Source organism: Pseudomonas libanensis (assembly GCF_001439685.1).
GTDB lineage: Bacteria > Pseudomonadota > Gammaproteobacteria > Pseudomonadales > Pseudomonadaceae > Aquipseudomonas > Aquipseudomonas libanensis.
On sequence record NZ_JYLH01000016.1, the window covers coordinates 1 to 55,770 of the forward strand.

55 protein-coding genes, 4 tRNA genes and 1 pseudogene are annotated in these 55,770 nt (G+C 60.3%); 34 read left to right on the forward strand and 26 right to left on the reverse strand.

What is annotated here, in order from left to right; all coding sequences use genetic code 11:
* The first annotated feature begins 452 nt into the window (after positions 1-452).
* From rhtA to TU73_RS22240, 4 genes are all read left to right on the forward strand, one after another.
* Entirely contained in the window at positions 453-1,340 is an 888-nt protein-coding gene (rhtA, locus tag TU73_RS22225; protein WP_057014020.1) for a threonine/homoserine exporter RhtA, read from the forward strand.
* Between the two features lie 161 nt (positions 1,341-1,501).
* The gene (locus TU73_RS22230; RefSeq protein ID WP_057014021.1) at positions 1,502-1,783 is read left to right on the forward strand and encodes a hypothetical protein; all 282 of its coding nucleotides are present in this window, start codon (positions 1,502-1,504) and stop codon (positions 1,781-1,783) included.
* Between the two features lie 111 nt (positions 1,784-1,894).
* Positions 1,895-2,626, forward strand: a complete 732-nt coding sequence (locus TU73_RS22235) for an SDR family oxidoreductase (RefSeq protein WP_057014022.1) — start codon at positions 1,895-1,897, stop codon at positions 2,624-2,626.
* 35 nt (positions 2,627-2,661) lie between these two features.
* A complete protein-coding gene (locus TU73_RS22240) occupies positions 2,662-3,252 on the forward strand; it encodes a 2-hydroxychromene-2-carboxylate isomerase (protein WP_057014023.1) in 591 nt (196 codons plus the stop codon).
* Positions 3,253-3,289: 37 nt separating this feature from the next.
* Here TU73_RS22240 and TU73_RS22245 read toward each other — a convergent pair whose 3' ends face one another.
* The 3 genes from TU73_RS22245 to TU73_RS29400 all read right to left on the reverse strand — a co-directional run bounded on the left by TU73_RS22245 (position 3,290) and on the right by TU73_RS29400 (position 6,812).
* Entirely contained in the window at positions 3,290-5,098 is a 1,809-nt protein-coding gene (locus TU73_RS22245) for an aminopeptidase P family protein (RefSeq protein ID WP_057014024.1), read from the reverse strand.
* Between the two features lie 49 nt (positions 5,099-5,147).
* Positions 5,148-6,308, reverse strand: coding sequence for a cysteine desulfurase family protein (locus TU73_RS22250; RefSeq protein WP_057014025.1), 1,161 nt, complete (start codon positions 6,306-6,308; stop codon positions 5,148-5,150).
* A gap of 234 nt (positions 6,309-6,542) precedes the next feature.
* Positions 6,543-6,812 (reverse strand): hypothetical protein, encoded by a 270-nt coding sequence (locus tag TU73_RS29400; protein WP_082642653.1) that lies wholly within the window; start codon positions 6,810-6,812, stop codon positions 6,543-6,545.
* Positions 6,813-6,947: 135 nt separating this feature from the next.
* On the opposite strand from TU73_RS29400, the pseudogene TU73_RS29045 reads away from it, so the two are divergent.
* A pseudogene (locus TU73_RS29045) lies at positions 6,948-7,073 on the forward strand (sigma-54-dependent Fis family transcriptional regulator); the annotation flags it as partial.
* On the opposite strand, the gene TU73_RS22260 reads toward TU73_RS29045, so the two are convergent.
* The gene (locus TU73_RS22260) at positions 7,062-7,427 is read right to left on the reverse strand and encodes an antibiotic biosynthesis monooxygenase (protein WP_057014121.1); all 366 of its coding nucleotides are present in this window, start codon (positions 7,425-7,427) and stop codon (positions 7,062-7,064) included. The pseudogene TU73_RS29045 and the gene TU73_RS22260 overlap by 12 nt on opposite strands.
* 100 nt (positions 7,428-7,527) lie before the next feature.
* On the opposite strand from TU73_RS22260, the gene soxR reads away from it, so the two are divergent.
* The 4 genes from soxR to TU73_RS22280 all read left to right on the forward strand — a co-directional run bounded on the left by soxR (position 7,528) and on the right by TU73_RS22280 (position 10,583).
* The gene (gene soxR / locus TU73_RS22265) at positions 7,528-7,983 is read left to right on the forward strand and encodes a redox-sensitive transcriptional activator SoxR (protein WP_057014027.1); all 456 of its coding nucleotides are present in this window, start codon (positions 7,528-7,530) and stop codon (positions 7,981-7,983) included.
* 80 nt (positions 7,984-8,063) lie between these two features.
* A complete protein-coding gene (locus TU73_RS22270; RefSeq protein ID WP_057014028.1) occupies positions 8,064-8,519 on the forward strand; it encodes a VOC family protein in 456 nt (151 codons plus the stop codon).
* A 206-nt stretch (positions 8,520-8,725) separates the two neighbouring features.
* Positions 8,726-9,610 (forward strand): alpha/beta fold hydrolase, encoded by an 885-nt coding sequence (locus TU73_RS22275; RefSeq protein WP_057014029.1) that lies wholly within the window; start codon positions 8,726-8,728, stop codon positions 9,608-9,610.
* 58 nt (positions 9,611-9,668) lie between these two features.
* Positions 9,669-10,583 (forward strand): LysR substrate-binding domain-containing protein, encoded by a 915-nt coding sequence (locus TU73_RS22280; RefSeq protein WP_057014030.1) that lies wholly within the window; start codon positions 9,669-9,671, stop codon positions 10,581-10,583.
* On the opposite strand, the gene TU73_RS22285 is transcribed toward TU73_RS22280, so the two are convergent.
* From TU73_RS22285 to leuC, 3 genes are all read right to left on the reverse strand, one after another.
* Complete coding sequence (locus tag TU73_RS22285; RefSeq protein ID WP_057014031.1) at positions 10,564-11,805, reverse strand: MFS transporter; 1,242 nt, start codon at positions 11,803-11,805, stop codon at positions 10,564-10,566. The two genes, TU73_RS22280 and TU73_RS22285, sit on opposite strands and share 20 nt — an antisense overlap.
* Positions 11,806-11,873: 68 nt before the next feature.
* Complete coding sequence (leuD, locus tag TU73_RS22290) at positions 11,874-12,488, reverse strand: 3-isopropylmalate dehydratase small subunit (protein ID WP_057014032.1); 615 nt, start codon at positions 12,486-12,488, stop codon at positions 11,874-11,876.
* Positions 12,485-13,903 (reverse strand): 3-isopropylmalate dehydratase large subunit, encoded by a 1,419-nt coding sequence (gene leuC / locus TU73_RS22295; protein WP_057014122.1) that lies wholly within the window; start codon positions 13,901-13,903, stop codon positions 12,485-12,487. The genes leuD and leuC overlap by 4 nt, the downstream gene beginning before the upstream one ends.
* Positions 13,904-14,177: 274 nt before the next feature.
* On the opposite strand from leuC, the gene TU73_RS22300 reads away from it, so the two are divergent.
* Genes TU73_RS22300 through TU73_RS22335 form a run of 8 tightly spaced genes read left to right on the forward strand, consistent with a single transcriptional unit; the run spans position 14,178 to position 20,331 of the window.
* Positions 14,178-15,380 (forward strand): PepSY-associated TM helix domain-containing protein, encoded by a 1,203-nt coding sequence (locus tag TU73_RS22300; protein WP_057014033.1) that lies wholly within the window; start codon positions 14,178-14,180, stop codon positions 15,378-15,380.
* A complete protein-coding gene (locus tag TU73_RS22305; RefSeq protein WP_043050327.1) occupies positions 15,377-15,913 on the forward strand; it encodes a hypothetical protein in 537 nt (178 codons plus the stop codon). Before TU73_RS22300 ends, TU73_RS22305 begins: the two co-directional genes overlap by 4 nt.
* The gene (locus tag TU73_RS22310) at positions 15,910-16,233 is read left to right on the forward strand and encodes a hypothetical protein (RefSeq protein ID WP_043050326.1); all 324 of its coding nucleotides are present in this window, start codon (positions 15,910-15,912) and stop codon (positions 16,231-16,233) included. The genes TU73_RS22305 and TU73_RS22310 overlap by 4 nt, the downstream gene beginning before the upstream one ends.
* Positions 16,230-16,790 carry a DUF6162 family protein gene (locus TU73_RS22315; RefSeq protein WP_057014034.1) on the forward strand — a complete coding sequence of 187 codons (561 nt, stop codon included), beginning with the start codon at positions 16,230-16,232 and terminating at the stop codon, positions 16,788-16,790. Before TU73_RS22310 ends, TU73_RS22315 begins: the two co-directional genes overlap by 4 nt.
* A 19-nt stretch (positions 16,791-16,809) precedes the next feature.
* Positions 16,810-17,730 carry a metal ABC transporter substrate-binding protein gene (locus tag TU73_RS22320; protein WP_057014035.1) on the forward strand — a complete coding sequence of 307 codons (921 nt, stop codon included), beginning with the start codon at positions 16,810-16,812 and terminating at the stop codon, positions 17,728-17,730.
* Positions 17,727-18,473 (forward strand): metal ABC transporter ATP-binding protein, encoded by a 747-nt coding sequence (locus TU73_RS22325; protein WP_057014036.1) that lies wholly within the window; start codon positions 17,727-17,729, stop codon positions 18,471-18,473. The genes TU73_RS22320 and TU73_RS22325 overlap by 4 nt, the downstream gene beginning before the upstream one ends.
* Positions 18,470-19,369, forward strand: coding sequence for a metal ABC transporter permease (locus TU73_RS22330; protein ID WP_056846313.1), 900 nt, complete (start codon positions 18,470-18,472; stop codon positions 19,367-19,369). Before TU73_RS22325 ends, TU73_RS22330 begins: the two co-directional genes overlap by 4 nt.
* Entirely contained in the window at positions 19,369-20,331 is a 963-nt protein-coding gene (locus tag TU73_RS22335) for a metal ABC transporter solute-binding protein, Zn/Mn family (RefSeq protein ID WP_057014037.1), read from the forward strand. The genes TU73_RS22330 and TU73_RS22335 overlap by 1 nt, the downstream gene beginning before the upstream one ends.
* Here TU73_RS22335 and TU73_RS22340 read toward each other — a convergent pair.
* A complete protein-coding gene (locus TU73_RS22340; protein WP_043050321.1) occupies positions 20,312-21,037 on the reverse strand; it encodes a UTRA domain-containing protein in 726 nt (241 codons plus the stop codon). The two genes, TU73_RS22335 and TU73_RS22340, sit on opposite strands and share 20 nt — an antisense overlap.
* 341 nt (positions 21,038-21,378) lie before the next feature.
* On the opposite strand from TU73_RS22340, the gene TU73_RS22345 reads away from it, so the two are divergent.
* The 8 genes from TU73_RS22345 (at position 21,379) to TU73_RS22380 (ending at position 31,073) form a co-directional block, all read left to right on the forward strand.
* Positions 21,379-22,455: an ABC transporter substrate-binding protein gene (locus tag TU73_RS22345; RefSeq protein WP_057014038.1), complete on the forward strand. Its 1,077-nt coding sequence runs from the start codon at positions 21,379-21,381 to the stop codon at positions 22,453-22,455.
* Positions 22,456-22,631: 176 nt separating this feature from the next.
* The gene (locus tag TU73_RS22350; protein WP_057014039.1) at positions 22,632-23,438 is read left to right on the forward strand and encodes an alkaline phosphatase family protein; all 807 of its coding nucleotides are present in this window, start codon (positions 22,632-22,634) and stop codon (positions 23,436-23,438) included.
* A gap of 5 nt (positions 23,439-23,443) precedes the next feature.
* Entirely contained in the window at positions 23,444-24,280 is an 837-nt protein-coding gene (locus tag TU73_RS22355; RefSeq protein WP_162276336.1) for an ABC transporter permease, read from the forward strand.
* Positions 24,267-25,067, forward strand: a complete 801-nt coding sequence (locus tag TU73_RS22360; RefSeq protein ID WP_057014041.1) for an ABC transporter permease — start codon at positions 24,267-24,269, stop codon at positions 25,065-25,067. The genes TU73_RS22355 and TU73_RS22360 overlap by 14 nt, the downstream gene beginning before the upstream one ends.
* Positions 25,064-26,053 carry an ABC transporter ATP-binding protein gene (locus TU73_RS22365; protein ID WP_057014042.1) on the forward strand — a complete coding sequence of 330 codons (990 nt, stop codon included), beginning with the start codon at positions 25,064-25,066 and terminating at the stop codon, positions 26,051-26,053. Before TU73_RS22360 ends, TU73_RS22365 begins: the two co-directional genes overlap by 4 nt.
* 33 nt (positions 26,054-26,086) lie before the next feature.
* Complete coding sequence (locus TU73_RS22370) at positions 26,087-26,740, forward strand: HAD family hydrolase (protein ID WP_057014043.1); 654 nt, start codon at positions 26,087-26,089, stop codon at positions 26,738-26,740.
* 361 nt (positions 26,741-27,101) lie between these two features.
* Positions 27,102-29,183 (forward strand): carboxy terminal-processing peptidase, encoded by a 2,082-nt coding sequence (locus TU73_RS22375; RefSeq protein WP_231984812.1) that lies wholly within the window; start codon positions 27,102-27,104, stop codon positions 29,181-29,183.
* Between the two features lie 120 nt (positions 29,184-29,303).
* The gene (locus TU73_RS22380) at positions 29,304-31,073 is read left to right on the forward strand and encodes a bifunctional diguanylate cyclase/phosphodiesterase (RefSeq protein WP_057014045.1); all 1,770 of its coding nucleotides are present in this window, start codon (positions 29,304-29,306) and stop codon (positions 31,071-31,073) included.
* Here TU73_RS22380 and TU73_RS22385 read toward each other — a convergent pair.
* From TU73_RS22385 to bamJ, 4 genes are all read right to left on the reverse strand, one after another.
* Positions 31,070-31,441, reverse strand: coding sequence for a hypothetical protein (locus TU73_RS22385; RefSeq protein WP_005786715.1), 372 nt, complete (start codon positions 31,439-31,441; stop codon positions 31,070-31,072). The two genes, TU73_RS22380 and TU73_RS22385, sit on opposite strands and share 4 nt — an antisense overlap.
* The gene (locus TU73_RS22390) at positions 31,438-31,776 is read right to left on the reverse strand and encodes a helix-turn-helix domain-containing protein (RefSeq protein WP_057014046.1); all 339 of its coding nucleotides are present in this window, start codon (positions 31,774-31,776) and stop codon (positions 31,438-31,440) included. The genes TU73_RS22385 and TU73_RS22390 overlap by 4 nt, the downstream gene beginning before the upstream one ends.
* Positions 31,777-31,872: 96 nt before the next feature.
* A complete protein-coding gene (locus tag TU73_RS22395; RefSeq protein WP_057014047.1) occupies positions 31,873-32,328 on the reverse strand; it encodes a YkvA family protein in 456 nt (151 codons plus the stop codon).
* A 345-nt stretch (positions 32,329-32,673) separates the two neighbouring features.
* Positions 32,674-33,414, reverse strand: coding sequence for a BamJ family beta-barrel-assembly machinery protein (bamJ, locus tag TU73_RS22400; RefSeq protein ID WP_043050311.1), 741 nt, complete (start codon positions 33,412-33,414; stop codon positions 32,674-32,676).
* 247 nt (positions 33,415-33,661) lie between these two features.
* On the opposite strand from bamJ, the gene TU73_RS22405 reads away from it, so the two are divergent.
* Both TU73_RS22405 and TU73_RS22410 read left to right on the forward strand, forming a co-directional pair.
* Positions 33,662-35,470 (forward strand): c-type cytochrome, encoded by a 1,809-nt coding sequence (locus TU73_RS22405; protein ID WP_057014048.1) that lies wholly within the window; start codon positions 33,662-33,664, stop codon positions 35,468-35,470.
* 29 nt (positions 35,471-35,499) lie between these two features.
* A complete protein-coding gene (locus tag TU73_RS22410; protein WP_414860415.1) occupies positions 35,500-36,633 on the forward strand; it encodes a catalase family protein in 1,134 nt (377 codons plus the stop codon).
* 311 nt (positions 36,634-36,944) lie between these two features.
* On the opposite strand, the gene TU73_RS22415 is transcribed toward TU73_RS22410, so the two are convergent.
* From TU73_RS22415 to TU73_RS22430, 4 genes are all read right to left on the reverse strand, one after another.
* Positions 36,945-37,021, reverse strand: a tRNA-Asp gene (locus TU73_RS22415).
* A gap of 19 nt (positions 37,022-37,040) precedes the next feature.
* A tRNA-Val gene (locus TU73_RS22420) sits at positions 37,041-37,116 on the reverse strand.
* 175 nt (positions 37,117-37,291) lie between these two features.
* Positions 37,292-37,368 (reverse strand) — tRNA-Asp (locus TU73_RS22425).
* A 19-nt stretch (positions 37,369-37,387) separates the two neighbouring features.
* A tRNA-Val gene (locus tag TU73_RS22430) sits at positions 37,388-37,463 on the reverse strand.
* Positions 37,464-37,622: 159 nt separating this feature from the next.
* Here TU73_RS22430 and rdgC point away from each other — a divergent pair.
* The 3 genes from rdgC (at position 37,623) to sugE (ending at position 40,095) form a co-directional block, all read left to right on the forward strand.
* Positions 37,623-38,543 (forward strand): recombination-associated protein RdgC, encoded by a 921-nt coding sequence (rdgC, locus tag TU73_RS22435; protein WP_003172886.1) that lies wholly within the window; start codon positions 37,623-37,625, stop codon positions 38,541-38,543.
* 166 nt (positions 38,544-38,709) lie between these two features.
* Positions 38,710-39,669, forward strand: coding sequence for a bile acid:sodium symporter family protein (locus TU73_RS22440; RefSeq protein WP_057014050.1), 960 nt, complete (start codon positions 38,710-38,712; stop codon positions 39,667-39,669).
* A gap of 111 nt (positions 39,670-39,780) precedes the next feature.
* On the forward strand, positions 39,781-40,095 hold the full coding sequence (sugE, locus tag TU73_RS22445; RefSeq protein ID WP_010211634.1) for a quaternary ammonium compound efflux SMR transporter SugE: 315 nt from the start codon (positions 39,781-39,783) through the stop codon (positions 40,093-40,095).
* A 108-nt stretch (positions 40,096-40,203) separates the two neighbouring features.
* Here the strand turns inward: sugE and TU73_RS22450 are convergent, their stop codons facing one another.
* The 3 genes from TU73_RS22450 to TU73_RS22460 all read right to left on the reverse strand — a co-directional run bounded on the left by TU73_RS22450 (position 40,204) and on the right by TU73_RS22460 (position 44,580).
* Positions 40,204-42,078, reverse strand: coding sequence for an MFS transporter (locus tag TU73_RS22450; RefSeq protein WP_057014051.1), 1,875 nt, complete (start codon positions 42,076-42,078; stop codon positions 40,204-40,206).
* A 57-nt stretch (positions 42,079-42,135) separates the two neighbouring features.
* On the reverse strand, positions 42,136-43,284 hold the full coding sequence (locus tag TU73_RS22455; protein ID WP_057014052.1) for a TDT family transporter: 1,149 nt from the start codon (positions 43,282-43,284) through the stop codon (positions 42,136-42,138).
* A gap of 108 nt (positions 43,285-43,392) precedes the next feature.
* On the reverse strand, positions 43,393-44,580 hold the full coding sequence (locus tag TU73_RS22460; RefSeq protein ID WP_057014053.1) for an MFS transporter: 1,188 nt from the start codon (positions 44,578-44,580) through the stop codon (positions 43,393-43,395).
* Positions 44,581-44,671: 91 nt separating this feature from the next.
* Between TU73_RS22460 and TU73_RS22465 the strand changes: the two genes are divergently transcribed.
* On the forward strand, positions 44,672-45,211 hold the full coding sequence (locus tag TU73_RS22465; protein ID WP_057014054.1) for a TetR/AcrR family transcriptional regulator: 540 nt from the start codon (positions 44,672-44,674) through the stop codon (positions 45,209-45,211).
* 174 nt (positions 45,212-45,385) lie between these two features.
* On the opposite strand, the gene TU73_RS22470 is transcribed toward TU73_RS22465, so the two are convergent.
* The 4 genes from TU73_RS22470 to TU73_RS22485 all read right to left on the reverse strand — a co-directional run bounded on the left by TU73_RS22470 (position 45,386) and on the right by TU73_RS22485 (position 48,563).
* Entirely contained in the window at positions 45,386-46,165 is a 780-nt protein-coding gene (locus TU73_RS22470; protein ID WP_003190115.1) for an ABC transporter permease, read from the reverse strand.
* Positions 46,162-47,094 (reverse strand): ABC transporter ATP-binding protein, encoded by a 933-nt coding sequence (locus tag TU73_RS22475; protein WP_057014055.1) that lies wholly within the window; start codon positions 47,092-47,094, stop codon positions 46,162-46,164. The genes TU73_RS22470 and TU73_RS22475 overlap by 4 nt, the downstream gene beginning before the upstream one ends.
* Before the next feature lie 135 nt (positions 47,095-47,229).
* The gene (locus tag TU73_RS22480) at positions 47,230-47,847 is read right to left on the reverse strand and encodes a glutathione S-transferase family protein (RefSeq protein ID WP_057014056.1); all 618 of its coding nucleotides are present in this window, start codon (positions 47,845-47,847) and stop codon (positions 47,230-47,232) included.
* A 56-nt stretch (positions 47,848-47,903) separates the two neighbouring features.
* Positions 47,904-48,563, reverse strand: a complete 660-nt coding sequence (locus TU73_RS22485; RefSeq protein WP_057014057.1) for a transglutaminase-like domain-containing protein — start codon at positions 48,561-48,563, stop codon at positions 47,904-47,906.
* Between the two features lie 191 nt (positions 48,564-48,754).
* On the opposite strand from TU73_RS22485, the gene TU73_RS22490 reads away from it, so the two are divergent.
* Both TU73_RS22490 and TU73_RS22495 read left to right on the forward strand, forming a co-directional pair.
* Positions 48,755-51,202: an acyl-CoA dehydrogenase gene (locus TU73_RS22490; protein ID WP_057014058.1), complete on the forward strand. Its 2,448-nt coding sequence runs from the start codon at positions 48,755-48,757 to the stop codon at positions 51,200-51,202.
* 75 nt (positions 51,203-51,277) lie between these two features.
* Positions 51,278-51,685: a PA2817 family protein gene (locus tag TU73_RS22495; protein ID WP_003190109.1), complete on the forward strand. Its 408-nt coding sequence runs from the start codon at positions 51,278-51,280 to the stop codon at positions 51,683-51,685.
* A gap of 60 nt (positions 51,686-51,745) precedes the next feature.
* On the opposite strand, the gene TU73_RS22500 is transcribed toward TU73_RS22495, so the two are convergent.
* Positions 51,746-52,720, reverse strand: coding sequence for a LysR family transcriptional regulator (locus TU73_RS22500; RefSeq protein WP_057014059.1), 975 nt, complete (start codon positions 52,718-52,720; stop codon positions 51,746-51,748).
* 89 nt (positions 52,721-52,809) lie between these two features.
* Between TU73_RS22500 and TU73_RS22505 the strand changes: the two genes are divergently transcribed.
* Positions 52,810-53,448 carry an alanyl-tRNA editing protein gene (locus TU73_RS22505; RefSeq protein WP_057014123.1) on the forward strand — a complete coding sequence of 213 codons (639 nt, stop codon included), beginning with the start codon at positions 52,810-52,812 and terminating at the stop codon, positions 53,446-53,448.
* 19 nt (positions 53,449-53,467) lie between these two features.
* Here TU73_RS22505 and TU73_RS22510 read toward each other — a convergent pair whose 3' ends face one another.
* Positions 53,468-55,042 (reverse strand): alkaline phosphatase D family protein, encoded by a 1,575-nt coding sequence (locus TU73_RS22510; protein WP_057014060.1) that lies wholly within the window; start codon positions 55,040-55,042, stop codon positions 53,468-53,470.
* Positions 55,039-55,593, reverse strand: coding sequence for a GNAT family N-acetyltransferase (locus TU73_RS22515; protein ID WP_057014061.1), 555 nt, complete (start codon positions 55,591-55,593; stop codon positions 55,039-55,041). The genes TU73_RS22510 and TU73_RS22515 overlap by 4 nt, the downstream gene beginning before the upstream one ends.
* Between the last annotated feature and the right edge of the window lie 177 nt (positions 55,594-55,770).

A 55,770-nucleotide genomic window follows, 5' to 3' on the forward strand; every position in this document is an offset into this window, starting at 1 on the left:
AGGCGCGCATTCTACAGCAGCCTCATTTGCTGTCAAGTGATTATTTTCAGAAGCTTTCGAAGATTTCTTCAACAACTTCAACCACTTGCGCTTCTGATCTCTCATCAGCGGGAGGCGAATTCTACAGCGTTATACACTGCTGTCAACACCTCTTTTTCAACTTCTTTTTGGCTTCGATGAACTGAAGCAACTTGCTGCCGAAAACTTCATAACTCGTTGTTTACCAAGGAGTTTTCCGTTTCGACTGCGCCGGAAGTGGGGCGAATTATAGGCTTCCAGAATCTGCCGTCAACACTTAATTCTGCTTTTCTATCAATACAGCGGCAAACCCCATATTCTCTCTATATAGAAAGACTTAAACGGTAAGTTGAGCAATATATTGCTCATCGCTGAACAGTTAAGCATCATAGTGACTACTGCTCATCGACTAAGACTTCGGAAGAACACCTCCAATGACCACCCCTCCCCGCGGCCTGGCCTGCGCACTGTTTCCCGTCGGCCTGCTGTTGATCGCCATGGCCTCCATCCAATCCGGTGCCTCACTGGCCAAGAGCATGTTCCCTATTGTCGGCGCGCAAGGCACTACTACCCTGCGCTTGATCTTCGCCAGTGTAATCATGCTGCTTCTATTACGCCCATGGCGCGCCAAGCTGACGGCAAAGTCCCTGCGCACAGTGGTCATCTACGGAATGGCGCTGGGTGGCATGAACTTCCTCTTCTATATGTCCCTGCGCACCGTGCCCTTGGGAATTGCCGTAGCACTGGAATTTACAGGCCCGCTCGCCGTCGCGATCTACGCGTCGCGACGAGCAGTCGACTTTCTCTGGATTGCCCTCGCGGTCATCGGCCTGCTCCTGCTGATCCCAATGAGCGAGGCCAGCAGCGGTATCGACTGGGTTGGGGCCGCTTACGCGCTGGGCGCAGGCGTATGCTGGGCGCTCTATATCCTGTTTGGCCAAAAGGCGGGGAATGACAACGGTGTCCAGACCGCCGCCCTCGGCGTAATGATTGCAGCCCTGTTCGTTGCGCCGATCGGCATCGTGCATGCCGGTGCCGCTCTGCTGACGCCCGCCCTGATCCCTATCGCCATTGGCGTTGCGATTCTGTCGACGGCCCTGCCCTACACGTTGGAGATGGTCGCACTGACTCGCCTCCCCGCACGCACGTTCGGTACGCTGATGAGTATCGAACCGGCGTTCGGCGCCCTCTCCGGCCTGTTCTTCCTGCATGAGCATCTATCCCTCGCCCAGTGGCTGGCGATTACCTGCATTATCCTGGCTTCGGTGGGTGCCACTTTGACGATGCGCAACGAATTAAAACCGCTGGTGCCCGCCGACTGACCTCTTTAACACCAGCTCTGGTATTTGCCGCTCATTTAGGCCATGTTTAAGCCGTAACCGAATGTCATTCATGGAGAATTTCGACACGGACAGCATGAACGCTACGATCGAGAGCGAGTAAGCGGCTCTGTTCTTCTGCAGGGCGGCTATTAAGGATGGGAATGAAACGAATTTTGATACTGTTGCTGGTTGTGGGCATCGCTGGCTGTGCTGCAACCACGAAAACAGAAGTGAAACGGGGCAAAAAAGGGCTGCACATCAACTGTTCTGGCCTGTCCTCCTCCTGGGACCAGTGCTACACCAGTGCTGCCAACTCATGCGGCTCCAAGGGTTATCGGGTGATTGCCAAGTCCGGCGATAACTCCGAGGAGCCTGGGGACTATCCCTTCGGCCTCAATCCTGCCGGCTATACCAGCCGCAGTATGATCGTTCTCTGTAAATAGCTGCCGAGCAGCCTCTCTTGGCTGCTCGTCTTAAATTTCCACCACATTCCAAATACCATTTGCGACACGGCGGCTAAACTCCTGCTCGATCATCGAGCCAATGGAGTTCCCATGACGCACAACAAGAAAATCGTATTGGTAGTCGGTGCAGGTGACGCAACCGGTGGCGCCATCGCCAAGCGCTTTGCCCGCGAAGGCTACATTGCCTGCGTTACCCGGCGCAGCGCCGACAAACTGCAGCCTCTGGTGGACAGCATCCAATCGGCAGGCGGTGAAGCCCACGGCTTTGCCTGTGACGCACGTAAAGAAGAAGACGTTATCGCACTGGTCGAGCAAATCGAGACCGAACTGGGGCCTATTGAAGCGTTTGTCTTCAACATCGGCGCCAACGTGCCTTGCAGCATTCTGGAAGAAACCGCACGCAAATATTTCAAAATCTGGGAAATGGCGTGTTTTTCCGGTTTCTTGAACGCACGTGAAGTTGCCAAGCGCATGGTCACCCGTAACCGCGGCACTCTCCTGTTCACCGGCGCGACTGCTGGCTTGCGCGGAGCCGCAGGGTTCGCCGCGTTCGCCGGCGCAAAGCACGGTATCCGCGCCCTCGCCCAAAGCATGGCGCGGGAATTAGGCCCGATGGGCATCCACGTCGCCCATGTGGTGGTCGACGGAGCCATCGATACCGACTTCATTCGCGAGAACTTCCCGCAAAAATATGCCCTCAAGGACCAGGACGGCATCCTCAACCCAGACCACATTGCCGACAACTACTGGTACCTGCATAGCCAGCCACGGGACGCGTGGACGTTCGAACTGGATCTGCGCCCCTGGAACGAACCCTGGTAACACGCCCCTATAACAATAAGCAGCGAGTATCGACCATGAGTAAAACCCTGGAGTTTTTCTTCGATCTGGGCAGCCCTGCGACTTATCTGGCCTACACCCAGCTACCGACTCTCTGCGCCGAAACCGGCGCACAGCTGGTGTATCAGCCGATGCTATTGGGCGGCGTATTCAAGGCCACTGGCAATGCCTCACCGATCATGGTGCCGGCCAAGGGTCGCTATATGCTGGATGACCTGACGCGGTACGCCAAACGCTACAACGTGACACTTAGGTTCAACCCGCACTTCCCCATCAATACCCTGGTACTGATGCGCGCAATCACCGGCATGCAAATCCACCAGCCTGAGCGCTTCCTCGACTTTATCGACTGCCTGTTCCGTGCGCTCTGGGTAGAAGGACGTCACCTGGGCGATCCCGAGGTCGTGGCCAGCGTACTCAGCGAACATGGGTTCGATCCAGGGCAAGTACTGGCCCTGTCCAATGACGAAGCTGTCAAGAACGCCCTCAAGGACAACACCGAACAAGCCATTAAACGCGGCGTGTTCGGTGCCCCCAGCTTTTTTGTCGGCAGCCAGCTGTTCTTTGGCCAGGACCGCCTGGACTTTGTGCGCGAAGCCCTCAGCTAGATTTCGCTTGCAGCCGGCGTGGGCCGGCTGCAATAAATCAAATGGCTGCGGTGCGCACCTGCAGCCACTCGAGCGCCGCACCACTGAGCAACGGGCTCAAGCGCTCACGCACTTCGGCGTGGTACGCGTTGAACCACTCGCGCTCATCCGCCGTCAGCAACGACGGCTCCAGGCAACGGGAATCAATCGGGCACAAGGTCAGGGTTTCGAACTTGAGGAATTCGCCAAACTCGGTCTTGCCCGCCTCACGGTTCAGTACCAGGTTTTCAATACGCACGCCCCAACGGCCGGGACGATAAGTACCTGGTTCAATCGAAGTGATCATCCCCGGCTGCATCGCCGTTTGTGGCGCAGCAACGGCCTGGTAGGCAATGACCTGCGGGCCCTCATGCACATTGAGAAAATAACCTACGCCATGGCCTGTGCCGTGGCCGTAGTCCACCCCTTCGGCCCAGATCGGTGCACGAGCAATGGCGTCCAGCAACGGTGACAGGATGCCTTTGGGGAAGTGCGCACGGGACAGGGCAATCACTCCCTTGAGCACCCTTGTGCAGTCGCGTTTCTGCTCTTCACTCGGCGTACCGATGGGCACCATCCGCGTGATGTCGGTGGTCCCGCCCAGGTATTGGCCACCCGAGTCGATCAACAGCAAGCCATCCCCTTCGATCAGCGCGTGCTCTTCTTCGGTGGCGTGGTAGTGCGGCATCGCGCCATTGGCGTTGAATGCCGCAATGGTGTTGAAGCTCAGCGACACATAACCAGGGCGACGGGTACGCGCAGCGGTCAGGTGTTCGTCGATAGTCAGTTCGGTAATGCGCTCGCGGCCCAGGGCGCTATCGAGCCAGGCGAAAAATTCGCACAATGCCGCGCCATCCTGCTCCATCGCCTGGCGGATATGTTCCGCGTCCGCCAGGCTCTTGCGGGATTTGGCAAGGGTGGTCGGGTTCAGACCTTCCACCAGCTTGACGCCAGCGTCGAGGTTTTCCAGCAAGCCTGCCGTCACGCGTGCGGGGTCCACCTGCAAGCTCGCATCCGACGGTACGGCACGCAGCGCATCGGCCACTTCGCTGTAGTCGCGCAAAGTCACGCCATCCTGCTCAAGCACGGTCCTCAGTTCGGCATCGACCTTGCCCAGCGCCACAAACAAGGTGGCCTGCTGTTGATTGATCAACGCAAAGGACACAAACACCGGATTGAACGACACATCACCGCCGCGCAGGTTGAATAACCAGGCGATGTCATCCAGCGTCGCGATGAAATGCCAATCCGCGCCCTTGTCTTTCAAGCTGGCGCGCAATGCGGCCAGTTTCTCGCCACGGCTGACGGTGGCTTGAGGCGGCAGATGCTGGTAGATCGGCTGGTTCGGCAGCGCCGGGCGGTCTTGCCAGACCTCGTTGAGCAGGTCGATATCGGTACGCAAACGGGCACCGCGCTCGGCCAGCTTGCTACCAAGCGTACGCGCCGAGGCCACGGCCATGACCGCGCCATCCACGGCCACCACGGCGCCTTCGGGGGTTTGCTCGGCCAGCCACTCCAGCGGCCCAGGTTGGCCCGGTTGCAGTTTGACCAACTCAATACCGCTGCCCTTGAGTTCCTTGGTCGCCTGTTCCCAGTAGCGGCTGTCAGCCCAGACCCCGGCGAAATCCGCCGTGACGATCAGTGTCCCTACCGAACCGTGGAACCCCGACAACCATTGGCGCCCTTGCCAATAACCCGGCAAGTACTCGGACAAGTGCGGGTCGGCCGATGGCACCAGCAGGGCATGGATGCCCTCGCGGCGCATCAGTTCACGGGTATGCGCCAGGCGCTGGGGAACCGTTCCATGGGTCAAAGGCTGCGTACTCATTGTGTCTCCTGCTAACCACTAATAATTGTTATGTACTGCAAATGATAAATCAGACCGCCCAAAACGCCGGCGCGCTGGCCAGTGCGGCCTTGATCAGCCGGGCCGCTTCGTCGATATCCTGTTCGGTGGTAAACCGGCCCAGGCTCAAGCGGATAGTGCGTCCGGCGCTGCGAGCATCATGCCCCAAGGCCAGCAGCACATGGGACGGCGCATTGCTTGCCGAATTGCACGCGGAAGTCGCGGAAAAGGCAATGCCCGCGCTCAGTGCGGCGGAATTGAATTCGCCTTCGCTGAACGTCAGGCTGAGGGTATGTGGAATACGCTGGGTGGGGCTGCCATTGAGACGCAGGCCGGCGACTGACGCCAGTTGGTCCAGCAGGCGCTGGCGCAGCGCAACAATCTTGGCCTTCTCATCGGCGAAAGACGCCGCCGCCAAGGCAAATGCTGTGCCCATGCCCGCAATCTGGTGAGTCGCCAGGGTGCCGGAACGCATGCCCCCTTCGTGACCACCACCATGAATCTGCGCCAATACCCTCTGTTGTGCCCGAGGCCCGACATACAACGCACCTATACCCTTGGGCCCGTACAGTTTGTGCGCAGAGAACGACATCAAGTCCACCGGCCACTGGGCCAGGTCAATAGCCACCTTGCCCGCCCCCTGTGCCGCATCCACATGGAACAACGCGCCATGCTCACGCACACGGGCGCCGATGGCCGGGATGTCGTTCAGGGTGCCCAGCTCGTTATTGACCAGCATCAGCGAGACCAGGAAGGTGTCCTCGCGCAGGGCTTCGCTGACGGCATCGACGCTGATCAAGCCGTGCGCATCCGGCACCAGGTAAGTCACTGCCACACCGGCGTCCTGCAATTGCCGCGCGGTATCCAGTGTGGCCTTGTGCTCAATCTGGCTGGTGATGATATGCCCGCCCGCCACACCACGGGCCTGGGCCACGCCCTTGAGCGCCAGGTTGTTGGACTCCGTAGCACCGGAGGTCCAGACGATCTGCTCAGGCTGGGCGCCGACCAACTCGGCGACCTGGCGACGCGCCTGTTCAACCGTATGCCGAGCCGCCTGGCCGAACGCATGGGAACTGGACGCAGGGTTACCGAAGTTGGCATTGAAGCCCAGACACTCGACCATCACCTGGATAACCCGCTCATCCACCGGCGTGGTGGCGGCGTAGTCGAAATACAACGGACGTTTATTCATGACGTTAAAAACTCGCAGAGCGTATTCCCGAGAGCTGCGTCTCGGGAGGCATCGACCAGAACAGAGGTCGTCAGGTTTAACCGATCGAGTGCCGTTAAAGAAGGACCACTTTATTTAAATGTGCGTAGGAACGCTCCTGGAATTCAGCTTAACAGGCTGAAGTAGCCCCATGGCAAACAAAAAGCCCGAGGTTCCTTATGGGAAGCCTCGGGCTTTTTGCCGCAGGAAGCGGGCTCAACTGGGACGACCATGCAGGACGACGCTGCGCTCGGCGTTCATTTCACCCTGGTGATCAAAGCCGAAGGGTTGCTGTGGCTGGCCAAGCAACGCGGCGCGCTGGCGTTGATAGTCGTCAAACGACAAACCACGGCGACCCAGGGCTTCCAGAGCCAATTGCCGGGTTTCTTGCGCAGTGTAAGGCCGCAGTTCCGGCGATGGCTGAGTCGCACACCCGGCAAGGACAGAGGTAACGAATAAAAAGGAAACAGCGAGCAAACGGTTCATGGTGGAGGCCCTGCGAAGGTGGTTTCAAGTCAATGAACACAGGCTACTCCCGCCCCTTCGCGGTGAAAAATCACCGTCCGTGATAGTCGCTATCAACCGTTACGGCATACCAGATAGCCTATTCTTCTTATTCCCAACCTGCTGGGCTTGAGCCGCAATGTGACACGCACGCGCCTGATCAAGATCGGCGAGTTGGCGGTGAACAAGCGTCGGCCAGGGGAAAACCTGCAAGACGAGCGAATGCTGCATCTATCCATTTAGCCTGCAGTGCAACGCGTCATCCTGGCTGCGCTCAAAACTGCGCAGCACCTGGAACGAACCGAAGGTCACGGCCGTGGCCTGGTGAGCGCGGATCAGCGTCCAGAAATCCGCATCGCCCTGCTCAAAGCACTTGAAGGCCGCCTCACCGGCCTCGCGGGATTGCCATTGCAGGTAATTGAGCACCCGCCGACCATCATCGCTGACTTGTACGCTGGCACTCAGAAAGCCGGCATGGCTTTCGGCCAGGCGCTCGCTCTGGGTGGTCAAGGCTGCCACCAGGGCGGATTGCTGACGGGGCTCGATATGAAACTCGATCAATTGAGCGAAGCTGCGATTTTTCTCTGATACCTGCATGAACACGCCCCTTTCTCCGTAGGCAGAATCTTGCGATTCGATGCCATGCAGGGTAAAACCTCTAGTTAAGTCGAGGTCAAGCACTGCCTGGGAGTTTTTCATGCTCAACAAGGAACTCAGCGTCGGTCAACTGGCAGCCCGCAGCGGCGTGGCGATCACTGCCCTGCATTTCTACGAAGCCAAGGGGCTGATCAAGAGCAATCGCAATGCCGGCAACCAACGGCGTTATCCACGGGACGTACTACGGCGGGTCGTGGTGATCAAGATCGCCCAGCGCTTGGGCATTCCACTGGCGACCATTGGCGAAGCATTGCAGACGCTGCCCGATGGGCGCACACCGAACGCTCGCGACTGGGAGCGAATGTCGGCGTTGTGGCGTGAAGACCTGGACGAGCGCATCAACAAGCTGATGCTGCTGCGGGACAAGCTCAATGGCTGCATCGGTTGTGGATGCCTGTCGATGGAGGCATGCCCGCTGCGCAACCAGAATGATCAGCTGGGTGAGCGCGGCCCCGGTGCCCAGCTGTTGGAGCCCACACTTGATTCCGACCTGTAGGCCCAATCAATGGTGGGGTGGTGCGGCGTGATCTATAGTGAAAAGGCTGTCACTCCATAACCACAATAAAGGAGAACGTTATGAGCGTTAAACCTATTCCCGACGGTTATCACGGCATTACCCCCTATCTGGGGATCAACGAGGCCGCAAAGGCGATCGAGTTCTACCAGAAGGCTTTTGGCGCCACCGTGTCCATGCGCCTGGATATGCCCGACGGCAGGGTCGGCCACGCCGAGCTGCGTATTGGCGAAGCGGTGATCATGCTGGGCACGCCGTGCGATGAAACGGCCCTGCGCAACCCGGATACACACCCCAGTGTCGGCTTGCACCTGTATGTCAACGATGTGGATGCACAGTTCAAACAAGCCATTGAGGCCGGCGCCATCGAAGTGTCTGCGCCACAGGACCAGTTCTATGGCGACCGCTCCGCGAGTATAAAAGATCCGTTCGGGCATCTGTGGTTCCTGGCTACACATAAGGAAGACCTGACCGAGGAGCAAATCCGTCAGCGTGCCATGGAGATGTTCAAACCGTAGTGCACATTCGAGTTGGAAGGAGCTTGCCCCCGATGGCGGTGTGCCAGCCAGCACATGTTCAACTGGCAGACCGCTATACATTGGATCTCCTTTGTTTGAAGGGCCGGGCTTCTACACACTTCATGAACATCCCCCCCACACTTTTCCCCTTGCCCCAACCGCCGTGTGATTCCAGGATGCAGGTCATCATCACAAGGAGTCACTCCATGTTCGCCGGCTTCGAGAAAGACCAGTGCCACGTCAATGGCGTAGACATCAGCTACCGCAAAGGCGGTACAGGCCCCGGCCTGCTTCTGCTCCACGGGCACCCGCAAACCCATGTCATCTGGCACAAAGTCGCCGAGCAATTGGCTGAACACTTCAGCGTGGTGGCTGCCGACCTGCGCGGTTATGGCGACAGCAGCAAGCCACCGGCCGACGAACACCACACCCATTATTCGAAACGGCAAATGGCCAGGGACGGTGTCGAACTGATGCAGGCCCTGGGCTTCGACACGTTCTCGGTGCTGGCCCACGACCGTGGCGGCCGCGTCGCCCATCGCCTGGCCCTGGATCACCCCAAGGCCGTAAAGCGCATGGTGCTGCTGGATATCGCGCCAACCCTGGCGATGTACGCCCAGACCGATGAAGCCTTCGCCCGCGCCTACTGGCACTGGTTCTTCCTGATCCGCCCGGCGCCGTTGCCGGAAGCCCTGATCGAAGCCAACCCCGAGCTGTACCTGCGCAGCGTCATGGGCAGCCGCAGCGCCGGGCTCAAGCCGTTCACCGACGAAGCCTTCGCCGAGTACCTGCGCTGCCTGACATTGCCCGGCACCGCCACCGGTATCTGCGAGGACTACCGCGCCGCCGCGAGCGTCGACCTGGAACATGATCAGGCTGACATCGACGCCGGCCATCATCTGAATCTGCCTCTATTAGTGATATGGGGTGCCGACGGCACCGTCGGCCGCTGTTTCGCCCCTCTGGAAGAGTGGCAGAAAGTCGCCACCGACGTACGTGGCAAGGCGGTGCCGGCCGGGCACTACATAGCAGAAGAGGCGCCGGAATTATTACTGGGTGAAGCCTTGCCCTTCCTTCGCGCAGCCAAATGAGCTGTGGCCTCCCCAACCGATGCTATCCTGGCGACTCACCCTCCCACACCCGCCTGCGATGACGAACAAAAAAGCCACCGTGCCCCTGCCCGAAGACCTGCGAGTATTCCTCACCGTCATCCGCAAGGCGGGCTTCGCCGCAGCCGCCGACGAACTGGGCCTGTCCCCGGCCTATGTCAGCAAGCGTATCCAGATCCTCGAAACCACCCTGGCCACGCGCCTGCTGCACCGCACCAGCCGACGCATCGCCCTGACCGAAGACGGCGAACGGGTACAGCGTTGGGCCGTGCGCATCCTCGAAGACTTCCAGCAACTCTCGGATGAACTGTCCGACGCCCATGACAGCCCCCGTGGGCACCTGCACTTGTGCAGCAGCTTCGGCTTCGGCCGCAACCATGTGGTCCCGGCCCTGTCATTGCTGGCGGAAAAATACCCGGGATTGGACATCCGCCTGGACCTGTTCGACCGCGTGGTGGATATCGTCAGCGAAGGCTTCGACCTGGAGATTCGGCTGGGCGATGACATCCCCGGCCAGCACATCGGCCGACGCCTGGTGAGCAATCGTCGAGTGCTGTGTGCCGCACCGTCCTACTTGCAACACCGGGGCACGCCCCGGCAATTGAGCGACCTGGAGCATCATGACTGCCTGGTGATCAAGGAGCGCGATAACGCCTTCGGCATCTGGAACCTGGAGCGCGACGGTACAGCGCACAGCGTGCGCGTTCGCGGGCCGCTGTCCTCCAACAACGGCGAGATCGTGTTGCAGTGGGCACTGGACGGGCGAGGCCTGTTGCTGCGCTCGATGTGGGATGTGAGGCCGCTGCTGGAGCAAGGCCAACTGGTGCAGGTGCTGCACGACTACACCCAGAGCGCCAACGTGTGGGCGGTGTACCCGACACGCCTGGCCTACTCCGGAAAACTGAGGGCTTGTGTGGAGTTCCTACAGGAGCACTTCAAGGGTTTGTCGATCTGACCCTCCGGTAGGCAGCGCAGCCCAGCCATATCGTCATGACCACCAACGCGGTCAATGGCAACCCATGAAACAACACGATCACCTGGGCCGGCGGCCATGTCACATAGAACGGCCCGACCACCAGCATGCCCACGCCAAAGCCCGCCATCTGGATCAGGGTCAAGAGGCTGAACAGCGGCAAGCGCAAGCTATCGGGCTCGCTTTGCGCACGGGAGATCAATGCCACCTCGGACAACCCGTCGCCCAGCCCCGCCCACACCACCAGCAACAATGCCAGCCACAGTTCGGTCTGTTGGAAAGTCAGGATAAAGCCACTGGACATCAACGCCACACCAAGCATGAACAAACGCTCCATGCCTTGGGTACCACAGCCTTTCAACATCGCGCTGGCAATGCGCGCGCCAATAAACTTGCCACAGGCCCACACGGCCAGCAGATAGCCCATGACCGTCTTGGCCGTGTCCGGGGAAATATACTGCGACAGCACCGGCCAGCCGACGTTATGTGCTGCGCTGCCAAGGGTATCGAGCATGCTGATCAGCAACATAACGGCCAGCACCGGCGCGCCACGCAGCCCTTTGGTCAGCGCCTGCCACTCGGCGGCGAGCCCGCGATGGGCAGCAACGGCCACGCTATACAACGCGCGCAGGGGCATGACCAGGCAAGCGGCGATCACATAGGTGCCGATGTTGACGGCAAACACCGCTTCAAATCCCCCCGTGGCGATCAACAACCCAGAGAGCAAGCTGCCAAAGACCGCGCCGGTGGCAGCCGCCGAGGTGATCCATGCGTTGGTATTTACCCGCTGTTCAAGGGCGACCCAGGTGGGCAATTGACTGTTGAGGCCAATGGCAAACAGCGAATTGCACAGGCCGATGCCGAACGCGATAAAGGGCAGCAACGTGAGTTGATGGGCCGGTAACAGCACCAGCAGCGGCGTCAGCAATAATGCCCGCGCCAAATCCAGCCCCGCCAATGTGCCGCGCCCGGCAAACCGGCGGAAAAACGGAATGCCAAACAGGCTCGCGACCATCCCGCCGGTGACCCGGCAGGCGAGGAAGATGCTGACAAACACCACGCTCTGACTAAGCCAGTACACATAGGTGGACAACGCCACCATGTTGAGGAACGCACCGAAATCCGACACGCCGCGGGCAAAGATGATCAGGCGTGCGTTGCGGGTCGACAGGGTTGATTGAGGATCAACGTTCAGCACATCCATGTTACGAACTTTCCTTGAGTGAGCCTACGCCCATGTCGGTCCCACTTAAGTCGACGAAGCACCCGCTGTCAACCGAGCCAGGGCTTCGTCGCCAGGTGCTGGCGCTCAAAAGCCTTGATCTGCTCGCTGCGCTGCAAGGTGCTGCCGATTGCATCCAGGCCGAGTAATAGTGCCGTCTTGCGCAAGGTGTCGATCTGGAACGGGATCAATCGGCCATCCGCCAGACGAATCTGCTGAACCTCAAGGTCAATACTGATCTGCGCCTGATCCGCTTGACTGATGGTTTGCGCAAGCCGGTGCAACACCGCCTGTTCCAGAGTGATCAATAACAACCCGTTACGCTGGCAGTTGTCATGAAAAATTCCGGCGAAGCTGCTGCCGATCAAGGCGCGAATGCCCATTTGCTTCAGGCCCCACACCGCATGCTCGCGGCTGGAGCCACAGCCGAAGTTCGGTCCCACTACCATAAAGTTCGCGCCCTGCCAGGCCGGTTGATTGAGCACGAACTCGGGATTTGGCGCACCGGACGGCAAAAAACGCAGGTCAAAAAACAGCCCACGGTCCAGGCCATCGCGGTCGATGCCCTTGAGGAACTGCTTGGGCATGATCACATCGGTATCGATATTGGCCGCCAGCATCGGTGCGGCTTTGCCAGTGACCAGGGTGAAAGGTTGCAAGCTCATGGGTGCTCTCCCAGGTGGCGGATGTCGGTGAGCCGGCCGGTGATGGCGGCAGCGGCGACCATCGCCGGGCTCATCAAGTGAGTGCGTGCGCCCGCGCCCTGGCGGCCCTCGAAATTCCGATTGGTACTCGAAGCGCAGCGGTCGCCGGGAGCCAGTACATCGTCGTTCATCGCCAGGCACATCGAGCAGCCCGACTGACGCCATTCGAAACCAGCGGCGATAAAGATCGCGGCCAGCCCTTCGGCTTCGGCCTGGTCCCTGACTTGGGTGGAGCCCGGTACGATCATCCCCCGTACATGATCGGCCACCTGTTTGCCGCGCACCACGCGGGCGGCGTCGCGCAGGTCTTCGATGCGCGCGTTGGTGCAGGAACCGATAAATGCATGGCTGATGACGATATCGCTCAGCGGCATGCCGGGTTCCAGGCCCATGTAATCGAGGGCGCGACGCATGCCCTGGCGCAGGATCAGGTCGCTGACGTGCTGCGGGTCGGGCACGCGGGCGCCAATGGGCGCGGCCTGGTCGGGGCTGGTGCCCCAGGTGACCATGGGTTCCAGGGTGGCGGCATCCAGTTGGACTTCGCGGTCAAACACCGCGGCCTCGTCACTGCGCAGCGTGCGCCATTGACGCAGGGCTTGTTCCCGCAGCGCCCCCTGGGGTGCGCGAGGCTTGTCCTTGAGGTAGGCGAACACCTTGTCATCCGGCGCCATGAACGCGCCACGGGCGCCAGCCTCCACGGCCATATTGCAGATGGTCATGCGCGCTTCGATGCTCAGCGCATCGATGGTGGAGCCACGGAACTCGATGGCGTAGCCGGTGGCGCCGGATGCACCGATCTGGCCGATCAGCGCCATGATCACGTCCTTGGAGGTCAAGCCCGGCGCCAGCTCACCGTCGACGCTGACTCGCAAGGTCTTCAAGCGTTTGTAGACCAGGGTCTGGGAGGCCAGCAGATGCTCGATTTCCGAGGTGCCAATGCCAAAGCCAAATGCGCCCAAGGCGCCGTAGGTGGTGGTGTGGCTGTCACCGGCGGCAATCACCATACCGGGCAGGATAAACCCCTGCTCCGGCGCGATTACGTGTTCGATGCCTTGACGCTTGTCGAGGACATCCAGCAGTTCGATGCCGAAATCCCGGCAATTTTCCGCCAGGTAGGCCACCTGTCGCGCCGCACCGGCATCCGGCATGGTCGCGACGCGCTTGGGAGTGGTGGGGTTCACATGGTCGACCACCGCCAGCGCCGTGCCGGGGCGCCACACCCTGCGCCCGGCCTCGCGCAAGCCGCTGAACGCCTGGGGGCTGGTGTATTCGTTGATCACCTGGCGGTCTATATAAAGCAGGACATGGCCCTGGTCATCCAGGGCGCACACCGTATGGGAATCGATGTGTTTGTCGTAGAGGGTTCTGGCAGTCATTTTCTTGCGGGCTCGCTCGACGGGGTCCGCCCATCCTAGCCAGCCCTCCTGCCCCATCAATGGCGACAGGGTGATCGCATGAAACATGTTTCGTGTTCGATCAGCCTTCCAATGCCACCTGGATGCGAACCTGAAACATTTTCTTTCATATAAGACTTAGGGATTTCTCATTCTCATCCGTCTTAACTTAGATACAGCCCGTCGCGTCAGCAAAAGCTACGACCGGCCTTTTCCGGGCCTCCATTGCCCCCTCCGATCAAGACCCTCATTAATCATGTCGAAGAAGTCACGCTCCAAACTCTGGTTTCTCGTCCATAGCTGGCTGGCATTGCCCATCTGGTTCTTTGTACTGATCGTCTGCGTTACCGGCACCCTGGCGGTGGTCAGCCAGGAAATCGTCTGGCTGGCCAACCCGGATATCCGTGCAAGCAAACCGTCGGATGACGCCCAGCCGCTGAGCTTTGGCCAGGTGATCGCCGCCATCAAGCGCGATGAACCCCAGGCTATCGTGCAATCCATCAGCCGCCCGGATGAATCTCACTTCGCCCTGAGTGTCGACCTCAGCTACCCGGATGGACGCTCCGTGGAGGTCTACGCCAACCCCTATACCGGAGCGATCCAGGGCGTCAGCCCGTCGTTCAACTTCCAGCAATTCACCCGTGCCCTGCATGGCTGGTGGCTGGTGCCGTTCACCAACGGCTACAGCTGGGGCTGGTATCTGGTGTCCTTGCTTGGCTTGCCGCTGCTGGCCTCGCTGGTCACCGGCCTGGTGGTGTACAAGCGTTTCTGGAAAGGCTTCTTCAAGCCAACCCTGCGTTTTCGCCACGGTGCGCGTATTTTCTGGGGTGACTTCCACCGCCTCAGCGGTATCTGGTCGATCTGGTTTATCGCGGTCATTTCCATCACCGGCACCTGGTTCCTGATCCAGGCGATCCTGGGTGACAACCAGATTTCCATCTCCAGCGAGCCGGTCGTGCCGGTGATCGCCCGGGAGAAAGTGCCAGCATCAAAGCCTGGCGTACCCGCGCCGATGATTGCGCTGGACGACGCAATCAAGATTGCGAGCCAACGCATCCCCGGGCTGGAGGCCTCCTTTTTGGTCCTGCCGTTCAACGCCTACAGTCATTTGCAGATTGGCGGCCGGGGCTGGTACCCACTGATGTTCCAGACTGCGCAACTGAACCCCTATGACGGTGAAATCGCTGTCACGAACCTGCTGTCGGACCGTACCGCACTGGAGTTCGTCACCGAATCCATGCGCCCGCTGCACACCGGTGATTTTGGCGGCTTGTGGATCAAGTTGATCTGGGCATTCTTCGGCCTGGTGCTGAGCATGATGGTACTGAGCGGCTTGCTGATCTGGACCAAGCGCACCGCCCTGGCCACCCTCAACGCCCTCAAGCGCGAAGCCAAGACCCAGCGGCAACCCGCGCCCATCCCGGCCATGCAGGCTGAAACCTCGGAGGCCCAGCGATGAGCAAGGTCGCGACTGTACCGCCATCCCCCCTGCGCGCCTTCTGGCTGAAATGGCGTTTCCACATCAACATCCTGCTGTTGCTCGTGCCACTGGGGTTCATGCCCAAGTACTTCGCCGATGCCGCGCTGTTTCGCGGGGATACCGGTATCGGCGAGCGCGTGGCTGGGCAAGTGCAAGTCGGCCCGTGGAGCCTGACCCTCGCCGAGCTGCGCAATGAAGGCCCACGGCCGGACCCTGCCGGCCCGATGAAATTATTCAATGCCGCCCTGTGTGACACCTGCACCAACCAGGTCAAGGCTACGTACCTGCGCATCGGCAAGCCGCGCAGCCTGCGCGCCGCCGGGGTGATCTTCTTTGGCACGCCGTACCGTATGGGCGCCGCCCTGCCAGTGCCGGAACGCACACCGGTAGACGCCGAAGTGTGGGTAACCATGGAAGGTTGGGACGGCAGCATGCACCAGGGTTCCATCCCGCTGAGCCAGGCCTCGCCTGCCACCATTGCCTGGCTGAACAAGCAAGGAGTCAAACCATGACGTTCAAGCGCCTGACCCGCGCCGCACTGTTGCTGTGCGCGGCTTTCAGTACCACCGCCTTTGCCCACAACCCGATGTGCGAATGCAAGGAAATCCCCGGCGAGCAGATCCAATGCAAGGGCGGTTTTTCCGACGGCAGCGGCGCCCCCGGTGTGACCCTGGATGTGATCGGCTACGACGAAACCATCCTGGTGCCGGGCAAGCTCGGCGAGGATTCGACCCTGACCTTCAAGAAGCCTGCGGCCGAGTTCTATGTGTTGTTTGATGCCGGCCCCGGCCACGTCGTGGAAATCGACCAAGCGGATATCCAGGCGCAATGACTACCACACAGGTTGTACGCCCCGCCGGTGCAGGTCATGAAACCCTCTACGTGCTGCTGTTGTGCCTGATCATCCTGGCGGTGGCGGGTACGGTGGTGGCGCTGCACGGTGAAACCCAGGCAGTCGCGGCAGTACCAAGCCATCAGTTGGACGCCCGCCGCGACCTGAGCGCCGCCGAGCAAGGCATCTATGCCGACCTGCGGGTGACGCTGGATGAAATCCACTTGTTGCAGCAGGAGCAAAGCGCCCTGCCGACGCCTGAGCAACTGGCCGAGGAAGGCTTCGCGCCCTTTGCCCAGGATGCCAGTTCGGTCAGCCGTGGCGACCATCGCTGGCAGTTGCTGGCCCCGGCCGCCTACCTGGGTTTGAGCCAGGTTCCGGCCACCAGCGGTTCGCTGCTGATGCGCGTGCAGGGCAACGAGCCGGATATCTGGCTCAACCGCAGCGCCGACCTCGCCGCCCCTTCCGACCTCACTGACCAGGCGCTGATTGCCGCCGGCTGGCAGCAAGTGGTCGCGCAATTCGATGCCGGCGTCACCCGCCAGCACCGTCACTGAACGAGAAGACCGATTGCCCATGTCTATTTCATCGCCCCTGTTGCGCCTGTTGCTAGTCAGCTTTCTCAGCCTGATGCTCGCCCCCCTGGCGAATGCCGAGGCAGCCAAGCGCCTGCGTATCGGCATCACCCTGCACCCCTATTACAGTTATGTCGCCAATATCGTCGGCGACAAGGCCGAGGTGGTGCCGCTGATCCCGGCCGGCTTCAACCCCCATGCCTACGAGCCACGCGCCGAAGACATCAAGCGCATCGGAACCCTCGACGTAATCGTGCTCAACGGCGTCGGCCATGACGACTTCGCCGACCGCATGATCGCCACCAGCGAGCGCCCGGACATCCCGGTAATCGAAGCCAACGCCAACGTGCCGCTGCTGGCCGCCACCGGCAATGCCGCACGCGGCGCGGGCAAGGTGGTCAACCCGCACACCTTCCTGTCGATCAGTGCCTCGATAGCCCAGGTCAATAACATCGCCCGCGAATTGGGCAAGCTCGACCCGGACAACGCCAAGGTCTACACCCAGAACGCCCGCGCCTACGGCAAGCGCCTGCGCCAGATGCGCGCCGACGCCCTGGCCAAGCTGACCAGCGCGCCAAACCCCGACCTGCGTGTCGCCACCGTGCACGCTGCCTACGACTACCTGCTGCGCGAATTCGGCCTGGAAGTCACCGCCGTTGTCGAGCCGGCCCACGGTATCGAACCAAGCCCCAGCCAGTTGAAGAAAACCATCGACGAGCTGCGCGCCCTGGATGTGAAGGTTATCTTCTCGGAGATGGATTTCCCGTCCACTTACGTCGACACCATCCAACGTGAATCCGGGGTCAAGCTGTACCCGCTGTCGCATATTTCCTATGGCGAATACAGCGCTGAAAAGTACGAAGTGGAAATGACCGGCAACCTCAACACCGTAGTCCGGGCAATCCAGGAGTCGGGGGCATGACGGCGGCGCAGCAACTGAACCTGGCCAGCGTCGGCCCGACCCTGAACTTCGAAAAGGTCTCGCTGACCCTGGGTCGCACCGTGATTCTTGATGGCGTGAGTTTCCAGGTACAGCCGGGCAGCACCCATGCGCTGGTCGGCCCCAACGGCGGAGGTAAAAGCTCGCTGATCAAGACTCTGCTCGGGCAGACGCCCCACCAGGGGCGTTTGAGCCTGGAATGGCCAACCACGCCCGGCACCATCGGCTACGTACCCCAGGCACTGGAGTTTGATCGTGGCTTGCCGATGACCGTGGATGATTTCATGGCCGCCATGTGCCAGCGCCGCCCGGCGTTCCTTGGCCTGTCCAGGCATTATGCCGCCGCCATTGGCGAAGCGCTCGAACGGGTAGGCATGCAGGACAAGCGCAAGCGCCGCATGGGCGCGTTGTCCGGTGGCGAACGCCAGCGCGTCCTACTGGCCCAGGGCCTGATCCCGGCGCCGCAATTGCTGGTGCTGGATGAGCCGATGTCAGCCCTCGACGAAGCGGGTATCCAGGTCTTCGAACGCTTGCTCAATGACTGGCGCCTGGCTGGGATCACCGTGCTGTGGATCGAGCACGACCTGGACGCCGTCGGCCGACTGGCCGAGCGCGTCACCGGGCTGAACCGCCGCGTGCTGTTCGACGCCACGCCAAAAGAGGCGCTGACCCCGGACCGCCTGTTGACCCTGTTCTCCACTCACCCTCGGAGCCCGGCGCCATGAGTTATGAAGCCTTTCGCTTGATGGTCCAGGGCTGGGCCTCTTCCGGGTACCTGCCGGAAGCCCTGGCCTACGGGTTTGTGGTCAACGCCCTGCTCGCCGGTTTGCTGATCGGCCCGGTACTGGGCGGCTTGGGTACGCTGGTGGTGGTCAAGCGCTTTGCGTTTTTCTCCGAAGCGGTCGGCCATGCCGCACTGACCGGCGTGGCCGTGGGCATCCTGCTCGGCGAACCCTACACCGGGCCCTATGGCAGCCTGTTCGGCTACTGCCTGCTGTTCGGCATCCTGCTGAACTACCTGCGCAACCGTACCGGCCTAGCGCCGGATACCCTGATCGGCGTGTTCCTGTCGGTGTCCCTGGCACTGGGCGCCAGCCTGCTGCTGATCCTGGCCGGCAAGATCAATGTGCATATTCTGGAGAACGTGCTGTTTGGCTCGGTGCTGACGGTCAATGGCAACGACTTATTGGTATTGGCAATCGTCGGTTCGCTGGTGATGGCCCTGGCGTTGCCGCTGTACAACCGCATCATGCTCGCCAGTTTCAACCCGCAGTTGGCGGCGGTGCGTGGTGTGGCGGTGAAAACCCTGGATTATCTGTTCGTGATCCTGGTGACACTGATCACCGTGGCGGCGGTCAAGGTCATCGGCGCGATCCTGGTCGGTGCGCTGCTGGTGATTCCAGCCGCCGCGGCACGTCTGTTGAGCCAGTCGCTCAAGGGGTTCTTCTGGGTGTCGGTCGTCATCGCCACCGTCAGCACCCTGTGCGGGATTCTGTTGCCGATCATCTTCGACCTGCCGATCCCGTCCGGCGCCGCAATCATCCTGGTTGCCGGTATCGCCTTTGCCTTCGCCGCCATTGCCCGCGGCACCGTGCCCAGCCTCAAAGGGAATCTTGGATAATGCGCCCTGTCTTTCGCCCCATGGCCCTGGCCATCGCTTGCTTGATCAGTACTCCGGCGCTGGCCGCCGTTGATGGTTTCGATCCGAAGGAGTTCAAGGCCAACCACGGCCTCGGCCATGCCGCGCTGACCAAGGCCAAGTCGGTAAAACCGGTCAAGGTCCTGGCCTCGCTGCCCATCACCTACGGCTTGGCCGAAGTGCTGCTCAAAGGCACCGACGTGCAGCTTGAACGCGCCGCTCCCGCCAACCTGCCAGGCTCGCGGCAGGTGTCCTATTTCACCGGCCGCGGCGCTGCGGCACTCAATACCTTGGCGCAGGACGCCGATGCCGCCATCGGTCTGCGTTCCCTGTGGGCCGATGACCCGCTGTACCCGGTGGCGCGCCGCAGCAATATCCGTATCGTGGAAGTGGATGCCGCACGCCCGGTGGACGGCGGCTTGCCAGGGATCGCCGTGCAACCCGGCGCCACCGACGGTTTGAACAGCCAACCCTGGCAGTCGAGCAACAATATGGGGCGCATGGCCGATGTGATGGCCGCCGACCTGAGCCGCCTGGCACCGGGCGCCAAACCGAAGATCGACGCCAACCTGGCCGCCCTCAAGCGACGCCTGCTCAAGCTCAACGCCGACAGCGAGGCGCGACTGGCAAAAGCTGGCAACCTGAGCGTGGTCAGCTTGAGCGATCACTTTGCCTACCTGGTCAGCAGCTTGAACCTGGAACTGGTCAGTACCGATGTGCGACCCGATGCCGACTGGACGCCTGAGATGCTGCAAAAGCTCAGTGCGCAGTTGAAGGACAATGACGTGGCTGTCGTGCTGCATCACCGTCAACCAAGTGAGACGGTGAAAGCGGCCGTCACTGCCGGCGGCTCCACGCTGCTGGTGTTGAATGTGGACGGTGCCGACCCGGTGGCCGAGTTGGAAACCAATGCGGATCAGGTGATCAAGACGCTGACGCCATGACATCCACCCCCACATGAATCGCATCATGGCGCCAGAACTCCAGGTCACAATCGATCAGGCGCTGGTGCTGGTCATAGTTGACCCGGGCGATGCGCAAGCCCGGGCTGCCCACCGACACGCGCAACGCGGCGGCGGCCTCCACTGGCAGGGAAGTCGGCACGATCTCAAAGCGCACCCGTCCATAGTGCAAATCGTACTTGCGCGCATACAGCTCGGTCATCGACTGATTCAAATCACACGCCAGAATCCCCGGAAAATACCGGGGGTTCAGGTAGTGCTCCACGTACAGCACCAGACGCCCGTCGATCCTGCGGCTGCGGCAAATCTGGATCACGCTGGACAGCGCCGGCAATTGCAACCAGGCACACACCGCCGCCGACGCCGGTTGCAGCCGCGCCGAAATCACTTCAGTGCAGGCCACACGCCCCTGGTCGCTGACCATCGCGTGAAAGTGGCTGCGTTGCATCAGGTTATAGGCCAGTCGCGGCGGCGATACGAACCAGCCGCGACGCTCTTCGCGATAGATCTGCCCTTGAGCCTCCAGCTGTAACAAGGCTTCCCGCACGGTAATCCGAGTGGTACCAAACAACTCGCTGAGCTTGCGTTCGGCGGGCAACTTGCTGGCTGGCGGCAACAGGCCATGGTCGATTTGCTCTTGCAGCGCCAGGCCAATGGAGGTTACCGCCTTGATTGCCTCATCACGCATCAATGTTACCTATCTGGACTAGACCAGCACCGTTCGGGTGCACAAAACGTGCTCTATCTGGGCTTTTGCCAGCCTAGGCATTGGAGATGACCGACAGATGACAGCGGCCATCGGCTGCCTGCAGCACACCCTGCAATACATCGGCCAAGTCCCTTAACTGCGGGCACTTGGGCATGGTCTACGCTAAGTCTGAGCTGAGCGACATCAGCGCTTTGAAAACGACATCGACATGAAACTGTCATCCATCGGGCCTAGATTGGCTCAGGTATTGCTGACCTAGACCAAACCACCGCTAACGTTCATATAAAACGCCGCGTTGAAAACGCCCAAAGGAGCTTCGGATGAAACAGCTTTTCCTGGCATCACTGTTAGGCTCGACCATTGCCATGTGCACCGCCGCCATGGCCGCTGATACCGATTTGAAAACGCTCGAAGCCGCCGCGAAAGCGGAAGGCGCCATCAACAGCGTCGGCATGCCCGATGACTGGGCCAACTGGAAAGGTACCTGGGCAGACCTGGCCAACACCTACGGCCTCAAGCACATCGACACCGACATGAGTTCGGCCCAGGAAATCGCCAAGTTCAAAGCCGAAAAAGACAACGCCAGTGCCGATATCGGCGACGTGGGTGCAGCCTTCGGCCCCATCGCGGTGAAGCAGGAAGTCACCCAACCCTACAAGCCTTCCACCTGGGCACAGGTGCCAGACTGGGCCAAAGACAAGGACGGTCACTGGGCCCTGGCCTACACCGGCACCATTGCCTTTATCGTCAACAAGAAGCTGCTGCACGGCTCCGAGGTTCCCACCAGTTGGGCTGACCTGCAGACCGGCAAGTACAAGGTGTCGGTAGGTGACGTGAGCACCGCCGCCCAGGCGTCCAACGCGGTACTCGCCGCCGCCATCGCCAATAAGGGCGACGAGAAAAACATCACACCGGGCCTGCAATTCTTCACCAAGATCGCCCAGCAAGGTCGCCTCTCGCTGTCCAACCCGACCATCGCCACCATGGAAAAAGGCGAAGTCGAAGTGGGTATCGTCTGGGACTTCAACGGCCTGAGCTACAAGGCCAAGATGGCCAACCCGGACGACTACGTGGTGCTGATCCCTTCGGATGGCTCGGTGAAATCCGGTTACACCACCATCATCAACAAATACGCCAAGCACCCGAACGCCGCCAAGCTGACCCGCGAGTACATCTTCAGCGATGCCGGCCAGCTCAATCTGGCGAAGGGCAATGCCCGTCCTATCCGCGCTGAAACCGACCTGAAACTGCCGGCCGATATCGCCAAGAACCTGATCCCGGGCGAACAGTACACCAAGGCCAATCCGCAACCAATCAAGGATGCCGATGCCTGGGAAGCGACCTCCAAGAAGCTGCCGCAACTGTGGAACGAGCAGGTCATCGTAGAAATGAAGTAATCGGTCTCTCTGATCCAAGTGCGGTCAGTGTGGGAGCTGGCTTGCCTGCGATAGCGGTCTGACATTCAACATTTGTGTCCATTGATACACCGCCATCGCAGGCAAGCCAGCTCCCACATTTGATCCCATTCCAAGGTGATCTGAGCCATACCCTCTGTTGCGGAGCCCCAGCCCCCATGAAGCACAATGTCATCCTTGTCGTGCTCGACGGCCTGAACTTCGAGGTCGCCAGGCACGCCATGGGGCACTTGCAGGCCTATGTCGGCGCAGGACGCGCAGCCCTCTACACACTGGAATGTGAACTGCCCGCCCTGTCCCGCCCGCTGTATGAATGCATCCTCACCGGCGTGACGCCGATTGACAGCGGCATCGTGCATAACAACGTCTCGCGCCTGTCCAACCAGCGCAGCGTCTTCCATTACGCCACCGATGCAGGCTTGACCACGGCAGCGGCGGCTTACCATTGGGTCAGTGAGCTGTATAACCGTACGCCCTTTCTCGCCGCCCGAGATCGCCACACTGACGACAAGGCGCTGGCGATCCAGCATGGGCATTTCTACTGGCATGACCACTACCCGGATTCCCACCTGTTCGCCGATGCCGAAAGCCTGCGGCTCAAGCACGCGCCGAACCTGCTGCTCGTGCACCCGATGAACATCGACGACGCCGGCCACAAGCACGGCCTCGACTCCGCGCAATACCGCAACAGCGCACGCTCGGTCGACATCATCCTGGCCGACTATCTGCAAGCCTGGCTCGACGCCGGCTACCAGGTGATGGTTACCGCCGACCACGGCATGAACAACGATCGCTCCCACAACGGCCTATTGCCAGAAGAGCGCGAAGTCCCCCTGTTTGTACTCGGCGACGGGTTCAGCCTGGACAGCAATGCCGCGCCCAAACAGACAGACTTGTGCGGCACGGTGTGTGAACTGCTCGGCGTACCCCACGACAAACCTGTGTGCCGGGAGCTGCTGAAGTGAATTCAATGTCCCGCGGCAAATGGCTGGCCCTGCTCTGTCTGGTGCCCTTCGCACTGTTCTTTATCGTGTTCGAGATTGCGCCGCTGGTGTGGGTGCTGATCAACAGCCTGCAGACCGAAGAGTCCGGCTGGGGCCTGGAAAATTTCACGCGAATCTTCACTTCTAAGTTCTACCGGCAGGCGATCCAGTTCAGCCTGGAGATCAGTTTCTACTCCAGCATCTTCGGCATCATCATCGCCACCCTGGGCAGTTACTCCCTGCGCCGGGTGGATTCGCCGCTGCGCAACTTCGTCACGGCCTTTGCCAACATGACCAGCAACTTCTCCGGCGTGCCCCTGGCCTTCGCGTTCATCATCCTGCTGGGGTTCAACGGCAGCATCACCATCATGCTCAAGCAGGCCGGGATCATTCAGGACTTCAACCTGTACTCGAAAACCGGCTTGATCATCCTCTATACCTACTTCCAGATTCCCCTCGGCGTGCTGTTGCTCTACCCGGCCTTTGACGCACTGCGCGAAGACTGGCGCGAGTCGGCCGCCCTGCTCGGCGCCAATGGTTGGCAGTTCTGGCGGCATATCGGTTTGCCGGTGCTGACGCCGGCACTGCTGGGCACCTTCGTGATCCTGCTGGCCAATGCCCTGGGCGCCTACGCCACGGTGTATGCCCTGACCACCGGCAACTTCAACGTGCTGCCGATCCGCATTGCCGGCCTGGTCTCCGGCGATGTGTCGCTGGACCCGAACATGGCCAGCGCCCTGGCCGTGGTGCTGGTGGCGCTGATGACCGTGGTCACCGTGGTCCATCAACTGCTGCTCAAGAGGAGCTACCATGTCACGCGCTGATGCCGGCCCGGCCACCCTCTACCATCGGGTTGTGGTGTACCTGTTGTTCCTGATCCTGGTGCTGCCGCTGATCGGCACCTTTGTGTATTCCATTGCCAGCAGTTGGTCGGCCACCATCCTGCCTGCCGGTTTCACGGCGAAATGGTATGTACAGCTGTGGAGCGACCCGCGCTTCCTGATGGCATTCGGGCAATCGTTGCTGGTGTGCGTGGGGGCGCTGATCCTCTCGGTGGTGCTGATCCTGCCGCTGCTATTCGTGGTGCATTACCACTTCCCCAGGCTCGACGCGCTGATGAACATCCTGATCCTGCTGCCCTTTGCTGTACCGCCGGTGGTGTCGTCGGTGGGCCTGCTACAACTGTATGGCTCCGGGCCATTAGCGATGGTGGGCACGCCATGGATCCTGATCGGCTGCTACTTCACCGTGGCGCTGCCGTTCATGTACCGCGCGATCACCAATAACCTGCAGGCCATCAACCTGCGCGACCTGATGGACGCATCGCAACTGCTCGGTGCCAGTACCTGGCAGGCCGCGATACTGGTGGTGCTGCCCAACCTGCGCAAGGGCCTGATGGTGGCGCTGCTGCTGTCGTTCTCGTTCCTGTTCGGCGAGTTCGTGTTCGCCAACATCCTCGTCGGCACCCGCTACGAGACCTTGCAGGTGTACCTCAACAACATGCGCAACAGCAGCGGCCACTTCACCAGCGCCGTGGTGATTTCCTATTTCTTCTTTGTGCTGGTGCTGACCTGGGCCGCCAATATCTTGAACAAGGACAAAAGCCAATGAGCTTCGTCAGCGTCCAACATCTGCAAAAAGGCTACTCCGGTACCCCAGTGTTCAGTGATATCAACTGCGAAATCGCCAAGGGCGAGTTCGTCACCCTGCTCGGCCCGTCCGGTTGCGGCAAGTCCACGCTGCTGCGCTGCATTGCCGGGCTGACCTCGGTGGACAGCGGCAAGATCCTGCTGGATGGCCAGGACATCGTGCCCCTGAGCCCGCAGAAACGCCATATCGGCATGGTGTTCCAGAGTTACGCGCTGTTCCCCAATATGACCGTGGAGCAGAACGTCGCCTTTGGCCTGCGCATGCAAAAGGTCAACGCCGACGACAGCCACAAGCGTGTGCAGCAAGTGCTGCAACTGGTTGAGCTCAAGGACCTCGCCGGTCGCTACCCGCACCAGATGTCCGGTGGCCAGTGCCAGCGCGTGGCGCTCGCCCGCTCCCTGGTGACCCGCCCGCGCCTGCTGTTGCTGGATGAGCCGCTGTCGGCGTTGGATGCGCGGATTCGCAAGCACCTGCGCGAACAGATCCGCCAGATCCAGCGCGAGCTGGGGCTGACCACGATTTTCGTGACCCATGACCAGGAAGAAGCCTTGACCATGTCTGACCGCATCTTCCTGATGAACCAGGGCAAGATCGTGCAGAGCGGCGATGCCGAGACGCTCTACACTGCGCCGGTGGATGCATTCGCCGCCGGTTTTATCGGCAACTACAACCTGCTGGACGCCGACAAGGCCACTCAACTGCTGCAACGCCCGATCAACAGCCGTATTGCCATTCGCCCGGAAGCCATCGAGCTGAGACGCAACGGCGAACTGGATGCGCTGGTGCGCAGCCACAGCCTGTTGGGCAACGTGATCCGCTACCGCATCGAAGCCCGCGGTGTAGAGCTGGTGGTGGACGTGCTCAACCGCTCGGCCGACGACCTGCACCCGGACGGCCAGCGCCTGGCACTTTCCATCGACCCCAGCGCCCTGTGTGAAGTAGCCTGACAGGCAGCGACCCATTGAGAGAGAACATGACGGATGGCATTGGTAATTTTTGATCTGGACGACACCCTGATCCACGGCGACTGCGCCACCCTGTGGAGCGAACAGATGGGCCGCCTGGGCTGGGTAGACCCTGAGTCGTTCATGCGCAGGAACAACGAATTGATGGACGCCTACAGCCGAGGCGAGTTGCGCATGGAAGACTTCATGGACTTCAGCCTGGAACCGATGATCGGCCGCACCCCGGAAGAGATCGAGCATCTGGTGGAGCCTTGGGTCGAAGACGTGATTGAGCCGCTGATCTATAGCGACGCCACCAAGACCATTGCCCGCCACCGTGCGAATGGTGATCGGATCCTGGTGATTTCCGCATCGGGCACTCACCTGGTCACGCCGATTGCGGCGCGCATCGGTATTGAAGAAGTGCTGGGGATTAACCTGGACGTCGGCCACGGCGTGTACAGCGGCAAGACCGCAGGCGTGCTGACCTATCGTGAAGGCAAGATCACGCGCCTGTTGGAATGGCTGGAGCACGAAGGGGAAACCCTGGAGGGCGCGTATTTCTATTCGGATTCGCGCAATGATTTACCACTGCTGCTCAAGGTGGATCACCCGCAGGTGGTGAACCCGGACCCAGTGTTGCGCGCCCACGCCGAACAGGCTGGCTGGCCGATCCACCATTGGACCTGAATCAATAGAGATCAACCTGTGGGAGCTGGCTTGCCTGCGATAGCGGTGCGACAGTGAAGAATTCTTCATCTGGTGCACCGCTATCGCAGGCAAGCCAGCTCCCACACTGACTGCATTTCAATCCAGGATTCGGTCAGGCTGTTGGCAATATGGACTACATCGAATGTAGGACTGGGTTCTTCTAACCCTCCACATGCCCCTCAACGCCTTGCAATGCTTTCACAGTGCCTCCATAGTGAGTCTGGACTGAGCCCGTAGCAGTAGTGCCGGGCTTTTTGCATTATGCGACCGGACCATATGGAACCGGCTCCCTCAAAGACGGCCTAATATGCGTTATCAATTGCCCCCGCGTCGAATCAGCATGAAGCATCTGTTCCCCAGCACCGCCTTAGCTTTTTTCATTGGTCTCGGCTTCGCGTCGATGTCGACCAATACGTTCGCAGCCAATAGCTGGGACAATCTTCAGCCTGATCGCGATGAGGTGATTGCCAGCCTCAACGTCGTCGAGTTGCTCAAGCGTCATCACTACAGCAAGCCGCCGCTGGACGACGCTCGCTCGGTGATCATCTATGACAGCTACCTCAAGCTGCTGGATCCGTCGCGCAGCTACTTCCTGGCCAGCGATATCGCTGAGTTCGACAAATGGAAGACGCAATTCGACGACTTTCTCAAGAGTGGCGACCTGCAGCCCGGTTTCACCATCTACAAGCGTTACCTGGACCGCGTCAAGGCGCGTCTGGACTTCGCCTTGGGTGAGCTGGACAAAGGCATCGACAAGCTCGACTTCACCCAGAAGGAAACCCTTCTGGTGGATCGCAAGGACGCTCCGTGGCTGACCAGCACCGCAGCCCTCGACGACCTGTGGCGCAAACGCGTCAAGGACGAAGTGCTGCGCCTGAAGATCGCCGGCAAAGAGCCCAAGGCCATTCAGGAGCTGTTGACCAAGCGCTACAAGAATCAGTTGGCGCGCCTGGACCAGACCCGTGCCGAAGATATCTTCCAGGCCTACATCAACACCTTTGCGATGTCCTACGACCCGCACACCAATTATCTGTCGCCAGATAACGCGGAAAATTTCGATATCAACATGAGTCTGTCCCTGGAAGGCATCGGTGCCGTCCTGCAAAGCGACAACGACCAGGTCAAGATCGTACGCCTGGTGCCGGCAGGTCCGGCGGACAAGACCAAACAGGTCGCCCCGGCAGACAAGATCATCGGCGTGGCCCAGGCTGACAAAGAGATGGTCGATGTGGTCGGCTGGCGCCTGGACGAAGTGGTCAAGCTGATCCGTGGGCCGAAAGGCAGCGTGGTGCGCCTGGAAGTGATTCCGCACACCAATGCACCGAACGACCAGACCAGCAAGATCGTGTCCATCACCCGTGAAGCGGTGAAGCTCGAAGACCAGGCCGTGCAGAAGAAAGTCCTCAACCTCAAGCAGGATGGCAAGGACTACAAGCTGGGCGTGATTGAAATCCCGGCCTTCTACCTGGACTTCAAGGCCTTCCGTGCAGGTGATCCGGACTACAAGTCCACCACCCGCGACGTGAAGAAAATCCTCACGGAACTGCAGAAAGACAAAGTCGACGGCGTGGTCATCGACCTGCGCAACAACGGCGGCGGCTCCCTGCAGGAAGCCACCGAGCTGACCAGCCTGTTTATCGACAAGGGCCCGACCGTGTTGGTGCGCAACGCTGACGGCCGCGTCGACGTGCTCGAAGACGAGAACCCGGGCGCCTTCTACAAGGGGCCGATGGCATTGCTGGTCAACCGTCTCTCCGCCTCGGCCTCGGAGATTTTCGCCGGCGCCATGCAGGACTATCACCGTGCGTTGATCATCGGCGGCCAGACCTTCGGCAAAGGCACCGTGCAGACCATCCAGCCGCTGAACCATGGTGAGCTCAAACTGACGCTGGCCAAGTTCTACCGGGTTTCCGGGCAGAGCACCCAGCACCAGGGCGTGTTGCCGGATATCGATTTCCCGTCGATCATCGACACCAAGGAAATCGGCGAAAGCGCCCTGCCTGAAGCCATGCCGTGGGACACCATCCGCCCCGCGATCAAGCCGGCGTCGGATCCGTTCAAGCCGTTCCTGGCGCAGTTGAAGGCTGACCACGACACCCGCTCCGCCAAGGATGCCGAGTTCGTGTTTATCCGTGACAAGCTGGCCCTGGCCAAGAAGCTGATGGAAGAGAAAACCGTCAGCCTCAACGAAGCGGATCGCCGTGCACAGCACTCCAGCATCGAGAACCAGCAACTGGTGCTGGAAAACACCCGCCGCAAGGCCAAAGGTGAAGATCCGCTCAAAGAGCTGAAGAAAGAAGATGAAGACGCACTGCCGGCCGAAGCCGATAAAACCAAGCCGGAAGATGACGCCTACCTGGCCGAAAGCGGTCGAATCCTGCTCGATTACCTGAAAATCACCAAGCAGGTGGCCAAGCAGTAAATGATGGCAATTTAATGTGACCCCCTCCTCGGAGTGTCATCATATAGACATCATTCTGTCGTGAAATGAAAGGACCGCAGGCTTTATGCCTGCGGTCCTTTTTTTTCGATCGAGATCGCCATGACCATGACCGAACAGCTGAATGCATTGGGCTCAATCCTGGCTCAAGGCAGTCTGCACAGCCTGTTCCAACCGATCATTTGCTTGTCGCAGCGGCGTATTCTCGGTTACGAAGCCCTCAGCCGCGGCCCGTCCAACAGCCCCCTGCACTCCCCCGTCGCGCTATTCTGCGTGGCGCGCCAGGCCGGGCGCCTGAGCGAGTTGGAAATGGCGTGTCGAGAGAGTGCGTGCCGGCGTTTCAGCGATCAGAAACTGCCGGGCAAGCTGTTTCTCAATATCTCACCGGAATCCTTGATGGAGGCTGCGCATCAGCCGGGGCGCACCCTGCAACTGCTGCGTGACTTCGGTATTGCGCCCAGCCAGGTGGTGATCGAACTCACCGAGCAGACGCCCACCGATGATTTCACCCTGCTGCAAACCGCCCTGCATCACTATCGCGACATGGGCTTTGCCATAGCCCTCGATGACCTGGGTGCCGGTTATTCCAGCCTGCGATTGTGGTCGGAGCTACGTCCGGACTACGTGAAGATCGATCGGCACTTTATCGACGGCATTCACCAGGACGCGCTCAAGCGCGAATTTGTCGGCTCGATCCTGCAGATCGCCAGGGCGTCCCGCGCCCAAGTGATTGCTGAGGGGATCGAACGACCGGAGGAACTGGCGGTGTTGACCGAGATGGGTGTCGACTTGATCCAGGGTTACCTGCTCTGCCGCCCTCAGGAACAGCCGCCACAGGAAGCGCGCCTGATGTTGCCCAAGTCAGATAACGCCACGATTACTCTCAATGACGAAGGCAGCGATCTGAGCGCCTTGCTTAATGAACAGCCAGCGGTGGATCAAGAGACTGCCACCGCCCAAGTGCTGGAATCGTTCCGTCGCCAAGCCAACCTTAACTCGCTGGCGGTGCTGGATGGCTGCGGTCGCCCGGTCGGTATTGTGCATCGGCATTCGTTGTCGGACGCGCTGCTCAAGCCGTTCGCCACGGATCTATTCGCGCGCAAACCCATCAGCCGCTTGATGAGCAATGACTTCCTGGCGGTGGAGTTGAGCCAGTCCTTGCAACAGGTCAGTCGATTGCTGACCAGTCGCGCGCGACAGCGCATCGAAGAAGATTTCATCATCACCTTGAACGGCGATTATCTGGGCTTGGGCCGGGTCATCGATGTGCTCAAGTTGATCACCGAACTGAAAATCCAGCAGGCACGCTACGCCAACCCATTGACCTTGCTACCCGGCAACGTGCCGATCCAACAGTGCCTGACGCGGCTGTTACAGCAACAGCGCGAGTCAGTGATCTGCTATGTGGATATCGACAGTTTCAAGCCGTTCAATGACATCTACGGCTACGGGCGTGGAGATGAAGTGCTGCTATGTCTGGCGCAATGCCTGAACGACCGGGTTGACCCCAGCCGCGACTTTGTCGGGCATATCGGTGGTGATGATTTTCTGCTGGTACTGGGCCCGCAAGACTGGCGCAAGCGGCTTAACCAGTTGCTGGATGATTTCCACACCCAATGTCGACGCTTTTACCGCCCCGAGCACGTTGATGCTGGATGCTTTGTCGCACTCAACCGCCAGGGCGTGCGCCAGGAGTTCGCCCTGCTGTCGCTGTCCATTGGCGTGGTGCATCTGTACCCACAGGCCTGCGCACAGCTCGATGCCAGCCAGTTGGCAGAGTTGGCCTCACAAGCCAAGCACCAGGCCAAGGACGTGGCCGGCTACAGCATCCATGTGATCGACAGCATGGACAGGGTCCCCCAGGCGCTTTAGGCCTCGGCGGATTCCGGGTACTCGTACTCGAACACCCGCACCACTTCCGAAGCATGCCAGGACGCAGCGGCAACACCATCAGATGGCCCGCTGAAACGCCCCAGGCGCTCCACACACTCAAAGAAACCGGTGCGCGGCAGGCGGCTGGCACCCTGGCTTATCACCAGTGAACTGCGCAGCGGCTGCTCGGCCTTGGCATCCAGCGCCGCCAGGTGTTCCAGGGCGGCGGCCAGGGTCTGCATGGCCGGCGTCGGGAACTGCAGGCGCTCCAGTAGCGCACGGTACGTCAGCAAATGGCGCTGGCGACGTGCCTGGTCCAGTTCATTGAGTAACCCATCCCAGTGCTGACGGCTGATACGTAGGCTCAAGACTCATCCCTCCAACCTGCAACGCCCAATTCCCAAGCCAGGCTGCGGCGAATGGCGGCATCCGGCTGGCGTTCACCACTTTCAATCAATCCAAGATACGAGGGGCTGATCCCCACCGTGCGTGCCAAGGCCTCGATCGCCAGGCCCTTGGCTTCACGCAGGCCGCGCAGGTCTGCTAGCGGGCGCAGGTCCTGCTCGGTGGCGATGGGGGCGACAGGTGAAGGAGCGAGTGTAGGTTGCTGCTGACCGGCAGCTTTTAGCAGCGCCTGGTACTGGTCCCATGGCAACACCGCATACTCGGGTTCGCCATTGCGTGAAATGATCTGGATATCCATGACTGCCCCGTAGGATAAATACACTTACTAAGTAAGTTCTTTCCTTAGAAGTCTAATCCTAACAGCCACAAAGGTCGTAGGGGATACCCAACATCATTAGTTTTTTTGCGGGTTTTCCTGGGCCAGCAGCTCAGGCGTTGCAGGCAGGCGCTCAACCACCGCCAGTTTTTCCGGACGCTGCGCCTCGCGCCAGGCACGAAAGGCGCTCAGTTCGCCGCTCAGGGTCTTCATGACCCATGCCAGCACTGCGATGTCGTCGAGCATGCCGAACATGGGGATAAAGTCCGGGATCGCATCAATCGGGCTGAGGAAGTACATCAGCCCCGCCACCACCGAGATCAGCGCCTTGGGGCTGATCGCCCGGTATTCGCCGCGCCAGTAAGCCAGGCACAGGGCCTGGAGCAATTTGAGATCATCCTTGAGCTGGCCCAGCCGGTTGCCCTGGCTTGAGCCTTTGGCCGCGACGGCAAATAGCAGGGTCGGCAGCCGCCCACGACCCAGCAGACGAGCCGCCATAGGCAGGAAACGGGTGAAATTGAAGGGTGGTTTCATCGGTCACTCCAGTTCCAGGCGATATAAAAGGTTATCCACACAAATTGTGGATAACCTTGTGAACAGAGCCTGTTTTATCGGCTGAAAGCCACGCTCTACAAGGCTTGCAGTCAGATCGGGCGTTTTTTGCGCACATAAAAAAAACCCAAGATTTCATTGACTTGGCATGCGCGTGCGGCTACCCGTGCTCGAGTCTTATATCAGACTGTTTCCGCCGCTGTGGGTTCTATCGGATTTCACTGCTGGGGCAAGCTTGCCCGCCAAACTAAGGTCTGCACTACAAAACTGAACTGATAGAAACAACAACGCCCCGTCGAGACGGGGCGTTGTCTGTTCAGGCGCCGATTATTTTTTGGCGGCTGGTGCAGCAGGTGCTTCAGCAGCGTCTGCCTTGGCTGGGTCCTTGATGGCCAGCAGTTCCAGGTCGAATACCAGCACGGAATTGGCTGGAATCGCCGGGCTCGGGCTCTGGGCGCCGTAGGCCAGGTCAGACGGGATGTACAACTCGACCTTCTCGCCAACGTGCATCAGTTGCAGGCCTTCGACCCAACCCGGGATCACGCCGCTGACCGGCAGGTCAATCGGGCTACCGCGATCCACGGAGCTGTCAAAGGTGGTGCCGTTGGTGAGCTTGCCGGTGTAGTGCACAGTCACTACGTCGGTTGGCTTGGGCTGGGCGCCGTCGGCCTTCTTGACGATCTTGTACTGCAGGCCGGAAGCGGTGGTGACGACGCCGTCTTTCTTGGCGTTGTCTTCGAGGAATTTCTTGCCGGCGGCTGCCGACTCTTCGCTCATCTTGGTCATGCGTTCTTCAGCACGCTTTTGCAGTGCGGCAAACGCCTCGACCAACTCGTCGTCCTTGAGCTTCTGTTCTTTCTTGCCGACGGCATCTTCAATGCCCTGGGCCACAGCCTTGGAGTCCAGGTCGTCCATGCCTTCCTGGGCAAGGCTCTTGCCCATGTTCAGGCCGATGCCATAGGAAGCTTTCTGCGCCGGGGTTTTCAGCTCTACGCTGGTCTGCGAATCACAACCCGCAAGTACCAGGCTAACCAGGGCCACCGCCGCCGCCAACCGATGCTGTTTCATGCTATTTCCTTGTTCATGCGCCAAAAGGGCATTCGAATAAAGTCGCGAGCTTATCAGGCGGCCACGACCAATGGCTACCGGCATGTGAGCAGGAAACTTCTGATAAGTTCACGTGTTTAAAAGCATTTTCATTCATTATGGAGCACCGCGACGGATCGCGGGACCGCCTGCAACCAGGCTACTGGCTACTTGCCGCACCTGTGGTGTAGTGGCATAACAACGCGACAACTCGACAAGGATAGTTATCTTGCGCATTTTTTCCCGTGTTTTACTCCTGATACTCATCGCCCTCGGCCTGATCCTGGCCGTGGTGCTCTATTACACCATTAACCCCAAGCTGCCGGACTACGTGCCAGTGCAGCAGGTGCACTACCAGGATCAATGGAGTGCCGCTGACCGCCAGGTCTATTACTTCACGCCCCAGGGCACCCAGGTAAAAGGCCTGCACTACGACTGGTTCACCGCCCTGGAGTTGCCGTTCTCCGAGCAATGCTTTGCCGCGCCGCAGTACCTGGCGCGCTTCGGCTTCCTGGTCGACCCCAAGCAGGTTCCCACCACACAGAACCCAGGCAACCTGCCAGTGGGTTTCGCCCGACACCAGAACGCCGGCAGCAAGGTTCAGTACCTGGACATCACCTGCGCCGCGTGCCACACCGGCGAACTGCACTTCAAAGGCCAGGCCCTGCGCATCGACGGTGGCTCTGCGCAACATGTATTGCCCTCCAGCGTCCCGACCTTGCGCGGCGGCAGTTTCGGCCAGGCGCTGGTCGCCAGCCTTGCCGCTACCTATTACAACCCGTGGAAGTTCGAGCGCTTTGCCCGCAGGGTCTTGGGTGACCGGTACGACGCCCAGCACGGCCAACTGCGCAAGGACTTCAAGCAATCGCTGAACCAGTTCCTCAAGGTCGCCTGGAATGACACCCATCGCGGCCTCTACCCCACCGAAGAAGGCCCCGGCCGCACTGACGCCTTTGGGCGCATCGCCAATGCAAGCTTTGGCGACGCCATTTCCCCAGACAATTACCGCATCGCCAACGCGCCTGTGGACTACCCGCAGTTGTGGGATATCTGGACCTTCGACTGGGTGCAATGGAACGGCTCGGCCCAGCAACCCATGGCGCGCAATATCGGTGAAGCCCTCGGGGTAGGCGCGACCTTGGCATTCTTCGACAGCGCCGGCCAACCGCTTCAGGGCGATGCCCGCTACCCGTCGAGCGTGCGGATGCGCGACTTGCACCTGATCGAAGAAACCCTGCAACGCCTCAAGCCGCCAACCTGGCCGGAAGACTTGTTCGGCGCCATCGACAAATCCCTCGCCGCCCAGGGCCGTGCACTCTTCGCCGAAAACTGCGCTGGCTGCCATGTACCGACTGTTACCGAGGAAAATGGGCGCCCAGTACAGCAATTGAAAATGCTGCCTGCGGACTACATCGGCACCGACCCCGGCACCGCCAGCAACATTGCCGACCAGCGCTACGACCTCAGTGCCCTGCAATGGGACCCGTCCGAACTGGCCCAGCTGGATGTCCAATTGCACCCCACGCCCACCGCGCCGTTGGACCTGAAAAACATGTCCGTGGCCCAGGGCCTGGCCTACGTGACTGCCTTCGTCGAAGAACATGCCTACCGCGCTGCCGGCGTGACCCCAGCGGAGCGCCCACAACTGGACGGATTCGGCCTGCCCATCGGCGTACGTGAATTACGTGCCTACAAAGCGCGGCCGCTGGCCGGCGTATGGGCCACCCCGCCGTTCCTGCACAACGGCTCGGTGCCGACGATCTACCAACTGCTGTCGCCCCAGGACGAACGCAGCACCACCTTCTACAAGGGCACCTTCAATTACGACCCTCGCCACCTGGGCTTTGAAAGCGCCGCCTTCAAGAATGCCTTCCTGTTCGATACCCGGATCACCGGTAACCACAACAGTGGCCACGAATTCCGTGCAGGTGCACGCGGCAATGGCGTCATTGGCCGTGGCCTGCTGCCGCAGGAACGCTGGGCGCTGCTCGAATACCTCAAAGTGCTGGGCGGCCCGCTGGAGCATCAACTGCCATGATTATCCGATCGCAAAACAAGGACCGTTCCATGCTCACTCGTCTGTGGCTGCGCCTTGGCGCCGTTCTCGGCAAAACCCTGCTGTGGCTGCTGGGACTGGGCTTGTTGGGGTGGCTGCTGGCGACCCTCTGGTTCGCCTGGCACCACAGCGGCCCGGTGTCACCGGATGAACAGATCCCACCGGGTGAAGCGGCCATGACCCAAGGCATCATCCAGACCGCAGTCCGCATCGTCGACCAGCATCGCGAAGGCACCCGCTACCTGCGCGACGCCCACGCCAAGGCCCATGGCTGCGTGAAAGCCGAAGTCAGTGTGCTGGCCGATCTCGATCCAGCGTTGCGCCAGGGCGTGTTCGCCGAACCGGGCAAGACCTGGGAGGCGACCATGCGCCTGTCCAACGGCAACGCCTACCCGCAGTTCGACAGCATCCGCGATGCCCGCGGCATGGCAATCAAGCTGCTGGATGTGCCTGGCAAACAGCTGATGGCCGACCAGCAAACCCGCACGGAGCAGGATTTCGTGATGTTCAGTCATCCGAATTTCTTCGTCAGCGATGTAGCGGAATATGCGCAGAACATCGGCGCGCAGGCGGACGGCAAAAAGGTCCTGGCATTCTTCCCCAAGCTCGACCCGCGCAGTTGGCAAGTGCGCCACCTGTTTATTGCCCTGGCCACCCTGGCGCCCGCACCCGCCAGCCCGACGCAGACCACCTACTTCTCAGTTTCGCCCTACAAGTTCGGCGCGGCCAACGCCAAGTTCCGCGTCGCGCCCGACCCGCAAAGCTGCCCGGACTATGTGCTACCCAAACAGAATCAGGCCCTGCCGAACTTCCTGCGCAGCGCCCTCACCCAACAACTGTCCACCGACCGTGTAGCGGCCTGTTTCGTGCTGCAGATCCAGCGTCAGAACCCGCAGAAGTTCATGCCGATCGAAGACACCAGCATCGAATGGAAAGAAAGCGACGCGCCGTATGAGACGGTGGCGAAGGTCAGGATCCCCGCCCAGGACTTCGACACACCGGCGCAGAACCTGGCCTGCGACAACCAATCGTTCAACCCATGGTTTGGTGTGGAAGCACACCGCCCTATCGGCGGCATCAACCGGTTGCGCAAGGCGGTGTATGAAGCGGTCAGCGATTACCGGCACAGCCGCAACGCGCCGTAAAAAGTGCGTAACAACAGGCCCGGCGGCGTAAGGATTGCGTCGGGCCTATTGAGCAGCTTGCGCCCCGTCTCTACCGTGATGGCATACCCCATCATTGCGTAGGAAGTCATCGTGGAAAGCTCAACCCTCGGCATGATCGTACTGACCATAATCGCTGTATTCGGCACGGCATCTTTCTGCTTCGAACACTTGGCAAGGCGCCAGCCGCGCAGGAAAAAAGCCGAATAGAAAAATCACAGACGAAAAAAAGCCCGCTCGATGAGCGGGCTTTCTGTGGCGACCTGGCGTTCAGTGTTCCAGGTTGCCGAATATGGCGCAGCGGACGGGACTCGAACCCGCGACCCCCGGCGTGACAGGCCGGTATTCTAACCGACTGAACTACCGCTGCGCGTAACACTTGAAGCGAATGGTGGGTGATGACGGGATCGAACCGCCGACCCTCTGCTTGTAAGGCAGATGCTCTCCCAGCTGAGCTAATCACCCTTCGTTTCGGTGTGGGCGCATCATACACCAAAAAACTGTAATGTCTTGATTTAAATGCAATTTATTTAAAAAAGTTCATCACACGCTTGTTTGCCATATTCCGGACAATAAAAAGCCCGCGATTAAGCGGGCTTTCTGTGGTGACCTGGCGTTCAGCATTCCAGGTTACCGAATATGGCGCAGCGGACGGGACTCGAACCCGCGACCCCCGGCGTGACAGGCCGGTATTCTAACCGACTGAACTACCGCTGCGCGTAACACATGAAGCGAATGGTGGGTGATGACGGGATCGAACCGCCGACCCTCTGCTTGTAAGGCAGATGCTCTCCCAGCTGAGCTAATCACCCTTCGTTTCGGTGTGGCGCGCATTCTACGGAGCGACCCTAAGTCTGGCAAGCACTTTCTTAAATCTTTTTTTTCAGCCCTTCCAATGGCTTAGGCAGGGTTGGCCTGGGGCGTGATCAAGAGAATAATGCCCCCCTTTGTATAGAGGAGAGACTCACCCCATGTGGTTCAAGAACCTGCTTATCTATCGCCTGACCCAAGATCTGCCTGTTGATGCCGAGGCGTTGGAAGCGGCCATGGCCACCAAGCTGGCGCGCCCTTGTGCAAGCCAGGAGTTGACCACTTATGGTTTCGTCGCACCTTTCGGTAAAGGTGAAGATGCTCCCCTGGTTCACGTCAGCGGCGACTTCCTGCTGATCGCAGCGCGCAAGGAAGAACGCATCCTGCCGGGTAGCGTGGTGCGTGATGCACTTAAAGAGAAAGTCGAAGAGATCGAAGCCGAGCAGATGCGCAAGGTCTATAAGAAGGAGCGCGACCAGATCAAGGATGAAATCATCCAGGCCTTCCTGCCCCGCGCCTTTATCCGTCGCTCGTCGACCTTCGCCGCCATCGCTCCGAAACAAGGCCTGATCCTGGTCAACTCGGCCAGCCCCAAGCGCGCCGAAGACTTGCTGTCGACCCTGCGTGAAGTGATCGGCACCCTGCCGGTCCGCCCGCTGACAGTAAAAACTGCCCCGACTGCAATCATGACCGACTGGGTCACCACCCAGAAACCGGCCGACGACTTCTTTGTCCTCGACGAATGCGAACTGCGCGACACCCACGAAGACGGCGGTATCGTGCGCTGCAAACGCCAGGACCTGACCGGCGAAGAGATCCAGCTGCACCTGACCACCGGCAAGGTCGTGACTCAATTGTCCCTGGCATGGCAGGACAAACTGTCCTTCATGCTCGACGACAAGATGACCGTCAAGCGCCTGAAATTCGAAGACCTGCTGCAAGACCAGGCGGAACAGGACGGCGGCGACGAAGCCCTGGGCCAACTGGATGCCAGCTTTACCTTGATGATGCTGACCTTCGGCGAGTTCCTGCCGGCGCTGGTTGAAGCACTGGGCGGCGAAGAGACACCACAGGGCATCTAAACAACACCGATCCAATGTGGGCACGGTCAGTGTGGGAGCTGGCTTGCCTGCGATAGCGGAGTGTCAGCCAGAGTATTGCCAACTGATACGCCGCTATCGCAGGCAAGCCAGCTCCCACATTTGATTGCATCGACAACTCAGAAATCGAATAAAAAAGGACATCCCCATGCGCGCACTCGCCGCCTTGAGCCGCTTCGTCGGTAACACCTTTGCCTACTGGGTGTTGATCTTTGCCGTTGTCGCCTTTCTCCAACCCAGCTGGTTCATCGGCCTGAAAAGCGCCATCGTCCCACTGCTGGGCCTGGTAATGTTCGGCATGGGGCTGACCTTGAAACTCGAAGACTTCGCCGAAGTCGCGCGCCATCCATGGCGCGTGGCCCTGGGCGTGGTCGCACATTTCGTGATCATGCCGGGCGTGGCATGGTTGCTGTGCCAGGTGTTCCATTTGCCGGCGGAAATTGCCGTCGGCGTGATCCTGGTGGGCTGTTGCCCAAGCGGCACCTCGTCCAACGTCATGACGTGGCTGGCCCGGGGCGACCTGGCATTGTCGGTGGCCATTGCCGCTGTCACCACCCTCCTCGCCCCGCTGCTCACCCCGGCATTGATCTGGCTGCTGGCCTCGGCCTGGCTGCCGGTGTCGTTCATGGAGCTGTTCTGGTCGATCCTGCAAGTGGTGCTGCTGCCCATCGTACTGGGCGTGGTCGCGCAGCGCTTGCTCGGTGATCGGGTAAGGCATGCGGTGGACGTGCTGCCACTGGTGTCGGTGGTCAGCATTGTGATCATCGTCGCGGCCGTGGTTGCTGCAAGCCAAGGCAAGATTGCCGAGTCGGGTCTGCTGATCATGGCCGTGGTGATGTTGCACAACAGCTTCGGTTACCTGCTGGGTTACTTCACCGGGCGCTTGTTCAAGTTGCCCTTGGCGCAACGCAAATCGTTGGCACTGGAAGTAGGCATGCAGAACTCCGGGCTGGGTGCTGCGCTGGCCAGTGCGCACTTTTCGCCGCTGGCGGCAGTGCCCAGTGCATTGTTCAGTGTCTGGCACAATATTTCCGGGGCACTGCTGTCGACCTACTTCCGCCGCATGAGTGAGAAGGAAGACCGCCGCGCATTGGAAAGCGCGCCGTAACTTGATCGTCTGATCCGATTTCGGCACTCTACCAAACTTCGCGGGGACGACCTCGCGACGCTATCAAGCGCCTACCAGGGGACGACCCCACTTTGTAGAAGCGAGGTCATCATGTCCTGGATCATCCTGTTTTTTGCCGGGTTATTCGAAGTCGGCTGGGCGGTCGGCTTGAAGTACACCGACGGTTTCAGCAAGCCACTGCCCACAGCCCTGACGATTGCCGCCATGGCCGTCAGTCTGGGACTGCTGGGGCTGGCCATGAAGGAACTGCCGCTGGGCACCGCCTATGCCATCTGGACCGGCGTGGGTGCCGTGGGAACAGTGATCGCCGGGATTATCCTGTTTGGAGAATCCATGGCGCTGTTTCGGTTGGCCAGTGTGGCATTGATTATTTGCGGGCTGATTGGCCTCAAGATTTCCACTTAGGCCACTACCGCTATCGCAGGCAAGCCAGCTCCCACCTTTTGAATTGTGAATACAGTCAAATGTGGGAGCTGGCTTGCCTGCGATGAGGCCCTGACAAGCAACAAAAAACTACCTGACACTCCCCCGCAAACCACCCACCACAGCCTGCAACTGCACCGGCGTCGCCGCATCCACAGCCACCGGCTCACCCGCCACCAACACCACCCGTGACCAGATCCGATGGAAAAAGCCCTTGTGCGGATCGCGACTGAAAAAACTCCCCCACAGCCCCTGCAACGCCATCGGAATCACCGGCACCGGTGTCTCCTCCAGAATGCGCGTCACCCCACCACGAAACTCATTCATCTCGCCATCGGCCGTCAACTTGCCTTCCGGGAAAATGCACACCAACTCGCCGTCCTGCAGGTACTGGGCAATCCGCGAAAACGCCTTTTCATAGACCTGGATATCTTCATGCCGCCCAGCAATCGGAATCGCGCCGGCGGTGCGGAAGATAAAGTTGAGCACCGGTAAGCGGTAAATCTTGTAGTACATGACAAAGCGAATCGGCCGACGCACCGCACCACCAATCAACAGCGCATCGACAAACGACACGTGGTTGCACACCAGCAACGCCGCGCCTTCATCCGGAATAGCCTCCAGGTTGCGATGCTCCACGCGGTACATGGAGTGGCTGAGCAGCCAGATCATGAAGCGCATGGTGAACTCAGGGACGATCTTGAAGATGTAGGTGTTGACCGCGACGTTGAGCAACGACACCACCAGGAACAACTCGGGGATCGACAGCTTGGCCACGCTCAGCAGCAGGATCGAGACGATGGCCGAAACCACCATGAACAGCGCGTTGAGGATATTGTTGGCCGCGATCACCCGCGCCCGTTCGTTCTCGGCGGTGCGCGACTGGATCAGCGCATACAGCGGCACGATGTAAAAGCCGCCGAACACACCCAGGCCGAGGATATCGAACAGCACCCACCACGCCTGGCCGTAGCTGAGCACCGCGAGCCAATCGTTGGCTTGCACGTTCTGCGGGAAGCCGCCGGAGTGCCACCACAGCAGCAGGCCGAACACGGTCAGGCCAAACGAGCCAAACGGCACCAGACCGATTTCCACCTTACGCCCGGAGAGCTTTTCGCACAGCATCGAGCCCAGGGCGATGCCCACCGAGAATACCGTGAGGATCAAGGTCACCACGGTTTCGTCGCCGTACAACCATTCCTTGGCATAGGCCGGGATTTGCGTGAGGTAGATCGCGCCGACAAACCAGAACCATGAGTTGCCGACAATCGAGCGCGACACTGCAGGCGTCTGCCCCAGCCCCATGCGCAACGTCGCCCAGGACTGGGTGAAGATATTCCAGTTCAGGCGCAGTTGCGGTGTGGAGGCCGCCGCACGCGGGATGCTGCGGCTGGCCAGGTAGCCCAGCACCGCCACGGCCACAATCGCCACCGCCACCACCGGCGCGTAATGGGTCGAAGACATCATGATCCCGGCGCCGATGGTGCCGGCCAGGATCGCCAGGAACGTGCCCATCTCCACCAAGCCGTTACCGCCGACCAACTCATCGTCGTGCAATGCCTGGGGCATGATCGAGTATTTCACTGGGCCGAACAGCGCCGAGTGAGTGCCCATGGCAAACAGCGCCAGCAGCATCAGTTCAAGATGATTGGTCAGGAAGCCCGTCGCGCCCACCGCCATGATCACGATTTCGCCGATCTTGATCGCGCGGATCAACGCGTCCTTGTTGAATTTCTCGCCAAACTGCCCGGCCAACGCCGAGAACAGGAAGAACGGCAGGATAAACAACAAGGCGCACAAGTTGACCCAGATGGAGCGGTCGCCCTCGATGGTGAGCTTGTAAAGGATGGCCAGGATCAGCGATTGCTTGAAGATGTTGTCGTTGAACGCGCCCAGCAGCTGGGTGATGAAAAACGGCAAGAAACGCCGTGTGCGCAGCAAGGTGAATTGCGAGGGGTGGCTCATCGTCCGTGTTCCTGCGTGGCCTGTTATTGATCAGGCCACGACTTTACCTAATCCCGCTTACTTATTCCCTAACCCTGCAATGCATGGCGAAACAAAAAGCTCGCCTTTATACGCGCCCTGCACCGTGCGCTTGGCCACGAGCATCCACATCAGCGCCAGCGCCGCCACCAGCACACTGCCGAATACGCTGAAGAACCCCAGATGCAACAGATTCGCCAGCTTCAATGTAGCCAGGGCATACACCCCCAGCGGGAAGGTGAAGCCCCACCAGCCAAGATTAAACGGAATGCCCGCACGCAGGTAACGCAGGGTGATCAGCACCGCGATCAACATCCACCACAGGCCAAAGCCCCACAAGGTGACGCCTGCGATCAGGCCCAGGCCATGGGCCATTTCACCGACACTCGCCAGGCCATTGGCAGCGAAGATCGCCGGCGCATCGCTACCGAGCAGCAACATGCCCAGGGCACCCGTACCGATAGGGCCCAGGGCCAGCCAGCTCGACGCCGCCATATTGGCGTGAGGCAACTTATGCAAGGCCATGCGCAACATCAGTATGGTCAGAATGCTGAACGCCACGGGCAGCGAGAACGCCCACAGCACGTAGCTGGTCACCAGCATCACCAGTTGCCCATGGGCGTCGACCAAGTGCGGCGCCAGTAAGCCACCGCTGGCCGCCGCTACTTCGGCAGCCACCACGGGCAACAACCAGACCGCGGTCATCTGATCAATGCTGTGCTCCTGGCGAGTGAACATCATGAACGGGATCAGCACGCCACAGGCCAGGGACATGGCGACGTCCAGCCACCACAGGGCTTCGGCCAACGGGATCACATCACCGCCCCAGCGCGGCAGGCCGAACAGCAGCAAACCGTTAAGAATGGTCGCCAGGCCCATAGGGATGGTGCCGAAGAACATCGAGACGGTGGAGTGCCCGAAAATCCGCCGTGCCTCGTGAAAAAACATCACCCAACGGGCGGCATACAACACGCTGAACAGCATGAACAGCCCGATGGTGAATAGCCACAGGCCTTCTGCCACAGCGTGCAAGCCTGGCAGGCTGACCGGCAGTTGGGCCAATGCCAGCGCCAGCACTCCGGTGCCCATAGTGGCCGCGAACCAGTTCGGAGTGAACTGGCGAATCACTTCCCGGGGACGGGCCAGGTGACTTAAAGGTTTGTAGCTGTTGATAGTCGAGCAGGTCATGGCGTTAATCCTCTTCCTCACATGAGGTTGAAGCCATGATAGAACCTGATCGAATATCTATATAACGGGTAATATCTCTAACTATTATCTACTTTACAGATATATAACTTATGCGGCGGCCCTGCCTCGCGAAGCATTCTGCAATAGCATCCCAGCGAGTGCGCCGAGGGCCAGCACAATAAGCATCACACCGTAGCCATCCGCGGTAGCAACCAGTCCAAACACTCGGCTGAGATTACCCGCCAACAGCGCAGGCACGCAGAACGCCAGGTAGCTCAATACATAGAACGCTGACATCAAGCCAGCCCGCTCGTGGGGCAACGCCAAACCGACAATACTGCGCACACTGCCCATGAAGCCACCGCCGAAACCCAAGCCGGCAATCACACTGGCGACAAAGAACAGCCACAGGCTGGCGGTCTGCACGGCAACCAGCAGCAGCCCTACGCCCACCGCCAGCAGCGCCGCCGATAGGCGCATGACCTTGTCGGCCGCACGGTTGCGCAGGCTGTAGATCATCACCGCGCCACTCAAGGTCACCACCGCCACCAGGCCACCGCCGATCAAATGCGAGCTCGACCCCGTCGCGGCCCGCACCAGCGACGGCGCCAGGGAGGACACGAACCCACCCAGCGCCCACACCGCCACATTCAGCGGCATCGCCAACCACAAAGCCCGGCGCGCTTGGGGCGGTACGTGCAGGGTTGGCGCCAGGGACTTCAAGGCCCCTGGTATCCGGCTGACGGTTTCAGGCAGACGCCACAGGTACAGGGCCTGCAGCACCATCAAGCCCAGCAGGGTCAAATAGACCAATTGGGTCGGCCGCGGCGCGTACTCCACCAGCAAGCCGCTGCCCAGGCCACCACAGGCCATGCCGAGCATCGGCGCGAGGCTGTTGAGCATCGGGCCGCGCACGCGGTCGGTATCGAGCAATGTCGCGCTCAACACCGCTGTGGCAGTCCCGGTCGCGAAGCCCTGCAATGCACGAGCAGCAAGCAGGCAGGCGGTGCTGTCAGCGTAGATAAACAGCAGCATCGCCACGATATTCAGCAGCAGCGCGGCGAAAATCACCGGCTTGCGCCCCAGGTAATCCGAGAGCGACCCCACGGTCAGCAACGCCGCCAACAGGCTCACGGCATAAACGCCGAAAATGGCCGTGAGCATCGCGGCCGAAAAATGCAGGTTTTCCTGGTACACCTGATACAACGGTGTCGGCGCACTGGACGCGGCGAGGAAGGTCAACACGGTGATCACCAGGAACGCCAGGCTGGACCGGTGAGAAATGTTGCTGGACATGGGCACGCTCCGCTAAAGCTAATATTTTGCTTTTGCAGAGTGTGCTACCCGTCGGCGCTTAAAGCAAATTCTTTGTGTTAAGGTTTTAAGCATGGCGATTAAAGAAGGCCTCCGCCCGGGGGGCCGTAGTGCCCGGGTACAAGAATCCGTTCATTCGGCAGTGCGCGAATTGCTCGAAGCCCATGAGCGATCCAGTGTCACTGTGCCGATGATTGCGGCACGCGCAGGCGTTACGCCCTCGACCATTTACCGGCGCTGGGGTGACCTTTCCGTTTTGCTCGCCGACGTGGCCCTGGCGCGCCTGCGCCCGGACAGCGAGCCGGCCGAGACCGGCAGCCTGCGCGGTGACCTGCAGGCCTGGGCTGAGCAATACCTGGATGAAATGAGTTCGGACGTAGGGCGCAATATGATGCGCGACGTGCAAAGCAGCCCTACGCCAGGGTATTGCGTGAGCATCCTGAGTGGGCAGTTGCAGGTGATTGTTGATCGCTATCGACAGGAACAGCCGCCGAGCGTTGACCATCTGATCAACCTGCTCGCCGCACCGACGGTGTTTCGTATTCTGTTTTCGGCCCAGCCGTTGGCTGTTGAAGAACTGCATGACCTGATCGAACTGGCATTAAAAAACTAAAGCGCGTGCGCCGCCCAAAATGTGGGAGCTGGCTTGCCTGCGATGCAGACACCTCGGTACACCCGTCAAGCGAAGTCGATACCATCGCAGGCAAGCCAGCTCCCACATTTGTTCGGTGTGCATCCAATAAAAAACGGCCTCTGATGAGGCCGTTTTGTTATTTCCAATCCCACATCATGTACGCATCCCACGCCCACTCACCAGCAACCGCGCGCAGCCGATATACAAGACGATGGTGGCGACGATCATGAAAGTGATCGCCACGCTGATCTTGATATCCGACACGCCCAGAATGCCGTAGCGGAAGGCGTTGACCATATGCAGCACGGGGTTGGCCAGGGACACGGTCTGCCAGAACGGCGGCAGCAAGGTGATGGAGTAGAACACCCCGCCCAGGTAGGTCAGCGGCGTCAGCACGAAGGTTGGGATAATCGAAATATCATCGAAGTTGCGCGCGAAAACGGCGTTGATGAACCCCAGCAACGAGAAGATCGTCGCCGTGAGCACTACCACCAGAATGGTGACCCCAAGGTGATGCACTTGCAGGTGAGTGAAGAACAGCGACAGCAGCGTCACGATCACACCCACCATCAGGCCACGCAACACACCTCCCAAGGTGTAGCCGATCAAGATTGTGTGCGGCGACACCGGCGAAACCATCAGCTCCTCAATGGAGCGCTGGAACTTGCTGCCGAAGAAACTGGAGACCACGTTGCCGTAGGAGTTGGTGATCACCGACATCATGATCAGGCCCGGCACGATGTACTCCATGTAGGTGAAGCCACCCATGTCACCGATCTGCCGGCCAATCAGGTTACCGAAGATCACGAAGTACAGGACCATGGTGATCGCCGGTGGCAGCAGGGTCTGCGGCCAGATCCGGGTAAAGCGTTTCACTTCGCGATAAACGATGGTTTGCAGCGCGACAAGGTTGGGTTGCAGTTCGGAACTCATACCGCCACCTTCGCCAGATTTTTCTCCACCAGGGACACGAACAACTCCTCAAGGCGATTGGTTTTATTACGCAGGCTCAACACTTCGATGTTCTGGGTCGCCAACTGGGTGAACAGCGCGGTGATGCCCATGGCTTTGTCCACCTGCACTTCCAGGGTGTGGCTGTCGACCAGGCGGCTTGGATAACCCAGGAGTTGCGGTGCCACCGTCAGGTTGTTCTTCAAGTCGAGCAGGAAGGTTTCCACATGCAACTGGCCCAGCAGGTTGCGCATGCTGGTGTTCTCGACAATGGTGCCGTGGTCGATGATGCCGATGTTGCGGCACAGCTGCTCAGCCTCCTCCAGGTAATGGGTGGTGAGGATGATGGTGATGCCCTTCTCGTTCAGTTCGGTGAGGAAGGCCCACATCGAACGGCGCAGCTCAATGTCCACGCCCGCGGTAGGTTCGTCGAGGATCAACAGGCGCGGCTCATGCACCAGGGCGCGGGCAATCATCAGGCGGCGTTTCATACCGCCGGACAGCGAACGTGAAGGTACATCGCGCTTGTCCCACAGGCCCAGTTGGGTCAGATACTGCTCGGCGCGCTCCTTGGCGATTTTCGCCGGGATGCCGTAGTAGCCAGCCTGGGTCACGACGATGTCGAAGGTCTTTTCGAACTGGTTGAAGTTGAACTCCTGGGGCACCACGCCGATGGAACGCTTGAGTGCCGCCGGGGATTTGTCCAGGTCATGCCCGAAGATATTCACCGTGCCGCTGGTCTTGTTGACCAGGGTCGAGAGGATGCCGATGGTGGTGGATTTGCCGGCACCGTTGGGGCCGAGCAAGGCGAAGAAATCACCTTCGGCAACATCCAGATCGATACCACTCAGGGCCTGGAAACCGTTGCCGTAGGTTTTGGTTAGCTGCCGGATGGACAGAGCGGAACTCATATCGGGATACGCACCAAAGAAGGGAATAGAAACAATAGATGAGGGCACACCGCCGGTAGTTCAACCGGCGGTGCAGTGCGAGCATGGTGCGTGCCCATGCCGCACAAGTACAGTCACCCGTATTAATAGTGTGTATTAAGTCAACGCGGTCATCACCGCGTTGCGATAGGCCGGTCGCTGTTGCAGGCGTTGGTACCAGGCCTCTAGATGGGGCATTGCAGGGCGTTCGATAGGCATCTCGAACCAGGCGTAGATAAAGCTGCCCAGGGGGATATCCCCCATGCCGATCTCATTGCCCGACAGGTAAGGTTGCTCGGCAAGGGCCTGGTCGACAGTCTTGAGCACCTCAATGCAGGCTTGGCGCCCGGCATGGATGTTGTCCCAGTTCTGTTTTTCCGCCGGGGTGCGCAGCACGCCCCAGAACACGGTTTTGAACGGTTCGGCAAACGTAGAGGTGGTCCAGTCCATCCACTTTTCGGCGTTGGCGCGGGCCTTCAGATCGCTTGGGTACCAGCTGGAAGCCTGCTTGGCGCACAAATAACGCACGATGGTGTTGGACTCCCACAACACAAAGTCGCCATCTTCGATCATCGGCACCCGGCCATTGGGGTTCAGGGCCCGGTACTGCGGGGTGTCGACCACACCGAAAGCCCCGCCCGCATCAATTGCCTCATAGTCCAGGCCGAGCTCCTCGGCGCACCACAGTGCTTTCCTGACGTTTGACGAATTTTTACGACCCCAGATTTTCAGCATGACCGCGCCTTCTTGTTAATCAACTTGGCTGGATGAAGGCAGCAGCATACGCCGGTTCAGGCGCGGCTTAAATCGTCCTGCATGTCGCCCAGCAGGGTCGGCGCATCGTCGGCGAACAAGTGCGGGTAACACTTTTGGATATGGGCGAAGAAAAATGCTTCGGGCACGTCAGGAAATTGCCCGTGGTCCACCACGTACTCCATGGAGCGCTGGCCCTGGCGATTGAACGCGTGGAAGACGCTGTCATGGCGGCCATCGAACGCCAGCGGCGGCACATCGAACAGGTCGCACAGTTGCTGGTTGAAGGCAGGAGTCGCCTTGACCCAGCGGCCGTTCAGGTAAAGCTCGGTATAACCGTGCATGGCGAACACGTCGCTCTTGAGCAGAGCGAGCAGGCGTGGGGTGGACAGGTGATTGCGCACATCCGCCAAGCCGATTCGGGCCGGTATACCGCAGTGGCGGGCGCAGGCAGCGAGCAAGGTGGCCTTGGGCACGCAGTAGCTTTGGCCGGCAGCCAGGGCGAAGCTGGCGTTCAAGGTGCCGGGGTCACGGCTGAAGGTGTAGGGGTTGTAGCGAATCGCCTCACGCACGGCGTAGTAGAGACTGACTGCCTGGTCACTTAAATCCGCACGGGTTCCGCGATGTTTTTCGGCGAACTCCACCACTGCAGGGTGGTCACTATCGATGAAGCGGCTGGGACTCAAGTATGCGTTCATAAGCTTGATCTCCAAAGGAAGCGTCAAGTCTAACGACAGGCTTGCCACAAGAGATAACGACGATTCTGCCAAATGTCGGCGCCTGCGGATGGGTAGTCGAGTACAACTTGTAACACCCTGATCACCCGGCTTGATCGGATGCCGACTAAGCTCCCTGGTGGTTTCGCCCCTGGTTTCACGGAGGATTGCATATGCTGTTGTTGTGGATACTGGTGCTGGTGGTCGGCATTGCCTACCTGGCACACCGCCGTACCGCCCCCCTGCCCGCCCTGGGCGTGGTCGCCGTCTACCTGCTGGCGATGGGCGCCTGGAGCCACGCACCGGGTTGGCTGCTGCTGATCTTCTGGGTGCTCATCGCCGTGGTCGCCGTGCCGTTGCTGTTGCCCGACCTGCGCCGCCAATACTTCACCAAGCCGCTGTTCAGCTGGTTCCAGAAAGTCTTGCCGCCGATGTCCGAGACCGAACGCGATGCCATCGATGCCGGCACCGTCTGGTGGGACGGGGAACTGTTCAGCGGGCGCCCCGACTGGGACAAATTGCTGGCCTACCCCAAGGCGCAATTGACCGAAGAAGAACAGGCGTTTATCGACGGCCCTACCGAAGAACTCTGCGCCATGGTCAGCGACTGGGAAATCGGCCAGGCGATGGACCTGCCGCCGGCGGCTTGGGAACACATCAAGGCCCACGGCTTCTTCGCCCTGATCATTCCCAAGGAATATGGCGGCAAGGGATTCTCCGCCTATGCCCACTCCCAGGTCGCCATGAAACTCGCGACCCGCAGCGGTGACCTCGCCTCGACCGTGATGGTGCCCAACTCCCTCGGCCCGGCCGAGCTGCTGCTGCACTATGGCACTGAGGAACAACGCAACCACTACCTGCCGCGCCTGGCCCGTGGCGACGACATTCCATGCTTCGCCCTCACCGGTCCGCTGGCCGGCTCCGATGCGGGCGCCATGCCCGACACCGGCGTGATCTGCAAAGGCGAATGGGAAGGCAAGGAAACCCTCGGCCTGCGCCTGAACTGGGAAAAACGCTACATCACCCTCGGCCCGGTCGCGACCCTGCTCGGCCTGGCCTTCAAGGCCCATGACCCGGACCATCTGCTGGGCGATGAAGAAGACCTGGGCATCAGCCTGGCATTGATTCCAACCGATACCCCTGGCGTTGAAATCGGCCGTCGTCACCTGCCCCTGGGCGCCGCGTTCATGAACGGCCCCAACTCCGGCAAGGACGTGTTCATCCCCCTGGAATACCTGATCGGTGGCCAGGAAATGCTCGGCAAGGGCTGGATGATGCTGATGAACTGCCTGTCGGTGGGCCGCTCCATCTCCCTGCCGGCAGTCGGTACCGGCGCGGCCAAGTTCACCAGCCTGGTGACCGGGCAATACGCCCAGGTGCGCGAGCAGTTCAACGTACCGCTGTCGGCCTTCGAAGGTATCCAGGAAGCCCTGGCGCGCATCGGCGGCAATGCCTGGCTGATGGACAGCGCCCGCATGCTCACCGCCAATGCCGTGGATTTGGGCGAGAAGCCCTCGGTGTTGTCGGCGATCCTCAAGTACCACCTGACCGAGCGCGGCCGTGAGTGCATCAGCCACGCCATGGACGTGCACGGCGGCAAGGGCATCATCATGGGCCCGAACAACTACCTGGGTCGTAGCTGGCAAGGCGCGCCGATCTTCATCACGGTGGAAGGCGCGAATATCCTTTCGCGCAACCTGATGATTTTCGGCCAGGGCGCGATTCGCTGCCATCCGTTCGTCCTTAAGGAGATGGCCCTGGCCGGTCGCGAAGACCATGACCAGGCGCTGAAGGAGTTCGATGGCCTGCTGATGCAACACATCGGCTTTGCCGTGAGCAACGCGGCCAGCACCCTGGTGCTGAACCTGGGCTTCGGGCATTTCGACAAAGCCCCTGGCAACCGTTTGAGCCAGGGCTACTTCCGCGCCCTGAACCGCCAGGCGGCGGCGTTTGCGCTGCTGGCAGACCTGAGCATGATGCTGCTGGGCGGCGAACTGAAACGTCGCGAACGCTTGTCGGCGCGCCTGGGTGACGTGCTCAGCCATATGTACCTGGCATCGGCGGCGCTCAAGCGTTATCACGACCTCGACTCGCCGGATCACCTGGAACCGCTGTTCGCCTGGGCCATGGAAGAAAGCCTGGGTAAATCGGAACGCGCACTGGATGAACTGCTGAGCAACTTCCCGAACAAAGTGTTGGGCTGTCTGCTGCGGGTGATCGTGTTCCCGTTCGGGCGTCGGCATACCGGGCCGTCCGACGCGCTGGATGCCGAAGTGGCCGAAGTGATCGGTCGCGCCAAGGGCGACCCGACCCTGGAAGAATTGTTGGCCGGCTGCTATCGCCCGCAATCGGCAGAAGACCCAGTGGGCGCGCTGCAGCATGCCTACGACCTGCTCGGTGCCAGCCATCCGTTGCAGAAAAAACTGCATGCCGCGCTTAAAAGCGGGCAAGTCAAACCGACGGCCGGTGAGTCTGCCATCGACGCAGCCCTGCACGCCGGCGTGCTGCAACCGGCCGAAGCGCAAACCTTGCGTGACGCCGAAGCGGCGCGGCGCACAGTGATCGACGTGGATGATTTCAGCAAGGAAGAGCTGATGCAGGCCGAAGGTAAAGTCCGCTGAGTCAAGCGGTCATATAAATACGGGCGCGAGAGGCATATACTCTCGCGCCCGTTTTTGCTTTAGAGGACTTATCTCGTGTCCAACGTCGTTGCCGATCATCTCGTCTTGCTCGACCACTTGCGCAGCATCCTGGTTGCCGTCGGCGAAGCCGAACAGGTGCCCGAGGAAAGCCACTCGCTGTTCCTGGAGCGTTTTGACGAACTGCGCGCCCTGCTGCCGATCGACCCGATCGAAAGCCAGTACCTGGGCCAGGACCTGATGAGCCAGGTCATCCTGCGCTACCCGCAGATCGCCCATTTGGTCCCCCGCGATCTGCTGTGGTTCTTTGGCGGTGACTGCCTGCACTTCATGCCCGACGAGGAACTGGACCTGTACCAGGCCCTGGAAGAGCGTCGCTATGAAGCTGAACAGAACGACGAACCGTTCGACTGGAACCAGGAAAAGCAACTGCTGGCCATGCCCCAAGACCAGAGCAAGCACTGATTTTTCAAACACTGAGATTCAAATGTGGGAGGGGGCTTGCCCCCGATAGCGGTCTGTCAGTCACCTTTGCATTGACTGACCCACTGCTATCGGGGGCAAGCCCCCTCCCACATTTAGCTTTGGCTCTTTCGCCATGCACTCCACCAGATAATCAATAAACACCCGCAACTTCGGCGGCAAGTACCGCGTCGGCGAATGCAGCAACCACGCCTCGCCATGGTAAGACGCAATAAAGTCCCACGCCGGCAACACTTGCACCAACTGGCCCGCCGCCAACGCATGCCGCGCCGTGAAATACGGCAAGCTGCCAATCCCCACATGCTGCAATACCGCATCCAACCGCACCCCAGTGTGGTTCGCCGCATAACGCCCGCGTACGCCAACCGTCACCGCCTTGCCGGCCTGGCGAAATTTCCAGCGCGAGTCGCCCGGAGTTTCCCCCAGGTAGATGCAACTGTGTTCGAGCAAATCGTGGGGATGGCATGGGGTGCCATGTTCGGCCAGGTACTGCGGCGTCGCGCACAGCAAGTGTTCGATGGGCAATAACTGGCGCCCGACCAAGCCAGGCGGCGGGCTGTCAGTGATGCGAATGCTCAGGTCGACGTTATCGTCGATCAGGTCCACGTGCCGATCCTCGAGAATCAATTGCACATCCACCTTGGGATAGCGCCGCAGAAATTCCGGCATATGCGGATGCACCACAAAGCGCCCCACCGCCTTGGGCACGCTGACCCGAACCAGGCCCTCGGCTTCATGGTTGAATTGGCCACTGATTTCCATCACCGAGCGGGCCGCGTTGACCATCTCCTGGCAACGCTTGAACACCTCTTCGCCACCCTCGCTCAGGCGCAGCTTGCGTGTGGTGCGTTGCAGCAAGCGCGTGGCCAGGGCCTGCTCCAGGCGTGAAATGCTGCGGCTCACGGCCGACGGCGAAACGCTCAGTTGCCGCGCCGCCTCCGAGAAGCTGCCGGTTTCCACGACTTTGACGAAAATCGCCATTTCACCCAACAGCGGCAAGGGAAGATTGATGCTCATGACGCACAGGTCCATTGATAATTGAACGGATTATCACCCATCCACGCACTATTTATACTGCCCACAGAACCCTGATGCGGATGTAGATGATGACCGAGCGCCTGTTTTTTACCCACGACCACCTGACGGCCGAGCTGGAAGTGCTCAGTTGCACTGCGCACGAAGAGCAATTTGCCGTGATCTTGCAGTCGACGATCTTCCATCCCCAAGGCGGCGGCCAGCCGTTCGACACTGGCTGGCTCGGAGATAGCCAGGTACTGCGGGTCATACAGGAGGCCGAACATGTGGTGCACTACGTTGATCAGCCGTTGCAAGCCGGCCCAGTCATTGCGCGAGTCGATGCACAGCGCCGCGCGCTGCACACCCGCCTGCATTCGGCGGGGCATTTGATTGGCAATGCCGGCGAACGTCTGGGCTGGATGCCGATCAAGGCCCACCATTGGCCGGGTGAAGGCAAGATCACGTTTATCCGTGGCGAAGCTGCACAGGACATGGATGCCCAAATGCTTCAACTGCAGGTCAACCAATGGATCGCAGCCGACTACCCACGGCATATGAGGCTGGAAGAAGGCATCCGGGAAGTTGGCTTCGGCCAGTTGCCGCCATATGCGTGCGGTGGCACCCATGTGCAAATGTTGAGCGAACTGGGCCAGGTGACGATTTTGGCATTGTCGGAGAAAAAAGGCGCCCTGTCGGTGCGCTACGAAATCAATGTGGGAGGGGGCTGATGCGCCACAGAGAAATAGGCTACACGGCAATCGCCCCCGCCCTCCCCGGCTCTACCACAAACGACTTCAACGTCGACACCGTCGCCGCCGGGTCCCGCGGATCACTGATCGCGCGAAAGTTCGTCAGCATCCGCTGGGCCGTCAACTCCACCGATACGTACCCGCGCTGCCGGCTGTCGAAGAACTTCACATGGGGGTTGAGCGGTATGATCTTCATAAAGGCGTCATAGGGCGGCCCGTCTGACGTCACCGACGAGCCGACGAACTCGGTGGCGACCACCGCCGAGTCCGGATTGTCGGCCTCTGCATGCAGGTCCGTGGCCCAGAACGAATGTATGTCGCCGCCCCAGAACACCGGATTGCTCAACCGATGGCGCGTGATGGACGCCAGCATCCGCGAACGGTTCGCCATGTAGCCATCCCAGCCATCGGTCCAGCGCCCTGGCTTGTGGTTGGTGAGATCACGCTGGATCAGCGGCGCCACCAGCAGGTCCTGGGCGATCACATTCCACTGTGCCTTCGACTGGGCAAACCCCTGGTCCAGCCAGGCTTCTTGCTGCCAGCCGAGCAACGTGCGGGCAGGGTCACGCAAGTCACGGCATGGGCTGGTCTCAATGTGCCCTTGGCGACTGCCATTGGCCTGGATACAGGGTTGCCCGGAACGGTATTGACGACCGTCGAGCACATGAAAACGGGCGAGCCGGCCATAGTCCAGGCGCCGGTAGATGCGCATGTCCGCGCCTTTCGGCACGCTGCTGGCGCGCAGGGGCATGTGTTCGTAATAGGCCTGGTAAGCCGCCGCCCGTTGCTGCAGAAATTGCGTCACGCCGACCTTGGGGTCCTGGGACCAACGGTTGGCATAGTCGTTCTGCACTTCGTGGTCGTCCCAGGTCGCCACGCTGGGCGCGGCAGCGTGCAGGGCCTGCAGGTCCGGATCGGTCTTGTACAGCGCGTAGCGGTTGCGGTAGTCACTCAGGGTCTGCGCATTGCCGCTGCCATGGGAGCGAAAAACCTTGCCGGAATCCGCCGCGTAGGAACTGTCGTAGATATAGTCGCCGAGGAAAAACACCAGGTCGGGCTGCTCGGCAGCCAGGTGGCGGTAGGCGCTGAAATAACCGCGCTCCCAGTGCGAGCAGGACACAAACCCCAGCCGGGCCGAGGCCATGGCATGCAGTGCAGGTGTGGTGCGCGCCTGGCCCACCGGGCTCTGCGCGCCCAGCCCTTCAAATTGGTACCAGTACGGCCTGCCCGCCTCCAACCCCGCCACTTCGATGTGCACCGAATGGCCGAAACGCTCGGTCGCCATGACCTCGCCTCGCTTCACGATCTGCGTCATCGCCGCATCAGTGGCGACCCGCCAACGTACCGGCACTGGACGACTCAACCCTCCGCGCCCATCCACAGCGTCGAAAGAAGGTGCCAGGCGCGTCCAGATCACAAAACCATCCGGCAACGGATCGCCGGACGCCACACCGAGGGTGAACGGATAATCCACCCCGGCACTGCGCGCAAACGGGCTGAGGATGGAAAACGCCGTAGCGACCGCCAGCCCGCTGAGTACTCGACGCCGGTCGTGGTCCACGACACCGCTCATAGCCGTTGCTCCCAATCGTCACGCACGATGGCAAACCCGAGCAGGTCCTCGTATACACCATTTTTCAAGAATGCCTGGCGCATACAACCTTCATAGCGCAGGCCGATCTTCTCCATGACTCGCGCAGATTCCTTGTTGCGGCCAAAACACTGGCTGTCTACGCGCTGCAATCCCAGTTCAGCGAAGCCGAAGTCCATCACCGCGCTCGCGGCTTCGGCGGCATACCCCTGGTTACGGCAGTGCGCCGCCACCCAGCCACCCAAGTGCCCGTAGTGATGACGAGCGCTCAGACGCAGGCTGACCATGCCAATCAATTCGCCAGAGTCACGCACATGCATCCCCAGGTTCAGGCACTCACTGGCGCGGTATTTTTCGCCGACCCCGGCAATAAACGCCTGCGCTGTTTCCAGGGTATAGGGCGATGGAATATTGGCCGTGTTGTCGGCAATTTTCGGCCCGTTGGCCAGCGCGAAAAGCATCTCGGCCTGGTGCATTTCCAGCGCTCTCAACAGCAGCCGCGGGGTGGATAAATGAGGCAACGCAGTGGGCATACGGGGCGGCTCTCGAGATAAATTCCTTGAGGATGTACCCCGTGCATGTCAGTTTCATTACGTCGCAAAAGTGACCGGTAAGTTTTCTGAAAGACGCGTCCTAGAGCCTTTAAACCGTCAATTAAAGTTAACCGTTCGGTCATTTTTGCCTGTTAGCGTCTTGCCCCTAATTCACTG

Bases quoted from the DNA above. Each gene is read 5' to 3' on its own strand.
- TU73_RS22230 (WP_057014021.1), top strand. From the start codon at position 1,502: ATGAAACGAATTTTGATACTGTTGCTGGTTGTGGGCATCGCTGGCTGT.
- leuD (WP_057014032.1), bottom strand. From the start codon at position 12,488: ATGAGCTTGCAACCTTTCACCCTGGTCACTGGCAAAGCCGCACCGATG.
- TU73_RS22260 (WP_057014121.1), bottom strand. From the start codon at position 7,427: ATGCAGGTATCAGAGAAAAATCGCAGCTTCGCTCAATTGATCGAGTTT.
- rhtA (WP_057014020.1), top strand. From the start codon at position 453: ATGACCACCCCTCCCCGCGGCCTGGCCTGCGCACTGTTTCCCGTCGGC.
- TU73_RS22275 (WP_057014029.1), top strand. From the start codon at position 8,726: ATGTTCGCCGGCTTCGAGAAAGACCAGTGCCACGTCAATGGCGTAGAC.
- TU73_RS22285 (WP_057014031.1), bottom strand. From the start codon at position 11,805: ATGGATGTGCTGAACGTTGATCCTCAATCAACCCTGTCGACCCGCAAC.
- TU73_RS22365 (WP_057014042.1), top strand. From the start codon at position 25,064: ATGAGCTTCGTCAGCGTCCAACATCTGCAAAAAGGCTACTCCGGTACC.
- TU73_RS22320 (WP_057014035.1), top strand. From the start codon at position 16,810: ATGTCTATTTCATCGCCCCTGTTGCGCCTGTTGCTAGTCAGCTTTCTC.
- TU73_RS22370 (WP_057014043.1), top strand. From the start codon at position 26,087: ATGGCATTGGTAATTTTTGATCTGGACGACACCCTGATCCACGGCGAC.
- TU73_RS22500 (WP_057014059.1), bottom strand. From the start codon at position 52,720: ATGAGCATCAATCTTCCCTTGCCGCTGTTGGGTGAAATGGCGATTTTC.
- TU73_RS22305 (WP_043050327.1), top strand. From the start codon at position 15,377: ATGAGCAAGGTCGCGACTGTACCGCCATCCCCCCTGCGCGCCTTCTGG.
- TU73_RS22235 (WP_057014022.1), top strand. From the start codon at position 1,895: ATGACGCACAACAAGAAAATCGTATTGGTAGTCGGTGCAGGTGACGCA.
- TU73_RS22345 (WP_057014038.1), top strand. From the start codon at position 21,379: ATGAAACAGCTTTTCCTGGCATCACTGTTAGGCTCGACCATTGCCATG.
- TU73_RS22440 (WP_057014050.1), top strand. From the start codon at position 38,710: ATGCGCGCACTCGCCGCCTTGAGCCGCTTCGTCGGTAACACCTTTGCC.
- TU73_RS22410 (WP_414860415.1), top strand. From the start codon at position 35,500: ATGCTCACTCGTCTGTGGCTGCGCCTTGGCGCCGTTCTCGGCAAAACC.
- soxR (WP_057014027.1), top strand. From the start codon at position 7,528: ATGCTCAACAAGGAACTCAGCGTCGGTCAACTGGCAGCCCGCAGCGGC.
- TU73_RS22240 (WP_057014023.1), top strand. From the start codon at position 2,662: ATGAGTAAAACCCTGGAGTTTTTCTTCGATCTGGGCAGCCCTGCGACT.
- TU73_RS22300 (WP_057014033.1), top strand. From the start codon at position 14,178: ATGTCGAAGAAGTCACGCTCCAAACTCTGGTTTCTCGTCCATAGCTGG.
- TU73_RS22515 (WP_057014061.1), bottom strand. From the start codon at position 55,593: ATGCCCACTGCGTTGCCTCATTTATCCACCCCGCGGCTGCTGTTGAGA.
- TU73_RS22375 (WP_231984812.1), top strand. From the start codon at position 27,102: ATGAAGCATCTGTTCCCCAGCACCGCCTTAGCTTTTTTCATTGGTCTC.
- TU73_RS22340 (WP_043050321.1), bottom strand. From the start codon at position 21,037: ATGCGTGATGAGGCAATCAAGGCGGTAACCTCCATTGGCCTGGCGCTG.
- TU73_RS22390 (WP_057014046.1), bottom strand. From the start codon at position 31,776: ATGGATATCCAGATCATTTCACGCAATGGCGAACCCGAGTATGCGGTG.
- TU73_RS22460 (WP_057014053.1), bottom strand. From the start codon at position 44,580: ATGTCCAGCAACATTTCTCACCGGTCCAGCCTGGCGTTCCTGGTGATC.
- TU73_RS22280 (WP_057014030.1), top strand. From the start codon at position 9,669: ATGACGAACAAAAAAGCCACCGTGCCCCTGCCCGAAGACCTGCGAGTA.
- TU73_RS22380 (WP_057014045.1), top strand. From the start codon at position 29,304: ATGACCATGACCGAACAGCTGAATGCATTGGGCTCAATCCTGGCTCAA.
- TU73_RS22315 (WP_057014034.1), top strand. From the start codon at position 16,230: ATGACTACCACACAGGTTGTACGCCCCGCCGGTGCAGGTCATGAAACC.
- TU73_RS22270 (WP_057014028.1), top strand. From the start codon at position 8,064: ATGAGCGTTAAACCTATTCCCGACGGTTATCACGGCATTACCCCCTAT.
- leuC (WP_057014122.1), bottom strand. From the start codon at position 13,903: ATGACTGCCAGAACCCTCTACGACAAACACATCGATTCCCATACGGTG.
- TU73_RS22475 (WP_057014055.1), bottom strand. From the start codon at position 47,094: ATGAGTTCCGCTCTGTCCATCCGGCAGCTAACCAAAACCTACGGCAAC.
- TU73_RS22310 (WP_043050326.1), top strand. From the start codon at position 15,910: ATGACGTTCAAGCGCCTGACCCGCGCCGCACTGTTGCTGTGCGCGGCT.
- TU73_RS22490 (WP_057014058.1), top strand. From the start codon at position 48,755: ATGCTGTTGTTGTGGATACTGGTGCTGGTGGTCGGCATTGCCTACCTG.
- TU73_RS22355 (WP_162276336.1), top strand. From the start codon at position 23,444: ATGTCCCGCGGCAAATGGCTGGCCCTGCTCTGTCTGGTGCCCTTCGCA.
- TU73_RS22505 (WP_057014123.1), top strand. From the start codon at position 52,810: ATGACCGAGCGCCTGTTTTTTACCCACGACCACCTGACGGCCGAGCTG.
- sugE (WP_010211634.1), top strand. From the start codon at position 39,781: ATGTCCTGGATCATCCTGTTTTTTGCCGGGTTATTCGAAGTCGGCTGG.
- TU73_RS22350 (WP_057014039.1), top strand. From the start codon at position 22,632: ATGAAGCACAATGTCATCCTTGTCGTGCTCGACGGCCTGAACTTCGAG.
- TU73_RS22510 (WP_057014060.1), bottom strand. From the start codon at position 55,042: ATGAGCGGTGTCGTGGACCACGACCGGCGTCGAGTACTCAGCGGGCTG.
- TU73_RS22450 (WP_057014051.1), bottom strand. From the start codon at position 42,078: ATGAGCCACCCCTCGCAATTCACCTTGCTGCGCACACGGCGTTTCTTG.
- TU73_RS22335 (WP_057014037.1), top strand. From the start codon at position 19,369: ATGCGCCCTGTCTTTCGCCCCATGGCCCTGGCCATCGCTTGCTTGATC.
- TU73_RS22245 (WP_057014024.1), bottom strand. From the start codon at position 5,098: ATGAGTACGCAGCCTTTGACCCATGGAACGGTTCCCCAGCGCCTGGCG.
- TU73_RS22395 (WP_057014047.1), bottom strand. From the start codon at position 32,328: ATGAAACCACCCTTCAATTTCACCCGTTTCCTGCCTATGGCGGCTCGT.
- TU73_RS22455 (WP_057014052.1), bottom strand. From the start codon at position 43,284: ATGACCTGCTCGACTATCAACAGCTACAAACCTTTAAGTCACCTGGCC.
- TU73_RS22360 (WP_057014041.1), top strand. From the start codon at position 24,267: ATGTCACGCGCTGATGCCGGCCCGGCCACCCTCTACCATCGGGTTGTG.
- TU73_RS22480 (WP_057014056.1), bottom strand. From the start codon at position 47,847: ATGCTGAAAATCTGGGGTCGTAAAAATTCGTCAAACGTCAGGAAAGCA.
- TU73_RS22465 (WP_057014054.1), top strand. From the start codon at position 44,672: ATGGCGATTAAAGAAGGCCTCCGCCCGGGGGGCCGTAGTGCCCGGGTA.
- TU73_RS22325 (WP_057014036.1), top strand. From the start codon at position 17,727: ATGACGGCGGCGCAGCAACTGAACCTGGCCAGCGTCGGCCCGACCCTG.
- TU73_RS29400 (WP_082642653.1), bottom strand. From the start codon at position 6,812: ATGAACCGTTTGCTCGCTGTTTCCTTTTTATTCGTTACCTCTGTCCTT.
- TU73_RS22485 (WP_057014057.1), bottom strand. From the start codon at position 48,563: ATGAACGCATACTTGAGTCCCAGCCGCTTCATCGATAGTGACCACCCT.
- TU73_RS22330 (WP_056846313.1), top strand. From the start codon at position 18,470: ATGAGTTATGAAGCCTTTCGCTTGATGGTCCAGGGCTGGGCCTCTTCC.
- TU73_RS22250 (WP_057014025.1), bottom strand. From the start codon at position 6,308: ATGAATAAACGTCCGTTGTATTTCGACTACGCCGCCACCACGCCGGTG.
- TU73_RS22470 (WP_003190115.1), bottom strand. From the start codon at position 46,165: ATGAGTTCCGAACTGCAACCCAACCTTGTCGCGCTGCAAACCATCGTT.
- bamJ (WP_043050311.1), bottom strand. From the start codon at position 33,414: ATGAAACAGCATCGGTTGGCGGCGGCGGTGGCCCTGGTTAGCCTGGTA.
- rdgC (WP_003172886.1), top strand. From the start codon at position 37,623: ATGTGGTTCAAGAACCTGCTTATCTATCGCCTGACCCAAGATCTGCCT.